The 54,863-nt window shown below is 71.2% G+C and carries 50 protein-coding genes (1 of these 50 only partly in view); 26 read left to right on the top strand and 24 right to left on the bottom strand.

The window, feature by feature from the left end; genetic code table 11:
* Window positions 1-150: 150 nt before the first annotated feature.
* The 10 genes from ACFQS7_RS25395 (at window position 151) to ACFQS7_RS25350 (ending at window position 13,259) form a co-directional block, all read left to right on the top strand.
* Window positions 151-741 carry an AAA family ATPase gene (locus ACFQS7_RS25395; protein WP_380069950.1) on the top strand — a complete coding sequence of 197 codons (591 nt, stop codon included), beginning with the start codon at window positions 151-153 and terminating at the stop codon, window positions 739-741.
* Window positions 725-1,507, top strand: a complete 783-nt coding sequence (locus tag ACFQS7_RS25390) for a hypothetical protein (protein WP_380069949.1) — start codon at window positions 725-727, stop codon at window positions 1,505-1,507. Before ACFQS7_RS25395 ends, ACFQS7_RS25390 begins: the two co-directional genes overlap by 17 nt.
* Window positions 1,508-2,243: 736 nt before the next feature.
* Window positions 2,244-3,998 (top strand): hydantoinase B/oxoprolinase family protein, encoded by a 1,755-nt coding sequence (locus ACFQS7_RS25385; protein ID WP_380069948.1) that lies wholly within the window; start codon window positions 2,244-2,246, stop codon window positions 3,996-3,998.
* On the top strand, window positions 3,995-6,079 hold the full coding sequence (locus ACFQS7_RS25380; RefSeq protein WP_380069947.1) for a hydantoinase/oxoprolinase family protein: 2,085 nt from the start codon (window positions 3,995-3,997) through the stop codon (window positions 6,077-6,079). The genes ACFQS7_RS25385 and ACFQS7_RS25380 overlap by 4 nt, the downstream gene beginning before the upstream one ends.
* Window positions 6,076-7,137, top strand: a complete 1,062-nt coding sequence (locus tag ACFQS7_RS25375; protein WP_380069946.1) for a TRAP transporter substrate-binding protein — start codon at window positions 6,076-6,078, stop codon at window positions 7,135-7,137. Before ACFQS7_RS25380 ends, ACFQS7_RS25375 begins: the two co-directional genes overlap by 4 nt.
* A gap of 44 nt (window positions 7,138-7,181) precedes the next feature.
* Window positions 7,182-7,751 (top strand): TRAP transporter small permease subunit, encoded by a 570-nt coding sequence (locus ACFQS7_RS25370; protein ID WP_380069945.1) that lies wholly within the window; start codon window positions 7,182-7,184, stop codon window positions 7,749-7,751.
* The gene (locus ACFQS7_RS25365) at window positions 7,748-9,112 is read left to right on the top strand and encodes a TRAP transporter large permease (RefSeq protein WP_380069944.1); all 1,365 of its coding nucleotides are present in this window, start codon (window positions 7,748-7,750) and stop codon (window positions 9,110-9,112) included. Before ACFQS7_RS25370 ends, ACFQS7_RS25365 begins: the two co-directional genes overlap by 4 nt.
* Window positions 9,113-9,115: 3 nt before the next feature.
* Complete coding sequence (locus ACFQS7_RS25360) at window positions 9,116-11,155, top strand: hydantoinase/oxoprolinase family protein (RefSeq protein ID WP_380069943.1); 2,040 nt, start codon at window positions 9,116-9,118, stop codon at window positions 11,153-11,155.
* The gene (locus ACFQS7_RS25355) at window positions 11,152-12,786 is read left to right on the top strand and encodes a hydantoinase B/oxoprolinase family protein (RefSeq protein ID WP_380069942.1); all 1,635 of its coding nucleotides are present in this window, start codon (window positions 11,152-11,154) and stop codon (window positions 12,784-12,786) included. The genes ACFQS7_RS25360 and ACFQS7_RS25355 overlap by 4 nt, the downstream gene beginning before the upstream one ends.
* Complete coding sequence (locus ACFQS7_RS25350; RefSeq protein ID WP_380069941.1) at window positions 12,783-13,259, top strand: MaoC family dehydratase; 477 nt, start codon at window positions 12,783-12,785, stop codon at window positions 13,257-13,259. The genes ACFQS7_RS25355 and ACFQS7_RS25350 overlap by 4 nt, the downstream gene beginning before the upstream one ends.
* Here the strand turns inward: ACFQS7_RS25350 and ACFQS7_RS25345 are convergent.
* Window positions 13,256-14,188 (bottom strand): Bug family tripartite tricarboxylate transporter substrate binding protein, encoded by a 933-nt coding sequence (locus ACFQS7_RS25345; RefSeq protein ID WP_380069940.1) that lies wholly within the window; start codon window positions 14,186-14,188, stop codon window positions 13,256-13,258. The genes ACFQS7_RS25350 and ACFQS7_RS25345 overlap by 4 nt on opposite strands.
* An 86-nt stretch (window positions 14,189-14,274) precedes the next feature.
* Window positions 14,275-14,733: a hypothetical protein gene (locus ACFQS7_RS25340; protein ID WP_380069939.1), complete on the bottom strand. Its 459-nt coding sequence runs from the start codon at window positions 14,731-14,733 to the stop codon at window positions 14,275-14,277.
* A gap of 73 nt (window positions 14,734-14,806) precedes the next feature.
* On the opposite strand from ACFQS7_RS25340, the gene ACFQS7_RS25335 reads away from it, so the two are divergent.
* The 4 genes from ACFQS7_RS25335 to ACFQS7_RS25320 are packed head-to-tail and all read left to right on the top strand — an operon-like array spanning window position 14,807 to window position 18,721.
* Window positions 14,807-15,334, top strand: coding sequence for a carboxymuconolactone decarboxylase family protein (locus ACFQS7_RS25335; RefSeq protein WP_380069938.1), 528 nt, complete (start codon window positions 14,807-14,809; stop codon window positions 15,332-15,334).
* Window positions 15,334-17,001 carry a thiamine pyrophosphate-binding protein gene (locus ACFQS7_RS25330; RefSeq protein ID WP_380069937.1) on the top strand — a complete coding sequence of 556 codons (1,668 nt, stop codon included), beginning with the start codon at window positions 15,334-15,336 and terminating at the stop codon, window positions 16,999-17,001. Before ACFQS7_RS25335 ends, ACFQS7_RS25330 begins: the two co-directional genes overlap by 1 nt.
* A complete protein-coding gene (locus ACFQS7_RS25325; protein WP_380069936.1) occupies window positions 17,001-17,960 on the top strand; it encodes a 3-hydroxyacyl-CoA dehydrogenase family protein in 960 nt (319 codons plus the stop codon). Before ACFQS7_RS25330 ends, ACFQS7_RS25325 begins: the two co-directional genes overlap by 1 nt.
* Window positions 17,957-18,721, top strand: coding sequence for an SDR family NAD(P)-dependent oxidoreductase (locus tag ACFQS7_RS25320; protein ID WP_380069935.1), 765 nt, complete (start codon window positions 17,957-17,959; stop codon window positions 18,719-18,721). Before ACFQS7_RS25325 ends, ACFQS7_RS25320 begins: the two co-directional genes overlap by 4 nt.
* Here ACFQS7_RS25320 and ACFQS7_RS25315 read toward each other — a convergent pair whose 3' ends face one another.
* Window positions 18,722-19,714 (bottom strand): NADPH:quinone reductase, encoded by a 993-nt coding sequence (locus ACFQS7_RS25315; protein ID WP_380069934.1) that lies wholly within the window; start codon window positions 19,712-19,714, stop codon window positions 18,722-18,724.
* Between the two features lie 100 nt (window positions 19,715-19,814).
* On the opposite strand from ACFQS7_RS25315, the gene ACFQS7_RS25310 reads away from it, so the two are divergent.
* A complete protein-coding gene (locus ACFQS7_RS25310; RefSeq protein ID WP_380069933.1) occupies window positions 19,815-20,318 on the top strand; it encodes a hypothetical protein in 504 nt (167 codons plus the stop codon).
* On the opposite strand, the gene ACFQS7_RS25305 is transcribed toward ACFQS7_RS25310, so the two are convergent.
* Both ACFQS7_RS25305 and ACFQS7_RS25300 read right to left on the bottom strand, forming a co-directional pair.
* Window positions 20,300-21,532, bottom strand: coding sequence for an MFS transporter (locus ACFQS7_RS25305; protein WP_380069932.1), 1,233 nt, complete (start codon window positions 21,530-21,532; stop codon window positions 20,300-20,302). The genes ACFQS7_RS25310 and ACFQS7_RS25305 overlap by 19 nt on opposite strands.
* Before the next feature lie 7 nt (window positions 21,533-21,539).
* Window positions 21,540-23,237, bottom strand: coding sequence for an amidohydrolase family protein (locus ACFQS7_RS25300; RefSeq protein WP_380069931.1), 1,698 nt, complete (start codon window positions 23,235-23,237; stop codon window positions 21,540-21,542).
* A gap of 109 nt (window positions 23,238-23,346) precedes the next feature.
* Here ACFQS7_RS25300 and ACFQS7_RS25295 point away from each other — a divergent pair, with 109 nt between their 5' ends.
* Window positions 23,347-24,156 carry an enoyl-CoA hydratase-related protein gene (locus ACFQS7_RS25295; RefSeq protein WP_380069930.1) on the top strand — a complete coding sequence of 270 codons (810 nt, stop codon included), beginning with the start codon at window positions 23,347-23,349 and terminating at the stop codon, window positions 24,154-24,156.
* A gap of 76 nt (window positions 24,157-24,232) precedes the next feature.
* Here the strand turns inward: ACFQS7_RS25295 and ACFQS7_RS25290 are convergent, their stop codons facing one another.
* Window positions 24,233-26,518, bottom strand: a complete 2,286-nt coding sequence (locus ACFQS7_RS25290; RefSeq protein WP_380069929.1) for a DUF3141 domain-containing protein — start codon at window positions 26,516-26,518, stop codon at window positions 24,233-24,235.
* Window positions 26,519-26,760: 242 nt separating this feature from the next.
* Between ACFQS7_RS25290 and ACFQS7_RS25285 the strand changes: the two genes are divergently transcribed.
* Window positions 26,761-27,225 carry a S1/P1 nuclease gene (locus tag ACFQS7_RS25285; protein ID WP_380069928.1) on the top strand — a complete coding sequence of 155 codons (465 nt, stop codon included), beginning with the start codon at window positions 26,761-26,763 and terminating at the stop codon, window positions 27,223-27,225.
* Between the two features lie 343 nt (window positions 27,226-27,568).
* Here ACFQS7_RS25285 and ACFQS7_RS25280 read toward each other — a convergent pair whose 3' ends face one another.
* From ACFQS7_RS25280 to ACFQS7_RS25260, 5 genes are all read right to left on the bottom strand, one after another.
* Window positions 27,569-28,558 (bottom strand): TonB family protein, encoded by a 990-nt coding sequence (locus ACFQS7_RS25280; protein WP_380069927.1) that lies wholly within the window; start codon window positions 28,556-28,558, stop codon window positions 27,569-27,571.
* A gap of 99 nt (window positions 28,559-28,657) precedes the next feature.
* Entirely contained in the window at window positions 28,658-28,930 is a 273-nt protein-coding gene (locus tag ACFQS7_RS25275) for a DUF6489 family protein (RefSeq protein WP_380069926.1), read from the bottom strand.
* Between the two features lie 128 nt (window positions 28,931-29,058).
* Entirely contained in the window at window positions 29,059-29,439 is a 381-nt protein-coding gene (locus ACFQS7_RS25270; protein ID WP_380069925.1) for a PAS domain-containing protein, read from the bottom strand.
* Window positions 29,440-29,448: 9 nt separating this feature from the next.
* Window positions 29,449-29,940, bottom strand: coding sequence for a hypothetical protein (locus tag ACFQS7_RS25265; protein WP_380069924.1), 492 nt, complete (start codon window positions 29,938-29,940; stop codon window positions 29,449-29,451).
* Between the two features lie 212 nt (window positions 29,941-30,152).
* Window positions 30,153-30,383 carry a general stress protein gene (locus ACFQS7_RS25260; protein WP_380069923.1) on the bottom strand — a complete coding sequence of 77 codons (231 nt, stop codon included), beginning with the start codon at window positions 30,381-30,383 and terminating at the stop codon, window positions 30,153-30,155.
* 271 nt (window positions 30,384-30,654) lie between these two features.
* Between ACFQS7_RS25260 and ACFQS7_RS25255 the strand changes: the two genes are divergently transcribed.
* On the top strand, window positions 30,655-32,058 hold the full coding sequence (locus ACFQS7_RS25255) for a CoA transferase (protein WP_380069922.1): 1,404 nt from the start codon (window positions 30,655-30,657) through the stop codon (window positions 32,056-32,058).
* A 187-nt stretch (window positions 32,059-32,245) separates the two neighbouring features.
* Here the strand turns inward: ACFQS7_RS25255 and ACFQS7_RS25250 are convergent, their stop codons facing one another.
* The 6 genes from ACFQS7_RS25250 to ACFQS7_RS25225 all read right to left on the bottom strand — a co-directional run bounded on the left by ACFQS7_RS25250 (window position 32,246) and on the right by ACFQS7_RS25225 (window position 38,093).
* Window positions 32,246-33,223, bottom strand: a complete 978-nt coding sequence (locus ACFQS7_RS25250; protein ID WP_380069921.1) for a tripartite tricarboxylate transporter substrate-binding protein — start codon at window positions 33,221-33,223, stop codon at window positions 32,246-32,248.
* Window positions 33,224-33,269: 46 nt separating this feature from the next.
* The gene (locus ACFQS7_RS25245) at window positions 33,270-34,136 is read right to left on the bottom strand and encodes an alpha/beta fold hydrolase (protein WP_380069920.1); all 867 of its coding nucleotides are present in this window, start codon (window positions 34,134-34,136) and stop codon (window positions 33,270-33,272) included.
* 65 nt (window positions 34,137-34,201) lie between these two features.
* A complete protein-coding gene (locus ACFQS7_RS25240; protein WP_380069919.1) occupies window positions 34,202-35,269 on the bottom strand; it encodes a hypothetical protein in 1,068 nt (355 codons plus the stop codon).
* Window positions 35,270-35,299: 30 nt separating this feature from the next.
* Window positions 35,300-35,830: a transcription elongation factor GreB gene (gene greB, locus ACFQS7_RS25235; RefSeq protein WP_380069918.1), complete on the bottom strand. Its 531-nt coding sequence runs from the start codon at window positions 35,828-35,830 to the stop codon at window positions 35,300-35,302.
* A gap of 215 nt (window positions 35,831-36,045) precedes the next feature.
* Window positions 36,046-36,900, bottom strand: coding sequence for a transglutaminase family protein (locus tag ACFQS7_RS25230; protein WP_380069917.1), 855 nt, complete (start codon window positions 36,898-36,900; stop codon window positions 36,046-36,048).
* A 110-nt stretch (window positions 36,901-37,010) separates the two neighbouring features.
* A complete protein-coding gene (locus ACFQS7_RS25225; RefSeq protein WP_380069916.1) occupies window positions 37,011-38,093 on the bottom strand; it encodes an SbmA/BacA-like family transporter in 1,083 nt (360 codons plus the stop codon).
* 125 nt (window positions 38,094-38,218) lie between these two features.
* On the opposite strand from ACFQS7_RS25225, the gene recO reads away from it, so the two are divergent.
* The 3 genes from recO (at window position 38,219) to parC (ending at window position 41,872) form a co-directional block, all read left to right on the top strand.
* The gene (recO, locus tag ACFQS7_RS25220; RefSeq protein ID WP_380069915.1) at window positions 38,219-38,968 is read left to right on the top strand and encodes a DNA repair protein RecO; all 750 of its coding nucleotides are present in this window, start codon (window positions 38,219-38,221) and stop codon (window positions 38,966-38,968) included.
* A 50-nt stretch (window positions 38,969-39,018) separates the two neighbouring features.
* A complete protein-coding gene (locus ACFQS7_RS25215; RefSeq protein WP_380069914.1) occupies window positions 39,019-39,480 on the top strand; it encodes a hypothetical protein in 462 nt (153 codons plus the stop codon).
* A gap of 64 nt (window positions 39,481-39,544) precedes the next feature.
* The gene (gene parC / locus ACFQS7_RS25210; protein WP_380069913.1) at window positions 39,545-41,872 is read left to right on the top strand and encodes a DNA topoisomerase IV subunit A; all 2,328 of its coding nucleotides are present in this window, start codon (window positions 39,545-39,547) and stop codon (window positions 41,870-41,872) included.
* Window positions 41,873-42,067: 195 nt separating this feature from the next.
* On the opposite strand, the gene ACFQS7_RS25205 is transcribed toward parC, so the two are convergent.
* Together ACFQS7_RS25205 and ACFQS7_RS25200 are read right to left on the bottom strand one after the other, a co-directional pair.
* Entirely contained in the window at window positions 42,068-42,835 is a 768-nt protein-coding gene (locus tag ACFQS7_RS25205; RefSeq protein ID WP_380069912.1) for an arginyltransferase, read from the bottom strand.
* Between the two features lie 82 nt (window positions 42,836-42,917).
* Complete coding sequence (locus ACFQS7_RS25200) at window positions 42,918-45,197, bottom strand: penicillin acylase family protein (protein WP_380069911.1); 2,280 nt, start codon at window positions 45,195-45,197, stop codon at window positions 42,918-42,920.
* Window positions 45,198-45,615: 418 nt separating this feature from the next.
* On the opposite strand from ACFQS7_RS25200, the gene ACFQS7_RS25195 reads away from it, so the two are divergent.
* Window positions 45,616-46,665, top strand: a complete 1,050-nt coding sequence (locus ACFQS7_RS25195; protein WP_380069910.1) for a zinc-binding dehydrogenase — start codon at window positions 45,616-45,618, stop codon at window positions 46,663-46,665.
* Window positions 46,666-46,701: 36 nt separating this feature from the next.
* On the opposite strand, the gene ACFQS7_RS25190 is transcribed toward ACFQS7_RS25195, so the two are convergent.
* From ACFQS7_RS25190 to ACFQS7_RS25170, 5 genes are all read right to left on the bottom strand, one after another.
* Window positions 46,702-46,863 carry a hypothetical protein gene (locus ACFQS7_RS25190; RefSeq protein WP_380069909.1) on the bottom strand — a complete coding sequence of 54 codons (162 nt, stop codon included), beginning with the start codon at window positions 46,861-46,863 and terminating at the stop codon, window positions 46,702-46,704.
* A 244-nt stretch (window positions 46,864-47,107) separates the two neighbouring features.
* Window positions 47,108-47,284: a hypothetical protein gene (locus tag ACFQS7_RS25185; RefSeq protein ID WP_380069908.1), complete on the bottom strand. Its 177-nt coding sequence runs from the start codon at window positions 47,282-47,284 to the stop codon at window positions 47,108-47,110.
* Between the two features lie 101 nt (window positions 47,285-47,385).
* Complete coding sequence (locus tag ACFQS7_RS25180) at window positions 47,386-47,670, bottom strand: hypothetical protein (RefSeq protein ID WP_380069907.1); 285 nt, start codon at window positions 47,668-47,670, stop codon at window positions 47,386-47,388.
* Window positions 47,670-49,181 (bottom strand): aldehyde dehydrogenase family protein, encoded by a 1,512-nt coding sequence (locus tag ACFQS7_RS25175; protein ID WP_380069906.1) that lies wholly within the window; start codon window positions 49,179-49,181, stop codon window positions 47,670-47,672. Before ACFQS7_RS25175 ends, ACFQS7_RS25180 begins: the two co-directional genes overlap by 1 nt.
* Window positions 49,182-49,256: 75 nt before the next feature.
* A complete protein-coding gene (locus ACFQS7_RS25170; protein WP_380069905.1) occupies window positions 49,257-49,952 on the bottom strand; it encodes a GntR family transcriptional regulator in 696 nt (231 codons plus the stop codon).
* Between the two features lie 131 nt (window positions 49,953-50,083).
* Here ACFQS7_RS25170 and ACFQS7_RS25165 point away from each other — a divergent pair, with 131 nt between their 5' ends.
* The 4 genes from ACFQS7_RS25165 to ACFQS7_RS25150 form a co-directional block, all read left to right on the top strand.
* Complete coding sequence (locus ACFQS7_RS25165) at window positions 50,084-51,577, top strand: malonyl-CoA decarboxylase (protein WP_380069904.1); 1,494 nt, start codon at window positions 50,084-50,086, stop codon at window positions 51,575-51,577.
* 25 nt (window positions 51,578-51,602) lie between these two features.
* Window positions 51,603-52,853 (top strand): SLC13 family permease, encoded by a 1,251-nt coding sequence (locus ACFQS7_RS25160; protein WP_380069903.1) that lies wholly within the window; start codon window positions 51,603-51,605, stop codon window positions 52,851-52,853.
* 88 nt (window positions 52,854-52,941) lie between these two features.
* The gene (locus ACFQS7_RS25155) at window positions 52,942-54,147 is read left to right on the top strand and encodes a CaiB/BaiF CoA transferase family protein (RefSeq protein WP_380069902.1); all 1,206 of its coding nucleotides are present in this window, start codon (window positions 52,942-52,944) and stop codon (window positions 54,145-54,147) included.
* Between the two features lie 139 nt (window positions 54,148-54,286).
* Window positions 54,287-54,863: the 5' portion of an alpha/beta fold hydrolase gene (locus ACFQS7_RS25150; protein WP_380069901.1), read on the top strand. Its footprint extends 269 nt past the window's final position; 577 of the gene's 846 nt are visible here — the first part of the coding sequence; its start codon is at window positions 54,287-54,289; its stop codon lies beyond the right edge, outside the window.

Raw genomic sequence — 54,863 nt, 5'->3', positions numbered from 1 at the left:
CGAGGCGGACGTGCGCACCGTAGTCGCCACAGCCCGCCTCGCGCCGAACACCAGCGTCTTTGGCGCCATCCTGACGACTGTCACGGCCTGACCGCTACGTCGCAGAAGTCAGGGGGTGGGTAATTACCTACGCATGGGCGCCATATATTTGTGTCAGCAATATCAACAGCAGATATTGTAACGCTTTTGTTAAGAAAATACGCAGATTTATCTGAGGATGCTAATAGACTACAAGCTTCGACGTCGCAGGAAATCATACAGCGCATTAAGACTTTCCAGCCTTGGGGCGTTGAGTCAGAGCAGTTGGAGACTGCAACAGCTACGCTCAACGATGTTCGATCGCATATCGAGACGATGGAAATCGCTCGTCAAGCCATAATGGCGCCTATTGACGAAGTAAAAGAGTTAGTAGAAAGGCTATTTCAGCATAGCGGCATAAATTTTGGACCAAGAATGAGCTTTGGAGACGCAGCAACAGCTGTGAATTCTGATGTCATGTCTGCGGGTGAAAAACAAATGTTGAGTTTCGTATGTTATAATGCTTTTTACAAAAACAGCATTATATTCATCGATGAGCCAGAGCTTAGTTTGCATGTTGACTGGCAGCGCCAAATGTTTACCATACTCGGAAGGCAACAATCAACTAATCAATTCATAATTGCTACACATTCTCCATTTATATACAGTAAATACCCAGATAAAGAGATCGAGATATCGTCAGATCGTGGGAATGTTGGTTAATATGGCCCGTGCTCGCAAAGTACCATACCCTTCGCCACAAGAAATTATTGCAACTATTTCTAAGTCACGCTTTCCATCTATTGTGACTGAAGGAGATGACGATGTAATTGTTCTTAGGAGGCTTGAGGATGAATTTGCAGATATAGGTCTAACGATTATTCCTGCAGGTGGAAGGGACGCTGTTCTGGCGACTTACGAACTTCGTGCGATGCTTCCAAGCAGCGCGCAAGCATTGTTTATCGCTGATAGAGATCTCTGGGTTATATCAAGCGTTCCTGATCATTACGTTTCAGATGAAATCTTGTTCACAGACGGCTATTCTATAGAAAACGATATGTTTGTAGACGGCAGTCTGGAAGAATTACTTGTGGGATCTGCGCGCGCAAATTTTTTGCGTGAACTAGAGATTGTTTGTTCTTGGTATGCGATAGCAGCAAATAGAATTTTGAGGCAGCAAGATGAACGTCTTGATGTGCACCCAAATGAACTATTCGAGAGCTCTGCTCGGCGAAATGCACTGTTGCAGCTTGAGCCACATGAAGAAAATCCAGAATTTCTTGCCCAATCTATCCGAGAAAACTACATTCGCCTCATGCGTGGAAAAACATTATTTGCTTTGCTGATTCGTCAGCTGCCTGGATACAATAATCGCACACTTCTAAATATTGGAGCCTCGCGAAAAGGCGCTCTTTTCAAAAAAATAGTTCGTAAAGTTGAAAGTTATTTCCTTCAGAATCAAGATAATCATATACGTTCTGTAGCATAAAGCTAAGTCTGTATTATTGAGAAGAAATATTATTTCCAATAAGGAGTTCTTCAATCTCATCGATCAATGTTTGATCTCTTGGTATCTACTCCCGGAGCTAGTTGTAATCCGCTTTTGAACAACCAGCTGGTCGCCGCCTATGCCTTGATCTCCCCCGCCACCCTGGTCACCGCCAACCACCGCGAATTCCAGCGCGTCCCCGGCCTCGCACTGGAGGACTGGCTCACCCCGTAATAGGTATTTTTTCCTTGCGTTCCCGCACCGTCCCGGGCTAGCCTCGCCCCCAGGCAAGACCCGGGGAGACCAGCATGCCCAGCCCAAGCCGCACCGCCCCGCGCCGCCGTCCTGGCCCGACCGGCGCCCCCCGGCCTTGTCCGCCCGCCGCATCCCGGATCCAGCCGGAACGGCGCTTAAAGCGATTTTATCGCCCAATTCCTCAACCCCACCGCCGCGAAGCCGGCCTTTGCCTTGGCCTTGCGGCGAACCGGGCCGGGCCGGCCTCAACCCGGTTCAGCCGGCCTCAACCGGATTGAGGCGTTTGAGGTCCCGCCGCCCCGCCCGCCGGGGCTTTGTCCGAAAGCCGCAATCCCGCACCGCCTCGCCCGGATGCACCCTACCGCCGGCATTGCCCGCGCCCTGGGCAGCCGCCGCGCCGCAGCCCCGCTTACGCCCCCGCCCGGGGGGTGGCGCGCCGCTCCCGCCATGCCAAGCTGCCGCGGCGGACGGAGCCCGGCGCATGGCAATCCTCGACCCCATCGAGTTCGAGCTGTTCAAGAACGCCCTCTTCTCCATCGCGGACGAGATGGCGCTGACCGTCCACCGCACGACCTACTCGGCCGTGCTGAAGGACAACATGGACTACTCCACCGCCTTCTGCGACGCGGAAGGCCGGCTGGTCGCGCAAGGCCTGACCCTGCCGAGCCATCTCGGCTCCATCCCGGAAGCCCTGGCCGCGGTGATGCGCCGCTACCGCGACACGATGGCGGAGGGCGACATCTTCGTCCTCAACGACCCCTTCGAAGGGGGCATGCACCTGCCCGACATCTTCCTGTTCCAGCCGATCTACATGGACGGGGAACGGGTGGCGATCGCCGCGACCATCTGCCACCACACCGATGTGGGCGGGCGGGTGCCGGGCTCGAACGCCTCCGACAGCACGGAGATCTACCAGGAAGGCCTCCGCATCCCGCCGCTGCGGCTCTACGAGCGCGGGGTGCCGAACGCCACGCTGCATGCGCTGATCGAGCGCAACGTGCGGGTCCCGGTGAAGGTCTTCGGCGACCTGCGGGCGCAGCTGGCGGCCTGTACCATCGCCGACCGCGCCTTCAAGGAACTGGTCGGCCGCATTGGCCTGGCGCAGACCCGCTTCTACATGAACGAGCTGCTGGACTACGCCGAACGCCTGACCCGCGCCGCGCTGCGCGACCTGCCGGACGGCGAATGGCGGTTCGAGGACCACATCGACGACGACGGGGTGGAGGTGGGCAAGCCCATCCCGCTGCGGGTGCGCATCGCCAAGACCGGCGACCACATGCTGGTGGACTGGACCGGGACCAGCCCCCAGGTGAAGGGCGCGATCAACAACACCTTCTCCTATACCCGCTCGGCCGCCTATTGCGCGGTGAAGTCCATCCTGCCGGCCAACATCCCGAACAACGAGGGCTATTTCCGCGCGATCGAGGTGATCGCGCCCAAGGGCACCATCGCCCATGGCGAGCTGCCGGCTGCCTGCGCGGCGCGCGGCCTGACCGGCTTCCGGATGGTGGATTGCCTCTTCGGCGCGCTGGCCCAGATGCTGCCCGACCGCGTCGGCGCGGCGGGCGACGGCGGCAATATCGGCGTCTCGATCGGCGGCTACACGCCGGCGCGGCAGCCCTTCATCTATGTGGACTTCACCTGCTCCGCCTGGGGCGGAAGGCCCTTCGCCGATGGCTGCGACGGCAATAGCCACATGTTCGCCAACATGGCCTCGCCCAGCATCGAGGTGACCGAGGCCGAGCAGCCGATCCAGATCCTGAAATACGAGTTCCTGCCGGATACGATGGGCGCCGGCCAGTACCGCGGCGGTGCGCCCTTCTGCCGCGAATACCGCTTCCTGGAAGCCGAGGGCATCCTGCAGGTCCGCGCCGACCGCCGCGCCTTCCTGCCCTTCGGCCTGCAGGGGGGCGGGGCCGGCGCACCCTCGATGAACTGGCTGGTGCGGGACGGGGCGACGGAGCCGCTGCCCTCCAAGTTCTGCATCACCCTGAAATACGGTGATGTCTTCCGGCTGGAGGTCCCGGGCGGCGGCGGCTGGGGCGACCCCTTCGCCCGCGATCCCGCTGCGGTGCTGGCGGATGCACGCAACGGGCTGGTCTCGGTGACGGCGGCGCGGGCGGCGTACGGCGTGGCGATCGCCGCGGACTGGACCCTTGATGCCGCGGCGACGGCCGCCCTGCGCGCCAGGCCCCGCGCCCCGCTGCCCGCCATCACCCGGGAGCGCGCGGCATGACTTGGCGCGTCTCGGCCGATATCGGCGGCACCTTCACCGACCTGGTCGCCATCGGCCCGGGCGGCGCGCTGCGGACCAAGAAGGTCTCGTCCAGCGTCGGCGACTATGGCCGCGCCATCGTCGAGGGCCTCAGCGAGCTCTTCGCCGAAGCCGGCTTCGCGGCGGCGGAGGTGGAGGAGGTGCTGCATGCCACCACTGTCGCCTCCAACGCCATCCTCGAGCACAAGGGGGCGAAGACCGGGCTGATCACCACCGAGGGCTTCCGCGACGTGCTGGAGATCCGCACGCTGCGGATGCCGCGGCTCTACGACCTGCGCTGGGAGAAGCCGGCACCGCTGGTGCCGCGGCACCTCCGGCTGGGCGTCGCCGAGCGGGTGAATGTGCGGGGCGGGATCGAGACGCCGCTGGACGAGGCCGGCGCCGTCGCCGCCGTGGACGCGCTGCTGGCCGAGGGCGTCGAGGCGATCGCCGTCTGCTTCCTGCATTCCTACGCCAACCCGGCGCATGAGCGCCGGCTCGGCGAGATCATCGCCGCCCGCGCGCCCGGCCTGCCGGTCTCGCTCAGCGTCGACGTGCTGCCCGAGATGAAGGAGTACGAGCGCACCTCGACCACCGTCATCAACGCCTATATCGGCCCCGTGCTTGGCCGCTACCTGAACTCGCTCTCGCGCGACCTGGCCGGTGCCGGGCTCGGCGCGCCGCTGCTGCTGATGCAGAGCTCCGGCGGGCTGATGCCGGCGGCGGAGGCGGCGCGGCTGCCGGTGCATGTGGTGGAGAGCGGCCCCGCCGCCGGCGTCATCGGCGCGCAGGCCCTGGCCAGGCGGATCGGCCTGGCCAACGCCATCTCCTTCGACATGGGCGGCACCACGGCGAAGGCCGGGGTGATCGAGAGCTTCGAGGTCACCCGCGCCGGGGAGTACAGCGTCGGCGGCGGCATCATGGTCGGCTCCCGCCTGTTGTCGGGGGCCGGCTACCAGCTCAAGGTCCCGGCGATCGACCTGGCCGAGGTCGGCGCCGGCGGCGGCTCGCTGATCTGGCTCGATGCCGCGGGTGCGCCGCAGGTCGGACCGGAAAGCGCGGGCGCCTTCCCCGGCCCGGTCTGCTACGGCCGCGGCAACGCCCAGCCGACGGTGACCGATGCGAATGTCGTGCTTGGCTACCTCAACCCGCATGCGCTCGTCGGCGGCGCGCTGCCGATCGATGCCGCGGCGTCGCGCGCCGCGATCGCCGCCAAGGTTGCCGGGCCACTCGGGCTGAATGCGGAGGATGCGGCGCACGGCGCGCACCTGATCGCCGCCTCCAACATGATCCGCGCCATCAAGGCCGTGTCATCGGAACGCGGCCGCGACCCGCGCGCCTTCGCGCTCGTCGCCTTCGGCGGCAACGGCCCGCTGTTCGCCGCCGGCATGGCGCGGGCGCTGGGCATGACGCGGGTGGTGGTGCCGCCCTCGGCCGGCGTCTTCTCCGCGGTCGGCCTGCTCGCCTCGGATGTCGAGGTGCATCTGTCGCGCTCCTGGCGGCGCCTCACGCGGGGCCTCGACCCGTCCGCGCTGGAAGCGGCCGCCGCGGCGCTGGAAGCCGATGCCCGTGCCCGCCTGGCCGCGCAGGGCTTCCCGCCCGCCCGCATCGAGATCCGCCGCGCCGCCACGCTGCGCTATCAGGGCCAGTCCTTCGAGCTGCAGGTCGGCTTCGCGGCGGGGGAGGGGCCGGCCATCGTCGAGGAGCGCTACGGCGCCGAGCACGAGCGCACCTATGGCCACCGTGCCGGTGCCGAGGAACCGGTGGAGTTCGTCACCCTGCAGGTGATCGGCATCGGCCTGCCGGACCGCCCACGCATGCCGGATCGCCTGGCGCCGCACGCCATCGCGCCGACCCAGCCCGCCCGGCCGGCCTATTTCGGCCGCGCGCTCGGCTGGCGGGAAACCGCCGTCGTCGCCCGCACCGCGCTCGCCACGCCCATGCCGGGTCCCGTCATCATCGAGGAATACGACTGCACCTGCCTGGTGCCGCCCGGCGCGACCGCATCGCTCGACGGCTTCGGCAACATCATCATCGACATCGAGGGGGAGCCACTGGCATGAGACACCTGCTTCTTGGCGCGGTCGCCGCGCTGGCGGTGAACGCGACGGCCTCGGCGCAATCCGTGCCGGCCGGCCCGAAGGTCGGCGTGGTCGCGGTGACGCAGCCGCTGCCGACGCAGCCGCAATACACCCGCGTCGACATCCCCGTGCTGAAGGAAGGCCTGCCGGCGAGGAGCGGCGGGCGGATCGAGGTGCAGCTTTCGACGCATGCCGAGCGCAACCTCTCCGGCACCGAGCTCGTCCGCCTCGTCCGCTCCGGCCAGGCCGATATCGGCGCGAGCACGCTGACCACGCTGTCGGGCGACGTGCCGATCCTCGACGGCGTCGACCTCGCCGGCCTCGCCCCCGGCATCGGCGATGCGCGCAGGATCGCCGAGGCGATGCTGCCCGTGGTGAACAAGGACCTCGAGCGCTTCGGCGCCCGGCTGATGGTGATCTATCCCTTCCCGGCACAGGTGGTCTATTGCCGCGCGGCCTTCACCAGCCTGGCTGACCTCAAGGGCCGCAAGGTCCGCACCTTCGGCAATTCGCTGGTGGACTTCTTCACCGCGCTCGGCGCCCAGCCGGTCTCCATCGGCTTCCCCGAGGTCTATTCGGCGCTGGAACGCGGCGTGGTGGACTGCGCCATCACCGGCACCGGCAGCGGCGTCGCCGCGCGCTGGCCGGAGGTGACGTCGCATATCTCCAACCTGCCGGTGTCCTGGGCGCTGGCCGGCTACATGGTCAACCTTGCCTGGTGGAACAAGCTGGACCCGGCAGTGCGCTCGGCGCTGGAGGCGGCCTTCGCCGAGATCAACGACAAGCAATGGGCGCTGGGCGATGCCGCGACGCGCGACGGGCTGGACTGCGCCACCGGCAAGGCCGAGACCTGCAAGATCCACACCCTGGCGACGCGGCCGATGACCGAAGTCCAGGCGACCGACGCGGACCGCGCGGCGTTGCGCGAGATCCTCGGCAAGAATGTCCTGCCCGGCTTCGTCAAGCGTTGCGGCGCACGCTGCGGCGAGGTCTTCAACCAGGTGATCGGCCCCATCGCCGGCGTGCGCTTCGGCGGGTGAGCGGCGCGACCGCGCTGCGCCTAGCGCAGGGGCTGCGCAGGGGCGTGTCCACGCTCGCCGCCTTCATGGCCCATGTGGCCGGCTGGAATTACGTCGCCTGCGCGCTGTTCATCACCTTCGACGTGGTGGCGCGCAGCCTCTTCGGCTTTTCGTCGAAGGCCACCATCGAGATCACCGGCTACATGCTGGCCGGTGGCATCGCCTGGGGGCTGGCGCACACGCTGGCGCGGCGGGCGCATATCCGCGTCGATGTCTGGGTGAACCGCCTGCCGCTCGGCCTCCGCGCGGCGCTGCACCTGCTGTCGCTGCTGCTGCTGGCGGTCTTCGCGGCGTTCTGCGCCTGGGCCGCCTATGGTCTGGTGGAGGAAAGCCTGCTCTTCGATGCGCATGACAACAGCGCGCTGCGGGTGCCGCTGGTGCTTCCCCAGGGTATCTGGACCTTCGGCATCCTCGCCTTCTGCGCGATGATCCTCGTCCTGACCATCGAATCAGTGCTGTCGCTGCTGCTGGGCCGCAGCGAGGACCTGGATGGGTTGCTCAGCTCCCGCACCATCGATGACGAGGCCGCCGAAGCGCTGGAAGCGGTCGAGATGGCGCGCGAGGGGGCGCGATGATCGCCGTCGTCTTTCTCCTCGTGCTGCTGGCGGCCGCCATCTTCGCCGCAGCGACCGGCGGCCAGGCGGTCCCGGTGGTGGAGATCCTGGCGCTGACCGGCGCCTTCCTCGTCTTCTTCGGCGCCGGCGTCTACATCGCGGCCGTGCTCGGGCTGCTCGGCATCCTGATCGGCCTGACCTTCTCCGACCGGCCATGGTGGGCCTTCGCCGGGCAGACGCTGTGGGGGCCGTCTTCCAACTTCGTGCTGGTGGCGGTGCCGCTCTTCCTGCTGATGGGCGAGATCCTGCTACGGGCCGGGCTGTCGGACCGGCTGTACCGTGCGCTGAACGTCTGGCTGAACCGGCTGCCGGGCGGCCTGCTGCACACCAATATCGTGTCCTGTGCGGTATTCTCGGCGATCTCGGGGAGTTCCGTGGCGACGGCCGCGACGATGGGTTCCGTCGCGCTGCCCTATTTCAACAATTCCGCCTATAGCCAGCGCATGGTGCTCGGCTCGCTCGCCGCGGGCGGTGCGCTGGGCAACCTGATCCCGCCGGGCATCACCTTCATCATCTACGGGCTGATCACCGAGACCTCGGTCGGCGCGCTGTATATCGCCGCGCTCCTGCCATCGCTGCTCGTCACCGGGCTCTTCATCTGCGTCATCCTGGCGCATGGCCTGACCCATCCGATGGAGAAGCCGCCGCGGCTGCCGCTCGCCCTGAAGCTCCGCGCCCTGGTCGACCTGGTGCCGACGCTGCTGCTGATGCTGCTGGTGCTGGGCTCGATCTATGCCGGCTTCGCCACGCCGACCGAGGCGGCGGCGCTGGGCGTCGTCGGCGCGGCCCTCTTCGCCGCCATCGAGGGCAAGCTTACCTTCCGCCTGCTCAACGCCAGCGCCGAGGCCACGGCGCGCAACACCGCCCTGCTTGGCCTGATCATCTTCGGCGCCTACCTGCTGAACTACCTGCTGACCGCGATCAACGTGCCGCAGACGCTGGCCGGCTTCATCGGCGGGCTGCCGCTGCCGCCCTGGGCGATCATGGCCTGCATCCTGGCGCTCTATCTGGCGCTCGGCACCTTCATGGAGGGCTTCTCCATGATCATCACCACGGTGCCGGTGGTCTTCCCGATCGTCACCGCGCTCGGCTACGATCCGATCTGGTTCGGGGTGATGGTGACGATGCTGGTGGAGATCGCCCAGATCAGCCCGCCGGACGGGACCGTGATGTACGTGCTGCAGGGGATGCGGCCGAAGCCGGGGCCGATCACCGATGTCTTCGTGGGCGTGACGCCCTTTCTCGCCGCCTATCTGCTGGCGGTGGCGCTGCTGATGATCTGGCCGGGGATTGCGCTCTGGCTGCCAGGCATTATGGGCTAGGATATGATCGAGCGACCCGTCCGCATCGCCGTCGACATCGGCGGCACATTCACCGACCTCCAGGTCCTCGATGCCCGCGACGGCAGCGTGCGCGCCTGGAAGACCCCGACGACGCCGGAGGATCCCTCCATCGGCCTGCTGCGCGGCGTGGCCGAGGCGGCGGAGCGCTTCGGCTTCGCGCTGGCCGATGTCGGCCTGCTGCTGCACGGCACCACCATTGCCACCAATGCGGTGCTGGAACGCAAGCTGGCGCGCGGCGTGCTGCTGACCACGGCGGGCTTCGAGGACGTGCTGGAGATCACCCGCCATGTGCGGCGCGACCTCTACAAGGTCGATCTCGATCCCTTCCCCTGCCTGATCGAGCGCGACCGCCGGATCGGCGTGCCGGAGCGCATGCGCGCAGACGGCACGGCGGAACGGCCGCTCGACGAGGCGGCGGTGCCGGCGCTGCTGGCGCGGCTGGATGCGCTCGGCGCGGAATCGGTCGCCGTCTGCCTGCTGCATGCCTATGCCAACGCGGCGCACGAGCACCGGCTGAAGGCGCTGATCCAGGCGGCGCGGCCGGCATTGCCGGTGTCGCTCAGCAGCGAGATCAGCCCCGAGATCCGCGAGTACGAACGCAGCAGCACCACCGTGCTGAACGCGCTGCTCATGCCGGTGGTGAAGGCCTATCTCGACAAGCTGGAGGCACGGCTGGGGGAGGGCGGCTTCCATCCGCTGGTCTTCCTGGTGCAGTCGAACGGCGGCGTCTGCAGCCTGAGACACGCCGCGGAACAGCCGGCGCGGCTGTTGCTCTCGGGCCCCTCGGGCGGCGCGCTCGCCGCGGGGCGGATCGCGCAGTTGCTGGCGCGGCCGAACCTTGTCGCGGTCGACATGGGCGGCACCAGCTACGATGTCTCCGTCGTGCAGGGTGGCCGTGTTTCCGTCGTGACGCAGGGCGAGATCGACCGGCTGCCGGTGCGCCTGCCGATGGTGGAGATGCGCACCATCGGCGCCGGCGGCGGCTCCATCGCCAGCGTGGACCATGGCGGGCGGCTGACGGTCGGGCCGCGCAGCGCGGGCTCCCACCCCGGCCCGGTCGCCTATGGCCGGGGCGGGAGGGAGCCGACGGTGACGGATGCCAACCTGGCGCTCGGCCGGCTCGATCCGGACTACTTCCTCGGCGGGATGATGAAGCTCGACATGCCGGCGACGCGCGCGGCGATCGCGGCCAAGGTCGGCGGACCGCTGGGGCTCGAGGTCGAGCCTGCGGCGCTGGGCATGCTGACCGTGGTCAACGCCAATCTCGGTGCCGCCGTGCGGCTTTCGCTGTTCGAGAAGGGGCTGGATCCGCGCGACTTCTCCCTGCTGTCCTTCGGCGGCGCCGGCGGGCTGCATGCGACGGACGTCGCCGCCGAGATAGGCATCCGCGAGGTGATCTTCCCGCGCGAGCCGGGAACCCTGTCCGCCTACGGCATCCTCTACAGCGACCTGGTGCAGGACATCGCGCGGTCCCGTGTCATGCCGGCGGTGGCGGCCAGCCTGCCGGCCATCAAGGCGCTGGTGGACGGACTGCGTGCCGAGGCGGATGCGGGACTGGCGCGCGACGGCGTGGCGCCGGAGCGGCGCGAGATCGCGGTTGCCGCCGACATGCGCTACCACGGCCAAGCCTTCGAGCTGCTGGTTCCCTGGCCGGATGCGCTGGACCTGCCCGCTCTGCTGGCGCGCTTCCACGCGATGCACCGCCAGCGCTTCAGCTATGCGGACGAGGCCGAGGCGGTGGAGATCGTCACCCTGCGCGCCATCGCCACCGGCCGCCTGCCGAAGCCGGATGCGGCGGAGGCGGTGCCGGCGGCGCGCCCGGCGCTGAAGGGCAGCCGCCGTGTCTTCGAGGACGGCGCCTGGCGCGACGTGCCGGTCTGGGACCGCGAGGCCCTGCCGCCCGAGGATCGCATCGTCGGGCCGGCGCTGGTCGAGGAGGCTTTCGCCACCCATTGGATCGGCCGCGGCTGGACCGCGTGCCTCGGCGCCGCCGGCGCGCTGGTCGCAAGGAGCGATGCATGACTCTTGGACCCATCGAGATCGAGGTCATCCGCAACGCGCTGACCGCCGCCGCGGCGGAGATGGACGTGACGGTCTGGCGGACCTCGCGCAGCACCATCGTGCGCGAGCTGCTGGACTATTCCACCGCCGTCTTCGACGCCGACGGGAACAACCTCGCGCAGTCGGCGCGCATCCCCAGCCATCTCAACAGCATGTCGCATTTCCTGCGCGAGCTGCTGGACAAGTATGTCGATCCGGCGAGCTGGGGGCCGGAGGATGTCGTCATCTCCAACGACCCCTATTGCGGCGGCCAGCACCTGCCCGACATCTGCGCCTTCAAGCCGGTCTTCCACGAGGGCCGGCGCATCGCCTTCGTCGGCACGCTCTGCCACCACATCGATGTCGGCGGGCTGGTCGCCGGCAGCTATGCCGCCAAGGCGATCGAGATCTTCCAGGAAGGCCTCCGCATCCCGCCGCTGAAGCTGATCGAGAACGGCGTCCGCAACGAGGGCGTCTGGGCGATGATCCGGCAGAATATCAGGAAGCCCGACCTGCTTCTGGGCGACCTGCAGAGCCAGATCGCGTCGCTGGAAGTCGGTGCCGCGGCGCTGCGGCGGCTGGCGGTGCGCTACGGCGCCGAGGGGATGCTGGAGGCCGGGGTCCGCATCCTCGACATGAGCGAGGCGGCGATGCGCGCCGCCATCGCCCGCATGCCGGACGGGACCTACGAATTCACCGACTGGCTCGACGACGACGGGATCGACCTCGACAAGCCGATCAGGCTGCATGTGGCGCTGACCATCGCCGGCGACCAGATCAGCGTCGATCTGTCCGGCTGCTCGCCGCAGGTGCAGGGGCCGACCAATGCAACGCTGGCCAGCAGCAATGCCGCGGTGATGTTCGCCGTGATGTGCGCGTGCGACGAGCCCTTCGCCGCGAATGCCGGCTGCTACCGGCCGATCAGCACCTTCGCGCCGGAAGGGCTGGTGGTGAATGCCCGCCATCCGGCCCCGGTGGTGCACCGCATCGCCGTCACCCACCGGCTGCTGAACGCGATGTTCGGCGCGCTGCACCAGGCGGTGCCGGACCGCATCCCCGCCGCCTATTACGGCAATTCCTATGTCTGCACCTTCCAGACCGTGGCTGCCGACGCGAGGCGGGAGGTGCTGGTCGAGATCGAGATCGGCGGCACCGGGGCGCATCCGGCGAAGGATGGCGTGAACGCGCTGTCCTCCGGCATGCACAACAACAGCAACATCCCCGTGGAGATGATCGAGGCGCAGGCGCCGCTGACCATCACCCGCTACGAGCTGCTGGCCGATTCCGGCGGTACCGGGGCGCGGCGCGGCGGGCTCGGCCTGCTGCGGGAATGGCGCGTCGACAGCCCGCGGTGCTTCTTCACCGCCAACATGGACCGCTTCGTCCATGCGCCCTACGGGCTGGCCGGTGGCGGCCCGGCCAGCACCGGCAAGCTCGTGCTGACGCGGGACGGCGCCGAAAGCCCGCTGCCGCCGAAATCCGACAATGTGCCGCTGCAGCGAGGCGACCGTGTCCGGCTGGAGACCTCGGGCGGCGGCGGCTTCGGCGATCCGGCGGCGCGCGATCCGGCGGCGCGGACACGCGACCTCGCGCTGGGCTACGTCACGCGGTGAGCTTCGACCCGCGCGCGCATCGCCTGGTGCCGGAGCAGCGCTGGTTCGAGGATTTCGTGCTCGGCGAGCGCTTCCCGCTGCCGAGCCGCACCATGACCAGCGGGTTGTTCGCCGCCTTCCAGGCGGCCTCGGGTGACAACCACCCGATCCACTACGATGCCGAGTATTGCAAGGCGCATTGCTTGTCCGGGATGCTGGCGCATGGCTACCAGGTGGCGATCCAGACCTGCGCCGGCGCCGGGCTGTTCCCGCACATGGTGGAGGAGTCGCTGAAGGGTTTCCTCGAACAGTCCAGCCGCTTCCTGCATCCGGTCGTGCTGGGCGATACGCTCTATCCTCTGCTCGAGGTGGACGAGGTCACCCCGCAGCGGAGCACCGGCATCCTCGGCCTGCGGGCGACCATCCACAACCAGCACGGCGTGCAGGTGCTGGAAGGCCGCCATCGCTACCTGCTGCGGAAGCGCCCCGCCTAATCCGCCTGCCGCAGCCCGGAGGCCGTGATCAGCTCGGCATACTTCGCCACTTCCGCCCGCGCATAGGTGCCGAAGGCGGCGCGGTCGAGGTAACGGATCGGATGCGAGGCGCGGGTCATCGTCTCCACCACGCTGGGCGTGCGGAGCGTCCGCGCGCAGGCGCCGTCCAACCTGTCCAGCACCGCATCCGGCGTGCCCGCCGGCGCAAACAGGCCGGTCCAGAGCGGGAAGACCAAGTCGTGTCCCTGCTCCCGCATCGTCGGCGCATCGGGCATGTCGGCGCTCCGCCGCTCGGCGAAGACGGCGATGGCATGCAGGCCGTATTGCTGCACCAGGTTGGCCTCGGCGGTCAGCATGAGCACCGTGCCGGATTGCATCGCCAGCACGCTGTCGCCCGAGCCGCGGAACGGCACGTGGTTCATCTCGATGCCGAGCGCCCGGGTCATCCCGGTCATCGCCAGGTGCCCCAGCCCGCCGACGCCACCCGAGGCATAGGGCAGCTGGCCAGGCGCCGCCTTGGCCCGCGCGGCGATGTCGGCCACCGTGCGGATGCCCGAGGTCTTCGGCGTCATCAGCGTCGCCGGCGCTTCCGCCACCAGGCAGACCGGTATGAGCTGGTCGGCGCGGTACGGCGCATTGGCGCGGAAGCTGGGCTGGATGGCATAGGGTGCCATCGAGGTCAGCAGCAGCGTCGTGCCATCGGGCTTCGACCGCACCACCTCGGCCGTGCCGATGGTGCCGGTGGCGCCGCCGACATTGCGGATGATGAGCTGCAGGCCGAGCTCCTCGGCGAGCACAGGCTGGATCAGGCGGCCTATGATGTCGGTCCCGCCGCCGGCCGGCCATGGGATGATCATCTGGACCTGGGCAATGGCCTGCCCCGACAGCAGCAGCAATCCAGCCGCCATGGCGGCCAGACGCGATGTCATTGGCATCCTTTCGTCTCCTCTCCCGTCGGTTCCGCTTGTGGTCGCGGATCCCGTCGGGAGAGGCTAGCGAAACCGCTGCCGGAACTTCAAGCGATCAGCTTGCGGACGTAGCGCCGGGTGCCGCGGAACAGCGGGCGGATGCGCTCGCACCAGGCCGTGCTGCGGCCGGCGATCCATTCGGGCGATTGGTTCACCTCCGGCCGCTCGAAGCGGTAGGCGGCCAGCAGGTTCGGCCGGCCGTCGTCCAGCCGCCTGTAGCGGGTGCCGCCGATGCAGCCGGGCACGCTGGTGAGCAGCGGCAGGTGTTCCTTCTCGTACCATTCGTAGACCGCCGGCAGGTCGGCCTCGGCGATGTCGAGCTCGACCGTGTAGAGGAACGGCGCCGGGCGGCTCACATCGCCGAGCGAGGCGATGAAGGCATAGGGGATGCCGTCGTGGGCGCCGGCCGGCGGGTTCTCCAGCCAATGCCAGGTATCGGCCGGGTTCTCCAGGTCCTGGTAGCGCGTGCCTGCGCCGCGTCCGGGCTGGATCAGCAGGTCGGCCATCGGGTTTCCTCCTGTCGCTTGTCGGGGCAGTATCCCCGCCAACGCGAAAACGACAAGCGGAGGAAGCATCGCCATGGCCCGCATCCCCTATGCCGACCCCGAGGCGCCCGAGAACCGCGAGGCTGCGGCCCATATCGTCGCCAGCCGCAGGAAGCTGGGCCACCTGCACCGGATGCTGCTGAACAGCCCAGCCGTCGCCCGCGGCTGGATCGAGATGTACGACGCGGTGCGCTGGAAGACCGAACTGTCGGGCAAGCTGCGCGAGCTGGCGATGTGTCAGGTCGCCGCGATCAACGGCGCGCAGTACGAATGGGCGGCGCATGCACCGATCGCGCTGCAGGAAGGTGCCACCCAGGCGCAGCTGGATGCGCTGCCGGACTGGTCGCAGCAGGGCGCGCTGTTCGATGCGACGGAGACGGCGGCGCTGGCATTGTGCGACGCCATGACGCGCCACGTGCATGTGCCGGAGGAGATCTTCGCCCAGGTCAAGGCCGCGCTGCCGCCGCGCGAGGTGGTGGAGCTGGTCGTCACCATCGCCGGCTACAATTGCGTCTCCCGCGTTCTGGAAGCGCTGGAGATCAATGGCGCGGACCCGCTGTGATGCAGGGCTTCGAATGGCTGGCGCGCAGCCTCAAGGCCTCGGGCCAGACGCATTTCTTCTTCGTCGATGCGGTGCTGCGGCGCACCCTGCTGGAGCTGGAACGGGTCGGCGTGCAGCCGGTCCTGGCGCATACCGAGAAGGCGGCGGTCTATATGGCCGATGCCTATGGCCGCGTCTCCGGCCGGCCCGGCGTGGTGGCGGCGCAGTCGGTCGGCACGGCCAACCTCGCGGCCGGGTTGCAGGATGCGTATCTCGGGCGCAGCCCGGTGCTGGCGCTGACCGGGCACAAGCCGATCGGCCATCAGCACCGCAATGCCTACCAGGAATTGGCGCATGCACCACTCTTCGCGCCGGTCACCAAGCATGCGGCGCAGGTGCATGAGGCGGCCGACCTGCCGCGGCAGTTCCGCCAGGCCTGGGCGGCGGCCGTCGCCGCGCCGCCGCGGCCGGTGCATCTCGACCTGAACGGGCTGATGGGCGAGTTCGTCGAGACCAGCGAGACGCCGGAGCCGCCGGCCGCGCTCGGCGCCTGGACCGCGCCGCGGCATCGGCCGGCAGCGGACCCCGCGGCGGTGCAGGCGGCCGCGTCGGCGCTGCTGTCCTCGCAGCGCGTGGTCATCGTCGCCGGCGACGGCGCGGCGCTGTCCGGCTGCGGGCCAGGGGTGCTGGCGCTGGCGGAGGCGCTGCGGGCGCCGGTCGCCACCTCGCTCGGCGCGCGTGGGATGGTGTCCACGCGCCACCCGCTGCATGTCGGCGTGGTCGGCAATTACTCGGCGCCGCCGGCCAACCAGGTGGTGTATGCGGCCGATCTCGTGCTGTTCATCGGCTGCGATACCGGCGATCAGGTGACGCATACCTGGCGGGTGCCGAAGCCCGGCACGCGGGTGGTGCAGATCGACGCCGACCCGCTGGAATTCGAGCGCAGCTACGCGACCGAGGTCGCGTTGCTGGGCGACCCGCGGGCGGCGGTGGCGGCGCTGGTCGCGGAGATCGGCCGGCCGGCGCGGGATGGCGGGTTCCTGACCGAGGCGCAGGGCATCATGGCGGCCTGGCGCACCGGGATCGCGCCGCGGCTGGCGAGCGACGCGGTCGCCATCGACCCGGCGCGGCTCTGCGCCGAGATCTCCCGCGCCCTGCCGGCGGACGGCATCCTGGTTGCCGATACCGGCTATTCCGGCATCTGGACCGGCACGCTGGTCGAGCTGGAACCGACCCAGACCTATCTTCGCGCGGCGGGCTCGCTCGGCTGGGCCTTCCCGGCCTCGCTCGGCGCGAAATGCGCAGCGGCGGAGCGCAAGGTGGTCTGCTGGTCGGGCGACGGTGCGCTCTACTACCACCTGCCGGAACTGGAGACCGCGAAGCGGCGCGGCATCGCGGTGACGCTGGTGGTGAACAACAATTCGGGCTTCGGTCAAGGCTGGCCGAACTACCTGAAGCAGGCCGGCAACCGGCCGGTGGCAGCCGAGCAGGTGCTGCGCTTCGGCCCGACCGACTTCGCCGCCGTGGCGCGGCAGTTCGGCCTGAAGGGCATCCGCGTCGAGCGGCCGCAGGACCTGGCGGGCGCGCTGGCGGAGGCGATGGCCTGCGACGAGACCTGCGTGGTGGATGTCGTCACCGACATCGACTGCCGGGCACCCGAACCATGGACACCGAAGGAGAACACGTAATGGCACGCGTAGCGGTCATCGGCGCCGGCACCATGGGGCATGCGCTGGCGCTGGTCTTCGCGCTCGGCGGCCACCGGGTGCGGCTGACCGACAGCAACCCGGCAACCCTGGCCAAGGCGCAAGGCTTGATGGAGACGGCGCTGGCCACCCTGGTCGAGGGCGGCGAGGCGCCGAAGGACTGGACCTCGGGCCACCTTGCCCAGGCGGTGACGCGGCATGAGAGCCTGGAAGAAGCGGTGGACGGCGCCGAGCTGATCGTCGAGGCGATCATCGAGGTGCCGGAGGCCAAGCGCGCGCTTTATGCACGGCTCGACGCCTGCGCCCCGGCGGACGCCATCATCGCCAGCAATACCAGCCACCTGGATGTCTTCCCGCTGATCCCGGAAGCGCGGCAGGCCAAGGCGCTGATCGCGCATTGGTACACGCCGCCCTACCTGGTGGACCTGGTGGACATGATCCCCGGGCCGCAGTGCGAGAAGGCGGCCTTCGACAGCGTCTTCGCCATGCTGAAGACCATGGGCAAGCAGCCGCTGGGGCTGAAGAAATTCGTCCCCGGCTATGTCGCCAACCGCATCCAGGCGGCGATCGGGCTCGAGGTGCAGAACCTGCTCGACGAAGGCGTCGCCACGGCGCCCGAGATCGACGCGGCGATCATCCATGGCTTGGCGCTGCGGCTGCCGATCCTCGGCTTCTATGCCAAGGCGGATTTCACCGGACTGCCGCTGATGCAGGCGGTGGCACGGAACAAGAGCTACACGCCGCCGGTGCCGAAGGGCGGCAGCCCGGTGCTTGATGCGCTGATCGAGGAAGGCCGCACCGGCGTGCTGGCCGGCGCCGGCTACTACGACTGGCCCGGCGACCCGGCCGCGCTGTTCGAGGCACGCGACCGCCGGCTGATCCAGTTGAAGCAGGCGATGCGGGAGATCGGCACCATGGCAGGGCTGGAGCGCAGCGAATGATCCGCTACGAACTCACGGGCAGGACGGCGCTGGTCACGGGCGGTGCCTCCGGCATCGGCCTGGCGCTGGTGACGCAGCTGGCGCGCAACGGCGCCAGGGTGGCGATCAACCACCTGGCCGAGGACGCGCGCGGGCCGGAACAGGTGGAGAAGCTGCGGGCCGAGGGGCTCGACGTGATCTCCGCCCCCGGCAATGTCGGCGACGCCGCGGATGGCGTGCGGATGGTGGAGCAGGCGGTGGCCGATCTCGGCCGGCTGGACTTCCTGGCGAACAATGCCGGCACGCCGGGCAGCCGGACCAGCATCGCGCCGAAGGAGCTGGACCGCATCACGGACGAGCTGTGGGACACGCTGCTGCAGGTGAACCTCGTCGGCGTCTTCCGCTGCACCAAGGCGGCGGCGCCGGCGCTGCGGGCGGCCAAGGGCGCGGTGGTGAACACCGCCTCGATCGCCGGGCTCGGCTCGGTCGGGTCCTCCATGGCCTATGGCGCGACCAAGGCGGGCGTGGTCAGCCTGACCAAGAACCTGGCGCGTGCCCTGGCGCCCGAGGTGCGGGTGAATGCCGTGGCGCCGGGCGCGGTGGACAGTTCCTGGATGATCGAATGGTCGAACGAGCAGCGCAGCGGCTCGATCGACAAGGCGCTGCTCAAGCGCCGCTGCACGACCGACGACCTGGCGGAGGTGATGCTGTTCCTGCTGGCAGGTGCCGCGATGGTGACCGGGCAGACGGTCACGGTGGATGGCGGGCTGACGCTGGGCTGATCAGCCCTGCGGCAGCACCACGACGGTACCGCGCTTGGTGCCGGCTTCCACGGCCTCATGCGCGGCGGCCGTCCCGGCCAGCGGGAAGGTCGCCGCCACGCGGTGCAGCCGGGTGCCTGCCCGCAGCCAGGTCGTGATGTCCTCCATCGCCTGCCGGCGTGCCGCGGCCGGGGCGCTGTTCAGCACCACGCCGCGCAGGTTGACGTTCTTCCGCATCAGCGTGCCGGACACCGGGATCGGCGGCGTCGGCCCGCCGCGGCTGGCATAGCCGATGACGCTGCCGTTCAGCGCGATCACGCTGGACCACAGCGCGAGGTTGCCGGCGACGTCGACCTCGACGATGCGGTCGACGCCGGCGCCGCCGGTCGCCGCCAGGATGCGCTCGGCGCAGTCCGGCGCGCGGTAGTCGAACACCTGTTCGGCGCCGGCCGCCTGGGCATCCGCGGTCTTCCAGCCGCCGCTCGCCGTCGCCAGCACCTGCGCCGCGCCGCCCCAGCGCGCCAACTGCACCGCGTAATTGCCCACCGCGCCGCCGCCGCCCGAGACCAGCACCCGCAGCCCCGCCACCGGCCCGTCGGCGCAGAGGCAGCGATGCGCCGTCATCGCCGGAATGCCGAGGCAGGCGCCGACCTCGAAGGGCACGTCCTCCGGCAGGTCGTGCACGCAATCGGCCGGCACGCAGGTGAACTCCGCCGCGGTGCCGAAGGGCCGGAAGCGCTGCGCGTTGTAGAGCCAGACGCGGCGGCCGAGCAGCGCCGGGTCGGCGCCGTCGCCCAGCGCCTCGACGAAGCCGGCGCCGTCGCTGTTCGGGACGATCAGCGGGAATTCGTTGGCGTAGGAGGTCCCGGCGCGCCGGTAGGTATCCGCCGGGTTGACGCCGGAGGCGAGCAGCCTGACCCGGACCTCGCCCGGGGCGGGCAGGGGCAGGGGCCGTTCCCCGAACTGCAGTACCTCCCGCGCCGGGCCGGTCCGCTCGTACCACACTGCGCGCATGCTTCGCCCTCCCGCTTGCTTCGCGCTATCCTGCGGCAGGCGGCCGGGGTTTGACATCCCGCCCGCCACGCGGCTTGCTTGCATCAAAGGAGGATCCAGCATGTCCCTGTCCGTCGAGCAATTCGCCAAGCAGTGCCGCGAGGCCCTGGTCGCCGAGCCCGGCCCAGCCGGCCGCGTCCATGTGGTCGAGCTGGTGCAGGCGGCGCTGAAGGATCCCGGCTTCGTCGCCGACGCGCTGCCCGAGGGCACGCCGGAGCGCAAGGTGCTCTACGAGGACCCCGATCTCGGCTTCACCATCCTGGCGCATGCCTACAAGGGCGCGAAGACCAGTAGCCCGCACGACCATGGCCCGTCCTGGGCGATCTATGGCCAGGCGGAAGGCGAGACGGTGATGACCGACTACGACTGCCTGGCCCGGCCCGAGGGCGACCAGCCCGGCCGTGCGAAGCGTACCCAGGATTATGTCCTGAAGCCCGGCGATGCCTACCTGTACGAACCCGGTGTGCTGCATTCCCCCCGCCGCGACGGCGCGACCCGCCTGCTGCGGATCGAGGGGCTGAACATGGACAAGGTGAAGCGCCAGCCCTACGTCGCGGTCGAATAGGCCGTCGGCTCCGCCTGCTGCCGGCCGCCGCCGCGCAGCAGGGCCAGGCCGACCAGCAGGGCGGGCAGGCCGCAGACGACGAAGCCGAGCCCGTGGCTGCCGGTCAGGCTGAGGCAGGCGGCATAGGCCAGCGGCAGCAGGAAGGCGCCGACCTGGCCGAAGGACAGCACGCCGCCGGTCGCCGCCCCGCGCCTTCCCGGCGGCGCCAGCCGGGACGCCTCGGCCAGCAGCACCCCGTGCCAGGACATCGCGGTCGCGCTGAGTGCCGCGGCGGTCAGGCCGACCAGCAGCATCGACCACTCCGCCCCGAAGGCGCCCAGCAGCACCGTGCTGGCCGCCATCCCCAGCGCCAGCCCGGCCATCACCACGCGCGGTGGCAGCAGCACGCTGCCGAGCCAGCCCCAGAGGATGCGCCCGGGCACCGCCACCAGCATCGCCGCCGAGAAGATGCCGCCGGCCGAGGCGAGGTCCTGGCCCTGTTCCACCAGGAAGATGATGAAGTAGGAGGTGAAGACGGTCTGCAGCCCGTTGAAGGCGAAGCAGGCCATCGCCAGGGTCCGCAGCACCGGCGTGCCGGTCACGCTCTTCAGCGTCGTCCAGAAATCCGACATGCGGAAACGCTGGGACAGGATCCGGTCGGAGTCGAATTCGTGGCGCAGTGGCTCCAGCATCAGGGCGAAGCCCAGGCAGGCGATGCCGGCGACCAGCAGCGTCATCCGCCAGCCGGTCCAGCCGGCCAGCGCCGGGCCCAACAGCCCGGCCAGCAGCAGCCCGGCCGGCACCGCGGTCTGCTTCAAGGAAAAGACCAGCGGCGCATAGCGCGGCGGCGAATAGCGCCCGAGCAGGTGCGAACTGGCCGGCGTGGAGACCGCCGCGCCGCCGCCGCCGATGATGGCCGAGAGGATGAAGAACAGGATCAGCCCGCTGGCCCCGGCCGCCAAGCCGAAGGCCAGCATGACCAGCGCCACCTGGCTCAGCCGCAGCGCGCCGTAGCGCAGGATGAAGCTGCCGCAGCCAAGCTGGAAGCCGAGCGAGGCGAGCGCCGCGAGGCTGACATAGATGCCGTACCAGGCCGGGTCGAGCGCGAGTTCCTCGATCACCTCGGGCGCCACCACCGAGGGCAGGCCGCGGCCGACCGAGGCGAAGGTCTGCTGCGCGAACATGGCGCCGAGCGCCAGCAGCAGCAGCCTCAGCGGACGGTCGAGCCGGAGCACGCCTGGATCAGGCGCTGCAGCGCACCAGCTTGCCGGGCAGCGCGCCGGTCGCCTCGCCATGCCGGTAGGTGACGGCGCCGCCGACGATGGTGGCGTCGTAGCCGCGCGCCGTCTGCATCAGCCGCCGCCCGCCGCCCGGCAGGTCGTAGCGCATCCCCGGCCGGTCCAACGCCAGCGCCTCCCAGTCGATGACGTTGATGTCGGCGCGCAGCCCGGGCTTCAGCAGGCCGCGGTCGTGCAGCCCGGCGGCGCGGGCGGTGTCGCTGGTCTGCCGGCGGATCAGCTCCTCCACCGGCAGGCCGCGCTGCTTGCCCCAATAGGTCAGCAGGAAGCTCGGGAAGCTGCCGTCGGAGATGAAGCCGACATGCGCGCCACCGTCCGAGAGGCCGACGATGGTGTTGGGGTGACGCAGCAACTCCGCACTGGCATCGACGGTATAGTCGGCATAGTTGGTCAGGGCGCAGAAGATGAAGCTCTGGCCCTCATCGGCCAGCAGCATGTCGTAGGCGACCTCCTCCGCGCGGCGGCCTTCGCGGGCGGCCTGGGCGCCGATGCTGCTCTCCTGCGGCGGGGTGTAGTCGGGCGGGTCGCCGAAGGGGAACATGCGGTCGAAGGACAGCCGCCCCAGCAGCGGGAAATTGCTGCCGGCGAAGCGGTCCTCGGCCAGGATGCGGGCGCGGGTCTCGGGGTCGCGCATCGCGGCGACCCGCTGGTCGACCGGCAGATGGGCGATCGCCTTGTAGCTGGGCGCGCCGCTGAACGGGTTCTGGCTGCCGAGCAGCCCCATCAGGATGCCGATCGGCCGCGGCGGGAAGACCGGGCGGATCCGCACGCCCTCGCTCGCCGCCTTGTTGGACAGCGCCAGCAGCTCCTTCCACACCTCGGTGCGGTCGTGCCGCTGCGTCAGGGAGAAGACCGCCGGCCGGCCGCTACGTTCCACCACGCGGCGGATCAGGCCGAATTCGGTCGCCGGGTCGGGCTGGTTGAAGTCGGAGACGAATTCCATGAAGCCGCGGCCGACGGCGCGCAGCCCGTCGGCGATGCCGGACAGCTCCTCCTCCTGCGCCCGCAGGGTCGGGGTGAAGTCGCCCTTCAGGGTCTTGTGGCTGATGGTGCGGGAGGTGCTGAAGCCGAAGGCGCCGGCCTCGACCGCCTCGGCGACCAGGCGGCGCATCTCGGCGATGTCGCCTTGGTTGGCGGATTCCAGCGCCAGCGCCCGCTCGCCCATGACGTAGACCCGGACGGCGGCATGCGGGACCAGGGCGCAGATGTCGATGTCGCGCGGCTTGGCGTCCAGTACCGCCAGGTATTCGGCGAAGCTCTCCCACTTGAAGTCGAGGCCCTGGGCGAGGACGGGGGCGGGGATGTCCTCGACGCCCTCCATCAGCTCGATCAGCTTGTCCTCGGTGCCCGGGCGGACGGGCGCGAAGCCGACGCCGCAATTGCCCATCACCGCGGTGGTGACGCCGTGGATGGCCGAGGGAGCGAGATGGCTGTCCCACACCGCCTGGCCGTCGTAATGGGTGTGGATATCGACGAAGCCTGGGGTGACGAGGCGGCCGGTCGCGTCGATCTCCCGCGTCCCGCGCGGCAGGTCCTCGCCGATGGCGCGGATCACCCCGTCCTTGATGGAGACATCCGCGGGCCGGGCGGGGGCGCCGCTGCCGTCGATGACGGTGCCGCCGCGGATCACCAGGTCGTCCATGGTCCGTTTCCCTTTGCCTGTTGGGTAGCAGGCTAGGCTTTTTCGGATGGGGTTCCAAGCCCGGCGATGGGGGGGTAGCGTCCGCGCCCCAATCCCGAGGAAGCCCACCATGAAGCTCGCCGCGCTCGATGGCGCCTTCGATACGCTGCTGGTCCAGGAACCGGCCGAGCACATCCTGCAGGTGACGCTGAACCGGCCGGACCGGGCGAATGCCTTCACCAGCCAGATGGGCCGCGAGATCATCGCGGTCTTCCAGGCGCTGGAAGCCACCCCCGGCGCCTATCGCTGCGTGGTGCTGACCGGCGCCGGCGAACGCGCCTTCTGCGCCGGGGCCGACCTGAAGGAGCGGAACGGCATGACCGATGCCGATTTCTCCGCCCAGCACTACCTGTTCGAGCGCATGGCCCGCGCCGTGCTGGCCTGCCCAGCGCCGCTGCTCGGCGCCATCAACGGCGCCGCCTTCGCCGGCGGTCTCGAGCTCGCGCTGTGCTGCGACTTCGCCTATGCGGCCGAGACCGCGCGCTTCGCCCTGACCGAGGTGACGCTGGGGATCATGCCGGGCGCCGGCGGCACGCAGAACCTGCCGCGGACGATCGGCGAGCGGCGGGCGAAGGAGGTGATCCTGACCGGGCGGCCCTTCTCGGCGGCCGATGCGCTGGCTTGGGGCATGGTGAACAAGCTCTACCCGGCCGCCGAGCTGCTGCCGGCGGTGCTGGAGACGGCGAAGGCCATCGCCGCCAACGCGCCGCTGAGCGTGCGGCAGGCGAAGAAGTCGATCACCCAGGGCCTGCAGATGGACCGCGCCAGCGGCATGCTGTTCGAGATCGAGGCCTACTACCAGCTGATCCCGACCGAGGACCGGATCGAGGGCATCAAGGCCTTCAACGAGAAGCGCAAGCCGGACTTCAAGGGGCGCTGACGTCCCACGCCCGACATCGCAAAGGGGCCGCACCGACCTGCGGCCCCCCGACAGGGCGCGACCCGGACGAAGTGCCTCAGTCCGGCACGGCCGTCATCTCGTAGCCCACCGGCACCAGCCCGCCGGTCAGCCCGAGCGCACTGCGCAACTGCCCCAGCATGCCCAGCGCCGCATCGCCCAGCTCCTCCTCCGGCCCGGCGACGTCCTCGACCGTCGCCATGGCCCGACGGCGGTCGGCCAGCTTCGGCAGCAGCTTCGGCAGGGCCGCCAGCGCCTCGGCCGGCGCCATGCTGGCGATCACCGTCTGCTCGCGGATCAGCGCCTGGCGGGCGCTCGCGGTCATCTCGCTGAACGGCGCCTCGTTCTGCATCAGCGCGTTCGACCGGGCGAGGCGCGAACGCCGCACCCCGCCGCGCGCCGCGGCCAGCAGGATCATCATCCGCACCACCGCTTCGGCGTAGCCGCCGGCGGCGATGCGCGACAGCGCCTGGCGGACCTCCGGCGCATCGGCCAGCGAGGCGGCGGAGGGCGCCTCCTCCGGCGTCTCGCCGCCGGCCACGCCGACCGCGGCCAGCGCGCCATAGACGCCGTGGAAGGCGATCTCGGTCCAGGCGTCGCGCCAGTCGCGCCAGGTGTCCAGGCTGCGCTCCACGCCCTCGGCCCAGAGCTGCTCCCAGGCGAGGAAGGGATTGCCCGGCTTGGCCGGCCGGCGGTTCTGCTTGACCTGGGCGGCCAGGCCCGGGACGGCCGCCATCATCGGGTTCTTGTCGCTGACCAGGGTCCGGCGGAGGCGCAGCGGGTGCATCTGCCGGCGCTTCTCGGCCGACTCCTCGGTGGCCATCTGCCGCACCACGGGGGCGAGGAAGAGGTCGTAAATCGACTGGTTCAGCGCCGAGATCTTGGCGACCGCCGGGAAGGCCTCGTTCTGCGCCTCCCCGCTGCGGGCGCGGATATCGGCCATGCTGCGTTCCTTCAGCTCGACCTGCCAGGCGTTGCTGTCGGTCTCGCGGGTGATCAGCATCTCGTACAGGCCGGGCGCGACGCTATCGATGATGGTCAGCAGCTCGGCGATCTCCGAATGCTCCTTCAGCGCCACCGCGCCGGAGACGAAGATGCCGAGATGCCCGATGTCGTCGTGCATCAGGTAGACGATGGTCTGGCCGAGCGTCTTGATCTCCTGCTCGTCGCGGTAGACGTCGGCGATCCAGCGCAGCGCCTGGCCGGGCGGGGTGATGTTGTCGCCGGCCGAGGCGAAGACCACGACGGGGCTGCGCACCGCCCGCATGTTGAAGGTGGCGCCGCCGCCGGCGCTGATCTCGCCGCGGGCGAAGCGGTCGCCGATGAACAGGTTCTCGACGATCCAGCGGATCTCGTCGCGGTTCATCAGGAAGTAGCCGCCCCACCAGCGCTCGAACTCGAGGAAGCGCTCGGCTTCCGTGTCGGCCTTCTGGAACAGGTTGTAGTATTTCTTGAACCAGGTATTGGCAGGCGACAGGCTCTCGAAGTTCAGCACCAGCCCGGCGCCGTCGAACTTGCCGTTGCCGAGGTCGGCCATCAGCGCCGCTGGCCAGGAGCCACCGGCCAGGCCGCCCAGGTAGCGCATCGGGTTCCGCCCGCGCTCGCCCGCCCAGTAGGACAGCGGCGCGCCGTTCAGCACCAGCGCGCCGGTCAACTCGGGCTGCGAGGCGCCGAGCATCATCACCGCCCAGCCGCCCTGGCAATTGCCGATCACCACCGGCTTCGGCGCCTGCGGATGCGCCTCGTGCACCTTCTCGAGGAAGATGCCCTCGGCCCTCGTGATGTCGAGGATGGTCTGGCCCGGCTCCGGGTCGCGGAAGAAGATGACGAAGTAGACGGGGTGGCCACGGCGCAGCGCCACGCCGACCTGGCTGTCCGACTTGAAGCCGCCGATGCCGGCGCCGTGGCCGGCGCGCGGGTCGATGATGACGAAGGCGCGCAGCTTGGGGTCGGTCGGCGGGCAGTCCGCCGGTACCGTGATCCGCACCAGGGCGTAGTTGCAGGGCCGCGACAGGGTGCGGCCGTCGACCACCATCTCGTAGTCGAAGAACAGCACCGGCGGGCAGCCGGCCTCCTCGTGCTCGGTGAAGGTGTTGCCGGCCTGGCGCATGGTGTCCCAGAACAGGACGGCGCGCTGGGCGGCATCCACCGCATATTCGGCGACATCCTGGGCCAGCGCGGCCGGGTTGGCCGGCGCCTGCGGCAGCGTCGGCGGCACCAGGCTCGGGCGCAGGGCTTCGGCCTGCCGGCGGGTGACGTCGGCAAGGGCACGGGCCTGATCCATCACGCGGGACATCGTCTCGGCCCCGCGCAGCATGAGCTCACGGGCCGGGGGCGGAGGCATTACGGTCATTGTTCAGGCGTTCCTTCTCGCATCCCCATGCTGCACTGCAACATGATGCAGGTCCAGCCAATTGCACCGCCGGCCCGGGACCAGGGACGGCGGGAGGCGACGGCCGGTGCCGGACCGGTGCCGGTAACGCTGCCGGCGGCGGCCGGCTCCCGCCCTGTGCGCCGGCGCACCGTCCGGCAGGTCCCGCCGGCCCAAGGCTCCAGTTTGCTCAAGAATAGGAGAGCGCCCTGCCGATGGCCACCCGGTCCCGCCCGCCAGCGGCTGCCCTGCTCGCCGGCCTCGCCGGCAGCAGCGCGCCCGCCGGCGCCTGGGGCAGCGCGGGGCACCAAGCCGTCGGCCATGTCGCCGAACGCGTCCCGACCGCCGCGGCGCTGGCCGCGGTAGGCAGCCTCGTCGCCCCGGCCGGCCTGCCGCCGGGGACCTCCTGGGCGGACACGCTCCGCGCCACCCGGCGCGACACCGCGGGCTGGCATTTCGCCGATACCAAGATCGCCGCCGCCGGCCAGGTGCCGGCGGTGGACCGCCGCCATGGCGACTGCGCGATCGGTGCGCTCCCCCGGCTCGCCGCCCGCATGGCCGGCCGCGGCCTGCCCTCGGCCGAGCGGCAGGGAGCGCTGAAATCCGTGGGCATTCCGCCGGCGACCTGCCCCGGCCGCTGCATGCCTGCGATGAGAGGGGCCTGGGCGGCAAGGCGGTGAGGGTGCGGCCGGCCGGCCGCGACCAAGCTGCATGCCGTCCGGAAGCGCGCCACGGTCGCCGCGCTGGATCCGGATGCGGCGGGCACCAGGGCCCGGCTGGTCAGCACGGCGCGTGGCCTGGACCCGGCCGGCCGAAATCCGGCGGAGCTGCCGCGACGGGATCCACGCCGGGCTGGACAGCGGCTGGCTGGCGCCGGGCGGGACCGGCCGCCGCATGATCGCCCTGCCGGACGAGGGCGCCGCGCAGCATGCGGCCATCGCCGGCAACCGGCTGCCGCGGGCCGGGCTCCGTCTGGCGGCCGCGCTGAACGCCCGGTTCAAGGCGGCGTCGCAGTGGCCCGGCCTATGGCCGGATGATGTTCCAGTGCACCGTCAGGTTGACCTCGACCCCGTCCGGATCGGCGCCGGGCGGGAAGGCGGGCAGCACGGCGTTGCGGAACGGCCCCTCCAGCCCGGCATCCAGCCACACCGACCCCGAGCGCCGCACGATCCGCCAGGACTTCACCCGGCCGTCGGGCGCGACCAGCAGCTGGATGCGGTTCACCCCCTCGTCGCCCACCGCCGCGGCATTGGCGGGGTAGCGGACATTCTCGTCGAGCCAGCGGCGGAAGCCGCGGCGCCAGTCATCTCCGACGGTGGCGCCGCGGATGCTGACCTGCGGCTCCGGCTGGTTGCGGCCGATCACCGAGAGCGAGTTGAGCGAGAGGTCCATGCCCCGCCGCGCCTGGGATTGCGGCCGCTGCGAGGGGCTGGGGGCAAGCCGGGCGGCGTCCGGCAGCCACAGCCCGGGCAGCTGCTCCGAGGGCGGCGGCGCCGGCCGGGCCGGGCGCGGCGGGGCGATCACCGCCGCCTCCTGCTGCGGCCGCTCCTGGCGCGGTGCCGGCGGCGGCGGTGGCAGCGGCAGGGCCTCGGATTGCGCCGGGGGGGGCGGCGGCACCTCGGCATAGCGTGGCGCGGGCGGCGGCGGCACCGGCAGCGGCGGGGCGGCGGCCTCCGCCAGGCGGGGCGCGGCGGCCGGCCGCGAGGGCGGCGGCGCGGCCGGCTGCGGCAATGGCGGCGCGGGCGGCGGCGGCACGGCCGTCGGCGGCGGCACCTCCTGCAGCTCGGGCAGCGACGGGACCTGGGACCGCAGCGCTTCCGGCCCGGCTGGCGGCGCGGTCTCGGCGGTCAGGAATTCGATCGGGTAGCCGTCGGTGGAGCCCGGCTCGCGCGGCGGCGGCCGGGTCAGCACCGCCAGCACGATCAGCGCGAAGAACCCGCCATGCAGCAGCAGCGAGGCCAGCAGGCCCGGCCGCATCTCGCCGCGGCGCAGCCGGCGCGACCGCGGACGCATGGCGGGGTCCACCGCCAGCCGCGGCCATCGCAGGGCCGGGCGCGGCTCTCCCGCGGGCCGTGCCGGGGCCGGTGGGTCGGTGACGCTCACGCCCCTCGGTCAGCCCTGGCCGGGCTTGCCGCCGGACGCCCCGCCACCAGGCGTGAACATGCGGAACATCGCCGCCATGGCGTCGCGCATCTGGTCCGGCGATTGGGGCGCGAGCGGCATCCAGGTCTTCAGCAGGCTCTCCGGCGACAGCACGGTCACCGCGTCCAGCATCTGCTGCTGCACCTTGGCCATGACCGCATCCTGCATCGGCCGCAGGTCGGGCAGGCCGAGGAAGCGACGGGCTTCCTCCGGGGTGCACTCGATCTCGACATTGACCTTCATGGTTCGCGCGCTCCGCGCCGGTGCAGTCCAGGCCGCCATATGGACCCGCTTGCCGGTCGCTGCCAGCACCCGTCGTGCCGCCGGCCGGGGCGACGCATCACGCCTGCGCCGGAACCGCCGGGCGGGATTCAGTCCTCGCGCCGCAGGAAGATCCAGCAGCCACCGCCAGGGATGCCCTGCAGCCGCACCTCCAGCATGCGCTCCCGGTCGGCGAAGTCGCCGATCCAGGTGAAATGCGCCTGCACCCGGCCACTCGCCAGCCCTGCGGCCAGCCGGCCGCGGAAGCCGGGCTGGTCCATGCAGGGGGCGATCTCGGCGAAGAAGTCGAGGCCGACCGCCGGCCGGTCGCCATAGCCGGACAGCCTGGCCTCGGCCTGGCTGTACACCAGCACCCGCCCCGCAGCATCGAGCCGGACCGCGCCGAAGGGCAGCCGGTCGACCGCGCCGGGCGGCAGGCTCTCCACCCGGGTGGCCAGATCGGGGGCCGCGAAATCGAGCGGTTCGGTCATCGGCATGTCTCAGGCAGGCTCCGGCGTGGTATCGGAAAACAACGACGCGACCAGCAGATGCGTGGCGCGGCCGCCACGGCCGACCGGCAGCAACAGACGTTCGAACAACATCGGCGCTGTCCCGTCGAGGCTGAAATAGGCGAATTCGTAGCTCGGCGTGCCGCTCGCCAGCACGCGCCGATAGGCCCATGCGGCGCCGCCCAGCGGATCCAACGGCGTCTCCGGCATGTCTGCACCGATCCGTTCGCCGACAAGGGGCCGGCCGGCCCGACGTTCCATGTCGCCGCCGACCCTGACCAGGCGGAAGGAAGGTGGCACGCTGCCCGGCTCGACCTCGGCCAAGGCGAGGTTGTCGGCCAGGGCTTCGCTGCCGGCGACGTGGTCGAGCTCGCTCGGGCTGGGCAGGTCGCCCTGGCGGCGCCTGGCGGCCCAGGCTTCATAGAGCGGGCGCAGCGCCGCGGAGCGCAGGCTGCGTGCCAGCCGGTCGGAGGCTTCGCTCATCCGTCCCGCATCCGCGCCATGGCACCGATGGGTATCGGATCGCAGTTTCGCAGGCAGGAGAGGGTCAATGGAGCGATCGGAACCATGGTCTCCTTCCCTGTACACGATTCCGCGAGGAATGGGGACAGGGGGTCGCGCATGGGAACCGATCGGCGATGCCTGGCAGGCGTCTACGGCGCGGCGCTGAGGTGTTCCGGCGCCGCGCCGGGCGCTCAGTTCTTGATCTTGTGATCGTTGCCATGCCCGCCATGGCTGTGCTGGCCGCCCTTGCGGCCTGCTTCGGCGGCTTTCTGCCGGTCGTTGGCAAAGTTACCGGGGTTGGTGTCCTTGCCCTGATGGGTCCCGCCGGCACGGCCGGCTTCGCGGGCTTTTTCCCGGTCGTTGGCGAAGTTGCCGGGATTGTTCTTGCCGCCACCGCCACCCGAATGCTGCTGATTGGCCATGGTCGTTTCCATTCGCTTTGGTGCTTGCTGGAGCCACCGGCATGGCAGCTCCACACGTAAAACGCGCAGAGCCGCCGCCGTTTCCCGCTGGAACAAATTTTTTTGACGTTGGCAAAACGGTTGCAGCGGTGGCTGCCCACGACTGCGCGGGCGGCCGGGTTCCGGCCGCGATCGGCCGGGCCTAGTCTGCCGGTGGCCCAGCCCGGCAGGCCGCGAATTCGCGGCGACGCACAGGACGACGAGGGCGTGGCGGCCGGAACGGGAGGCGCGGATGACTGATCCGACGGTGCGGGCGATCCTCGACGAGCTTTGGCAAGGCGCCGGGCTGGCGGGCGAGGTCCCGGCCAGGCTGACCGGGGCTGAACCGGCGCTGCCGTCCTCCTTTCGCATCGGCGCGGCGGCCCAGGCCTCGATCGCTACGGCGACCGCGGCGGCGGCGGAGATCCACCGGAGGCGTGGCGGGCCGGCGCAGCAGGCCGAGGTCGGGATGCGCCATGCCGCGCTGGAATTCGGCTCGGAACGCTATCTGCGGCTCGGCGATGCGGCGGCGCCGGCGCGCTGGGACGACATCGCCGGGACCTATCGCTGCGGCGACGGCCGCTGGGTCCGGCTGCACACCAATTTCCCGCACCACCGGGCCGGCGTGCTGCGCCTGCTGGGCTGCGCGGGCAACCGCGCCGCGGTGGGCCAGGCGCTGCGCGACTGGGAGGGCTTCGCCTTCGAGCAGGCCGCCGCCGAGGCCGGCATGTGCGTCGCCGCCATGCGCAGCTTCGCGGAGTGGGACGCGCACCCGCAGGGCCGGGCGGTGGCGGGCCTGCCGCCGGTGCGGCTGGAGCGGATCGGCGAGGCGCCGCCCACCCCGCTGCCGCCTTTGGCCGCGCGCCCGCTGCAGGGCATCCGGGTGCTGGAGGCGACCCGGGTGATCGCCGGGCCGGTCTGCGGCCGGACCCTGGCCGCGCACGGCGCCGAGGTGCTGCATCTCAGCGCCGCGCACCTGCCGAGCTTCGACGACCTGCTGCCGGATACCGGCCGCGGCAAGCGCAGCGCCACGATCGACCTGCGCGACGCGGCCGGGCAGGCGGTGCTGCGCGGCCTGGTGGCGGGGACGGATGTCTTCGTCCAGGGCTACCGGCCCGGCGCGATCGCCGCGCATGGCTTCGCGCCGGAGGCACTGGCGGCGTTGCGGCCGGGGATCGTCTGCACCTCGCTCTCGGCCTATGGCGAGGTCGGCCCCTGGGGCGGCCGGCGCGGCTTCGACAGCCTGGTGCAGACCGCCAGCGGCTTCAACCATGCGGAGGCCATCGCCGCCGGCGCCGACCCGGCCGACCCCGACCCCAAGGTGCTGCCGGCCCAGGCGCTCGACCATGCCTCGGGCTTCCTGCTCGCCTTCGGCACGCTGGCGGCGTTGCTGCGCCGGGCGGCGGAGGGCGGGTCCTGGCGGGTCAGCGTCTCGCTCGCCGGCACCGGGCACTGGCTGCGGGGCCTGGGCCGGCTGGAGGGCGCCTTCGGCGTGCCGGTGCCGGGGCTGGACGACCTCGGCGACCTGCTGGAGACCGGGCCGAGCGGTTTCGGCCAGCTGACGGCGCTGCGGCATTCCGGCCGCCTGGCCGAGACGCCGCCTTACTGGGCCCTGCCGCCGGTGCCGCTGGGGACGCACGCGGCGGCCTGGGCCTGACCCTCCCGCCGATCGCGCCGGCGCCGGGCCGTCTTGCGCGGCGGCAGCCCTGGGGACCGTGCGGCGGGCCGCGGCGACCATGGCGCTGCGGCCGGCACGCCGACGGCCGCGAGGCGCGGCCCGGCATCGCCGATCCGGCATCGCCGTCCCGGCCCGCCGCCACCGCCTGGCGGAGGGGCCGGTGCCGTCAGTCCGCGGTGATCCTGGCGTCGCGCACCAGCACCTCCATCGCCGCCCGCTCCGCCTTCAGGAAGGCGGCGAAATGCGCCGGGTCGGTGCCGAGGCCGATGGCGCCCAGCGTCGCCAGCCGCTGCTGCACCCCGGCATCGGCCAGCGCCGCGCGGCAGGCGGCGTGGATCCGCGCCACCGCCTCGGCCGGCAGTCCGGCGGGGCCGTAGACCCCGTTCCATTCGGCCTGGTCGTAGCCGGGGAAGCCAAGCTCGGCGACGGTCGGCACGTCCGGCAGGGTCGCCACCCGCGCCGCGGTCGACACCGCCAGCGCCCGCAACTGCCCCTGCTGCACCAAGGCCGCGGCCGAGGCGACGGTGGCGAAGCCGAAATCGACGTCGCCGGCGAGCACCGCCTGCAGCGCCGGCCCGCCGCCGCGATAGGGCGCATGGGTCAGCTCGACCTTGGCGCGGCTGGCCAGCAGCGCGGTGGCGATGTGGTTGGAGATGGCATTGCCCGAGGAAGAGTAGCTGAGCCGCCCCGGCTCGGCCCGGGCCCGTGCCAGCAGCGCCTCCAGCGATGCCAGCCTGCTGTCGGCCTTCACCACCAGGATCAGCGGGTAGACGGTGACACGGCTGATCGGGGTGAAGGCGGTCGCGTAGTCGAAGGCGAGGTTGCGGAAGATGAAGGGCGCCACCGCCTGGTTCGCCGCGTCGACCAGCAGCGTGGTGCCGTCCGGCGCGGCGCGGGCGGCTTCCTGCGCGCCGATGGTGCCGCCGCCGCCGGGCCGGTTCTCCACCACCGCCGGCTGGCCGAGGACGCTGCCGAAGGTCGGGGCAAGCAGCCGCGCCGTGGTGTCTGCGCCGCCACCCGGGGTGAAGGGCACCACCAGCCGGACCTGGCGCGGCGGCGCCCATTGCGCGCGCGCCGGGGCGGCGGCCATCGCCGCGCCGGCGATCAGGGCGCGGCGGCCCAGGGTGATCCTGCTTGGTGTCATGTCGGCCTCCCGGTCCGCCCAGGATAGGACGCGGCGGGCGACGCGCCTATCGCCCGATCCGGCGGCGCAGCATGTCCAGCAGCATGGCGTTGAAGGTCTCCGCCGCCTCGTAGGCCACCCAATGGCCGGCGCCGGGGATGACGCCGGTCCAGGCCTCCGGCTGCACGCCGTGCAGCGCGGCGAAGCGCAATTCCAGCTCCGGCCAGGCGATCGCGTCGCGCTCCCCGTAGAGCAGCGCCACCGGGCAGCGCGCCCGCGCCACCGAGTCCCGCAGGCTGGTGCTGCTGGCGAAGCCGCGGCTGACGAAGCGGGCGTGCCGCGTGTTCCATTCCTGGATGACCAGCGCCAGCGGGTCGATATTGGCCGGGTCGGCGAACATCAGCGCGGCCAGGTTGTGGCGGTGGGCGGCGATGCGGGCCTCGCCTTCGAGGCTGCGCACCTTGGTCAGCTCGGTCACCTGCCGCCGCGGGCCGAGCGCCCCGGCGCCGACCAGGGTCACGCTGCGCAGCTCGGCCCCGGCCTGCGCCGCGACATGGCCCGAGAGCAGCGCGCCGTAGGAGAAGCCGCAGAGGTCGTAGGCGGTGCCCTCTCCCAGCACCTGGCCGATCCCGGCGCGGATGATGGCGGCGACCGGGGCGGGACTCTCGGCCGGCGGCGGCAGGGCGCTGTCGCCGAGCCCGGGGATGTCCGGGCAGACCACCATGCGCTGCCGCGCCAGCGGCGCGATGTTGCGCGCCCAGTGGCGCCAGGACCCGCTGCCGCCATGCAGCAGCACCAGCGGCGCCCCGTCACCCCAGACGTGCCAGGCCATGGTCCCGTCGCCGCAGGGGGTCTCGAGGCGTCGGGCGGCGGCCTGCAGCCGGGCGAGCATCGCCTCTGGCGCCTCGGTGGTCATCTCCGGCCCGTCCTGCATCGCATCCTGGTCCCGCTGTCCCGTCCCATGGCGGGTTTGTCGGCCGGGCGGCGCGGGCTGTCCAGCTATCGCTCCCGGTTGGTGAAGCAGGCATTCCCCAGGCCGGTGCCGATGGTCAGCACGCCCCAGCGCTTGACGTCGCCCATCCAGGGCCGCTGGCTCAGCCCCTGCACGACGGCGTCGTTGTGCACCACCACCACCGTCTCCTGCCCGTCGATCTGCGGCAGCGCGCAGCGCAGGCGCTCCGGCAGGTTGAAGCGGCTGCTTTCCCAATTGCCGGGCAGGTTCTGGGCGCCCTTGGCGATGCTGCCATCGGCCTCGATATGGCCGGGGCAGCCGACGCCGATGAAGGGCGCCAGGTGCAGCCCGCGCTTCTCCGCCTTCTTCAGCAGGTCGCCGAGCATGTCGACCAGCCGGTCGATCGCCGCCTCCCGCGCCGGCTTGTCGGCGCGGTGCTGCCAGATCTCGCTTTCCCAGATGCAGGCCTCCGACAGGTCCGCCGCCTTCTTCAGGTGCGGCCGCACCAGCCCGGCGCGGATGTTGGACCCGCCGATATCGACCGCCAGCAGCGCGTCGTGCCCCTTGAAGATCCAGGGCGGCGCGAGCTGCACCACGCCGATCATCCCCGCCTCGTCCGGGTCGTGCCGGATCGGCCGCAGGTCGAGGTCGATGTCCTCGCCCTTCAGGATCATCGCGGTGCGGCCGATCGCCAGCTCGCCCACCCGGCTGCCGCGCATGCCGCCGCCGACGACGATGCGCTCGACCTCGCGCCAGTCCTTCAGCTTCAGCAGGGCGCGGACCACGGTGGCGAGGGACTGGGCGAATTCCTCGACCACGCCATGCACCAGGCCGGCGGCCTCGGAGTCGCCCTCGGCGAGCAGGGCATCGAGTTGCTTGCGGTGGATGTCCGCGGTCGGCGCGTCGCCCAGCGGGTCGTCCTTGGCGCTGTCGCGGATGCGCCTGCGCCAATGGTCCAGCAGCGCCTTGAAGGCGCGGCTGCTGGCGCGGTCGCCGAGGAAGCCCTCGGGCGTTCGCAGCTCGGCGTTGTAGCTGTCGACGGTCACGGCCGGCAGCGTCGCCGTGCCGTGGTCCTGGAAACGGGGCGGGGCGGGATGGCCGGACGGTTCGCTCATGCGGCGCCAACGCCGGCGCTGGCGTTCCGTTCAGCGCTCCGGATAGCGGATCGCCACGACCTCGATGCCCTCGACGCCCTGCGGCGTCCGCAGCCGGGCGGTGTCGCCCACCTGGGTGCCGAGCAGCGCGCGGGCGACCGGCGAGACCCAGGAGATCCGGCCGGCCGAGCTGTCGGCCTCGTCGACCCCGACGATGGTGACCGTCACCTCGCGGTCGTCCTCGCGCGCATAGGTGACCGTCGCGCCGAAGAACACCGTGCCGCGCCTCGACTGCGCCGCCGGGTCCACCACCTGGACCTTCTCCAGCCGCTTGCGGATGAAGCGGACCCGGCGGTCGATCTCCCGCAGCCGGCGCTTGCCATACTGGTAGTCGGCATTCTCCGACCGGTCGCCGAGGCCGGCGGCCCAGGAGACGACCTCGACCACCTTCGGACGTTCGTCGTACCAGAGCCGGCGCAATTCCTCGGCCAGGGCGGCATGGCCGGCGGGGGTCATGTAGAAGGGCGTGCCGGCGGGCAGGCCGGGCGGGCCCTCGTCGTCATCGTCGTCCGTGGTGGCCATGCCGTCTTGTAGCCGGGCCGGCGCCGGGGCGCACGGCGCGGCCGCCGTGCATATGGTCGGCTGTCGACCTGCCGCAGCAAGGCGCGGGATCAGGCGTGCCCCCGGTGGACGCCCGCGTCCGGGCCACCCGCGGCGGCCCGTCCCGGACAAGGGAAGGGCGGGGTTCGAGGCGGGAATGCTTTCCCCCTCCCCGAACCTGCCTGCCCGAGGGACACTCAGGCCGCCGCCAGGCTCACCGCCTCCGTCGTCAGCGGCGCCGCGTCCGACCGATCCAGCGCCGCGATGCTCACCCGCGGCTTGCCGCATTCCACCGGGCCATAGGCCGAGCAGAAGGCGACCTCGGCGGCGTCGCGGCCGATGCCGATCCGCACCAGCCCGTCCGGCGCCGCCTTGCGGGTCGGGTCGAACAGGTACCAGGCGCCGCCTTCCGGCCCTTCCAGCCAGGCTTCCATCACCGCGTGGAAGTCGGGCGGCGAAAGCCGCCAGGCATAGGCGCTGACGAAGCGCGCCGGGATGCCGAGCGCGCGGCAGAAGGCCATCGCCAGATGGGTGAAGTCGCGGCAGACCCCCTGGCGCTGCACCAGCGTGTCGCGCGCCGAGGTGTGCTCGTCGCTGCTGCCCGGCGTGTAGTCGAGATGGTCGTGGAGCCAGTTGCAGATCGCCACGACCCGGTCGTAGCCCTGCGGCAGGCGGCCGAACTCCTTCTGCGCGAAGGAGACCAGCAGGTCGGATTCGACGTAGCGGCTGGGATAGAGATGGGTCAGCACCTCCAGCGGCAGGCGGCCGGCCGGCATCTCCCCCACCGAGCCGGGCGCGAGCACCGCGGGGTCGAGCCGCACCACCGCGTCGTACCGCACGGTCAGCCTGCCCTTGCCGGCGCATACCCGGACATAGCGGTTGCCGCTTTCCGGCATGGTGAAACGATCTTGAACGAGGTCCTGGGAGAAGGTCAGCGCCTCCTCCAGCACCGTCTGGTTGGGGCGACGCTGCGCCTCCAGGTTGAAGACGAAGGGTGTGCCGCCCTCGGCCTGCACGTCGTAGTCGAGCTCGCAGCCCACCCTGTACCGCATCGAGGTCCCGCTTTCCTGTATCCGCGCTATCGCGCCTGTGAAGGGCCGGCGTAACGCCGTCCGGCCTCTGCGGTTTCCGCATGGCTGGCCAGGGCCGGGCGCATCGGCCTTCACTCCGCCGGGACCGGCACCGCCCCGGGCAGGGGGGCGGCGCGCTGTGTCAGCACGGCGTCCAGCGCCAGCACCCGTTCGGCCGAGGCGCCCCAGGTCGCCACCCGCTCCATGCTGGTGACCGGCCAGGTCAGCGCCGCGGCCAGCTGCTGGAAGGCCTGCGCCCCCTGCATCAGCCCGCCGAGCGTCACCACGCCCTGGAAATAGCCCGGCAGCCCGGCGAGGATCGGGAAGGTCGTGGTCAGCCTGCCATGCCCGGCATTGTACGCGGACAGCCGCGCCATGCTGCGGGTCTGGCCATTCCAGGTGCGGCCGACCATGCCGAACAGCGGCTGCAACCGCGCCATGCCGCCGCGTCGCGCTGGTGGCGCCTCGTCCCGCAGCCGCACCAGGGCGACGCGGAATTCCGCCTCCGCGGCCTGTCGCCGGTCGGTCGCCGCCACCAGCGGCCGGCCGAGCGCGAAGGCGGCGACGCCGCTGACCAGGGCATAGATCAGCGCCAGCCAGACCAGGTAGCCCGGGATCGTCACCGCCTGGCCGAAGACCTGGAAGGTCGGGCTGCCCGACAGCTCCCAGAGCAGGCCGCCGAAGATCACCAGCAACAGCGTGGCCTGCCAGAGCGAGCTGCTGAGCTCGACCGCCTCCTCGGTGGCGATGCGGATGTCCTCGGCGATGCGGCCGTCGATGTTGGCCGCACCTGCCACGGCCTCGGCCGGGGTGGCGCGCCGCAGCCAGGCGGCGGCCAGCCGGTCGGTCAGCCAGCGCCGCCAGCGCAGCTGCAGGGCGCGGCGGCAGGTGAGGTGCAAGCCGGATTGCAGCCCGAAGCCGAGCACGAGCAGCGCCAGCACCAGGCACTGCGCCGGCAGCTCGGCCACCGCGCGGCGGTCCAGCACGTCGAACAGGGCCCCGAGCCAGGTGTTGAAGCGGACCGACAGGGCGATCTCGGCGGCGGTCAGGCTGGCCAGGATGGCGGTGAGGGCAACCGCCTGCCAGCGCGTCGGCCCGGACCAGAAACCGCCGGCGACGGCGGCGAAGCGGGCGGGCAGGGGGCGCAGCCGGGCCAGATCCTCGGTATCCGCCATGCCGCTCGATCCCCCCGTCATCCTGTCATGGAACAATGCGAAGCGGCCCCGGGTTGCTCCTGACCGTTGCCGCGATGCACCGCGCACGCTGTGCTGAACCGCGGGTCGGCCCATATGCTGCGGCGATGGAATGGCAGGCCCCCGCCGTGGTGCTGGATGCCCGCCCGCTCGGCGAGAGCGGCGCGGTGGTCTCCCTGCTGACCGAGGCGCATGGCCGGCATGCCGGCCTGGCCAAGGGTGGCGCCTCGCGTGCCCAGGCGCCGGTCTGGCAGCGCGGCAACCTGGTCGAGGCGCGCTGGGTGGCGCGGCTGGCCGACCAGCTCGGCGCCCTGACCGGGGAGCTGGTGCATCCCGCCGCAGCGCTTGCGATGCAGGACCCGCTGGCGCTCGCTTTGCTGTCCTCCGCCTGCGCCATGGCCGAGAGCGCGCTGCCGGAGCGGCAGCCGCATCCGCGCTGCTTCCACGGGCTGGTCTCGCTCATCGCCCGGCTGGGCGAGGGGGCCGCGCCGCTGCTGCCCGACTACGTGCGCTGGGAGGCCGACCTGCTGGCCGAGCTGGGCTACGGCCTCGACCTCGCCCGCTGCGCCGTCACCGGGGCGACGGAGGATCTGGTCTGGGTCTCGCCGCGCACCGGCCGCGCGGTCTCGGCCGCCGCGGGGGCGCCGTGGCGCGACCGGCTGCTGCCGCTGCCGCGCTACCTGCTGGGGCAATGGGGCGGGGCAGGGCCGGCGGACTGGCTCGCCGGGCTGCGGCTGACCGGGCATTTCCTGGCGCGCGACCTGTTCGGGGAGCGGCACGAGGCGATGCCGCAGGCCCGGGGGATGCTGGCCGACCGGGTGGCGGCCCTTGGCGCCGGGTTGCGACAGGCTACCTAAGCATCACCCGGCGCGCGAGGCAGTCCGCGCCATCCAACGGAGCCAGCCAGTTGCGCCGCATCCCCGTCCTCGCCGTGCTCGGCCTGCTCGCGGGCCCGGTATCGGCCGCCCCGGACCAGGTCTTCGCCACCCCCTCCGGCCCCTTCATCGACCTCGCCCCGCCGGCCGGGTCGGGGCCGGTGCGGCTGGCGGTCGGGCAAGTGGTGCGCATCGGCCGACTGGAAGGCGAGACGGTGATCGACACCACCGCCTATGTGCAGCAACCGACGCCCGAGGCGATGGAGAGCCTGGTCCGCCGCCTGGCCGCCACCGGGGCACGGCTGGTCCCGCTGACCGATCCCAGCAGCCAGCGGACCTGGATCGCCGCCGACCGGGTGGTGCTGGTGCGGGGGTCGGAGACCCGGCATGCCGCCGGCGCCCGCGCCGCGATCGTCCTAACCGGGCTGCGCAACACCCGGGACGTTGCGGTGCGCGAGACGGTCGAGGAGGTCATGGCCGCGCTGGCCCGCTGATCCGGTGGCGCCCGCCGCCCCGACCGGCTAGAAGGGAGGAGAACGAAGCGCGAATCCCTGACCCATGCCCGAGCAGACCCCCGACCGGACCAAAGCCCCGCCCGCGTCCCCGGACGGTGGCACCATCAAGGACCGCACGCTGGCGACCGCGCTGTCCGAGCGCTACCTCGCCTATGCCATGTCCACCATCATGTCGCGGTCCCTGCCGGATGTGCGGGACGGGCTGAAGCCGGTGCATCGGCGGCTGCTCTGGGCGATGCACCAGCTCAAGCTGGACCCGGCCGCGGGCTTCAAGAAATGCGCCCGCATCGTCGGCGACGTGATGGGCAAGTACCACCCGCATGGCGACGCGGCGATCTACGACGCCATGGTGCGGCTGGCGCAGGAATTCGCCGCCCGCTTCCCGCTGGTCGAGGGCCAGGGCAATTTCGGCAATATCGACGGCGATAACGCCGCGGCCATGCGCTACACCGAGGCCCGGCTGACGGAAGTCGCCCAGGCCATGCTCCAGGGGATCGACGAGGACACCGTCGATTTTCGCGCCACCTACGACGGCGAGGAGCAGGAGCCGGTGGTACTGCCGGCGGCCTTCCCGAACCTGCTGGCCAACGGCGCCAACGGCATCGCGGTCGGCATGGCGACCAGCATCCCGCCGCACAATGCCGGCGAGCTGTGCGCCGCGGCGCTGGCGCAGCTGCAGGTCTTCCGCGAGCGGAAACTGAGCCTGGAGCAGGTGGCGCTGCATGCGGCGGAGGGTGCGCGGGCCGGGTTCCTCGACGCCTCCCTCGCGCCGATGCTGGCCGTCATCCCCGGCCCGGACTTCCCCACCGGCGGCGTGCTGGTCGAGCCGCCCGAGGCGATCCGCGAGGCCTACCGCACCGGCCGCGGCGGCTTCCGGCTGCGGGCGCGCTGGGAGAGGGTCGCGGCCAAGGGCGGCACCTGGCAGGTCGTCGTCTCCGAGATCCCCTACCAGGTGCAGAAGGCCAAGCTGATCGAGCAGATCGCCGCCCTGCTGGAGGAGAAGAAGCTCCCGCTGCTGGGCGACATCCGCGACGAGAGCACCGACATCGTCCGCCTGGTGCTGGAGCCGAAGAGCCGCGCCGTCGACCCGGCGGTGATGATGGAGACGCTGTTCCGCGCGACGGACCTGGAAACCCGCCTGCCGCTGAACATGAACGCGCTGGATGCCGAACGCACGCCGCGGGTCATGGGCCTGCCCGAGGTGCTGTGGTCCTGGCTGGAGCACCGCCATGTCGTGCTGGTCCGGCGCACCGAACACCGGCTGGCGGCGATCGCCCGGCGGCTGGAGATCCTCGACGGCTACCTCATCGTCTATCTCAACCTCGACGAGGTGATCCGCATCGTCCGCGAGGAGGACAAGCCGAAGGAGGCGCTGATGGCGACCTTCTCGCTGACCGAGCTGCAGGCCAACGCCATCCTCGACATGCGGCTGCGCGCGTTGCGCCGCCTGGAGGAGATGGAGATCCGGAAGGAGCACAAGAAGCTCTCGACCGAGCAGAAGGGCCTGCAGGGGCTGCTGGGCTCCGAGCCGAAGCGCTGGGCGGCGATCGAGACGGAGATCGAGGCGACCCGGAAGGCCTTCGGCGAGGGCCCGCTCGGCGCCCGCCGGACCGAGACGGGGCGCCTGCTGCCGGCCGTGCTGGTGGACGAGGCCGCCTTCGTCGAGCGCGAGCCGATCACCGTCATCCTGTCGGAGAAGGGCTGGATCCGCGCCCAGAAGGGGCACCTCGCGCCCGAGGCCGAGCTGCGCTTCAAGGAAGGCGACCAGCTGCATACCTGGGTGCATGCGCAGAGTACCGACCGCATCGTGCTGTTCGCCACCAACGGCCGCGCCTACACGCTGAAGGCCGAGGCGATCCCGCGCGGCCGCGGCGACGGCCAGCCGGTGCGGCTGATGGTCGACATGACCAACGAGGACACCATCATCCGGGTCTTCGTGCATGCCGAGGCGAAGCGCTACCTCGTCGCCGCCACCGACGGCCGCGGCTTCGTGGTGAAGGGCGAGGACCTGCTGGCCGAGAAGCGCACCGGCAAGCAGGTGCTGCTGACCGAGGCGGGGCAGGAGGCCGCGGTCTGCGTCGAGGCCGAGGGCGACCATGTCGCGGTGATCGGCACCAACCGCAAGCTGCTGGTCTTCCCGCTCGACCAGGTGCCGGAGATGGCGCGGGGCCGCGGCGTGCAGCTGCAGAGCTACAAGGACGCCGACACGGTGCTGGCCGACGTGAAGGTCTTCACCCGCAAGGAGGGGCTGAGCTGGGCGCTGGGCGACCGGCAGCGGCTGGAAACGGACCTGACCACCTGGCGCGGCAACCGCGCCGGGGCGGGCAAGGCGCCGCCGAACGGCTTCCCGAAGAGCGGGCGGTTCGAGTAGAAAGGCAAGACTGGGGAGGAAAAAAGCATGTCCTCCCCATTGGACACATGCGTCCAACCCCAGCTTTGCTTTTTCCGAGTCTGGCACTCGCCGCGCGGCGAACGCCAGAGTCGGAAAAATAGATGAGGGGTCCGGGGAGAATACTTTCTCCCCGGCCTTCTTACTTTTTCCTGGAAACGATCATCACCTTACGGCTTACCCCGCCGTCTCCGGCACCATCGCGCTCTCGGCCGGCACCATGCTGTCCTCCAGCACCCGCCAGACGCCGCCGGTGAGGATCTCGCTCGGCCGGTAGCGCGACTTGTAGGACATCTTCCGGCTCTCCGGCACCCAGTAGCCGAGGTAGACGTAAGGCAGCCCCAGCGCCCGGGCCCGCGCCACCAGCCAGAGGATCGCCCAGGACCCCAGGCTGCGCCGCGCCTCGGCCGGGTCGAAGAAGGAGTAGACCGCCGAGAGCCCGTCGCTCAGCCAATCCGTCAGGCAGGCGCCCAGCAGGCGGTCCTGCGCGTCGCGGAACTCGATCATGCCGGTGGTGATCGGGGTGTCCTCGACCATGGCGCGGTAGTCGTAGAAGCCCATCGCCGCCATGTCGCCGTCGCCGTGCCGGGCCTGCTGGTAGCGCTGGAAGAGCTGGAACTGCTCGGCCGTGGCGCGCGCCGGCATCTCGAACCCGGCCACGTCGGCGTTGACCTTGTTCAGTTTCCGGTGCGCCCGGTTGGGCTCGAACTGCGGCACCAGGATGCGGATCGGGACGCAGGCCGAGCACCCCGGGCAGACCGGCGAATAGGCGATGTTGTGGCTGCGGCGGAAGCCGGCGCGCGACAGCCGGTCGTGCAGGGCCTCGGCATCCGGGCCGGTCAGTTCGGTCACGATCTTCCGTTCCGTCCGGCCGGCCAGATAAGGGCAGGGCAGCGGGGCGGTGGTGTAGAAGAACTGCGGGCGGCGGGTTGGGCGGTGCAGCATCGGCCTTACGTGTCGACGGAGACAGTGTCGGGGGGAGAGCCGCTGAAATCAACCACTTCGGCACAACGGGGTTCACCGCGCATCAAGGATTGAGCGTGATGCGTCCTTCCAGCGCCGCGGGCGCCTTGCGCAGCGTCGGCATCCGGCCGTCCCGCCATGCCGCCAGAAGGTCGCCCCAATGGCCGGAGGCCGGGTTGCCGGACTGCCCGGTGGCGATCACCGCGAGCGTCGCATCCGGATCGACCAGGTCCGCCACCAGCCGCAGCCCGGCGCCATGGACATGGGCATAGGGGGCGGGACCGAAGCCGCGGAGGCCGCCGCGCAGCACGGTCCATTCATCGCCGCCGGTCGCGGCCACGAGGCCGGTGAGCCAAGCAAGGCCCGGCACGAGGCGCAGCAAGGGGTGCTCGAACCGGGCGACATGCACCGCGCCCCAGCGCCAGGCGGCGGGGTCCGGCCCCTGGGTCGCGGCCAGCTCCGCCACCGCCTCGGCCAGCGCCCGGCCGGCGAGGCCGGCGCAATCGCCGCCGCACCAGGCGGCGCCGGCGCCATCGGGCGAGAGCACCAGGCGGAGGAAGGCGGCACGCGGCGTCCAGCCGCCCTCCGGCACCCCGCCCGCGGCCAGCGCCAGCGTTCCCAGCCGGCGGATCCAGGCGTTGAAGACCAGCCCCTCCGGCCGGTCGGCCCGGACATCGCCGTCCCAGGCCAGCAGCAGGTCATGCGCGGTGCCGGCCGCTCCGTCGGGCCGCGGCAGGCGGCGCAGCAATGCCTCGGGCCCCAGCAGGTCGCGCGCGAAGGTCGAGACGGTGTCCCGCTGCATCGCGGCGAAGCCGGCGGCGTCGTGCCGCGGCCGGGCCGCCAGCATCTCCCCGATCCGCCGGAAGCGCGCATCGTCCGGCCAGTCGCGGCCGAGGAAGACCGGGCTGCCCGGCGGCACCGGGCGATTGTTGGCATTGGCGATGGCGCCGCTGGCCGGATCCTCGACATGCGGCATCTCCTCGAAGGGGATCCAGCCGGTCCAGTCATGGCTGCCGTCCCAGCCCGGGGCGGGCAGCGTCCCGTCGCCGGCCCGGCGCCGCGGCATGCGGCCGGTGAGGAACATCCCGATCCGCCCGGCCCGGTCGGCGACCATCAGGTTCTGCGGCGGGCTGGAGATCAGCGCCGCGGCGGCGCGCGCCTCGGCCAGCGACCCGGCGCGGTTCAGCGCCAGCAGCCCGGCGGCGGCGGCATCGGCCGGCGCCAGGTTGGCCATGGCGACGGCCAGCACCCGGTCGGCCGGCGGGGATTCGTCGAGGTCGGAGATCACCGGGCCGTGCCGCGTCTCCCGCACCCGCAGCGTCACCGGGGCGGCGCCGCGGACCCGGATCACCTCCTCCCGCACCGTGAAGGGCCGCGGGCCCTCCGGCGTCTCGTAGGCGTCCGGTCCGGCCAGCCGTTCGATGAAGACGTCCTGGCTATCCGAATGGGTGGTGGTGAAGCCCCAGGCGAGGGCGGCATTGCGGCCGATCACCATGAACGGCACGCCGGGACTGGTCGCCCCCGCCAGCATCCGCCCGTCGCCCAGGTCGATCCGCGCCAGGTACCAGAGGATCGGCGCCTGGAAGCCGAGATGCGGGTCCGAGGCCAGGAGCGGCGCGCCGGAGGCGGAGCGGGAGGCCGCGACCGCCCAGGCATTGCTGGCGGAGCCGGGCAGGGTGCCTGGCTCGGGGAAGCGCGGCAGCGCGGCGGCGAGGCGGCCGAGGTCCAGCCCCGCCAGGTCGGGCCGGCCGGCGGTGGCATCCTCCGGCCAGAGCTCCCGCTGCCGCGCCTCCGGCAGGATCGCCGCCAGCCGGGCGCGGTCGAGCTCGGCCCGCCAATTGCCGGACAGCCAGATGCCCATGACCTTGGCCCAGAGCAGGCTGTGTTCCGGCTGCCAGGGCTCCGGCGCCCCGAGCAGGAGGAATTCCGGGGCGGCGAAGCGGCCATGCGCGGCGATCCAGGCATTCACCCCGGCGGCATAGGCCTTCAGCAGCGCCTGGGCATCGACCGGCAGGGCGGCGACATCCGCCGCCGCGCGCTGCGCCAGGCCCAGCGTCCGCACGAAGCGGTCGGCCCGCAGCGTCGCCGGGCCGGTGATTTCCGAAAGCCGCCCCGCGGCGCCGCGGCGCATCAGCTCCATGGCGAAGAGCCGGTCGCGCGCATGCAGCCAACCGAGCGCCATGGCGGCATCGGCTTCGGTTCGGGCGGCGATGCGGGGGATGGCGTGGTCGTCGAGGGTGACGGTGACGCGGGCGGCGAGGCCGGGCAGCCGCAGGGTAGCGTCGCGTGCCGGGACGGTCCACCAGACCAGCCCGGCCAGCAGCGCCGCCGGGACGAGCGCCACGGCCAGGAGGATGAGCAGGCCGCGTCGCAGCCAGCGCCCGAGGCGACGGCGCGGGGTCAGCGGGAGGGCGCCGGCCTGGCCGGCAGCATCGCCTCGGGACCATGCACGGATGCGACCATCGGGGACCCCTGAGCATCCGGGGCCTCGCCGCGCGCCGGTCTCCATGGTCTAGCCCAGGCCGCCCGCCCGCGTCCATGCGGTGGGCCCGAGCCGGGCACGAGGCCCGCCGGCCGATGCTGCCCGCCGCCGCAGCCGCCGCTGCGGACTCCGCAGGACGGCGTCGTCGATGCGGCCGGTGTCTCTGCGGTGCGGCTGCCCGCGCTCGAGCGGTGATGCCGCGCTGGCCAGCCGGAGTGTTCCCAACCCGGCCGGGTGCGGGCTAGCATCCCCCGCAACAACCAAGGGATGGAGGAAGCCAATGCGCGGTGTCTGTTTCACCGGTGACCGGGAGCTGGAGCTCATCTCCTTCCCCGACCCCACGCCGGGCTTCGGCGAGGTGGTGCTCGAGATGAAGGCCTCCGGCATGTGCGGCAGCGACCTCAAGCAGTACCGCCGGCAGCGCGGCGTGCGGCAGAACAACGGGCTGGCGACGCCGGAGGGCCCGACCATCGCCGGGCACGAGCCCTGCGGCGTGGTCGCGGCGATCGGCCCCGGCGTCGATCCCCGGCTGGCCAAGGAGGGCGCCCGGGTGATGGTGCACCACTACCAGGGCTGCACCACCTGCGGCCATTGCCGCACCGGCTGGCAGCAGCTCTGCCAGAAGACCAGCGTGAAGGTGTACGGCAACAACGCCCATGGCGGCCATGCGCAGTACATGTGCGTCCCGGCCAATACCCTCATCCCGCTGCACGAGGCGCTGACCTTCCAGGCGGGTGCGGCCATCTCCTGCGGCACCGGCACGGCCTGGGGCGCGCTGCGGCGGATGAACATCTCCGGCAACGACACCATCGCCATCTTCGGCCAGGGGCCGGTGGGCCTGTCCGCCACGCAGCTGGCCACCGCGATGGGCGCGCGGGTCATCGCGCTCGACATCTCGCCGCAGCGGCTGCAGCGGGCCAAGGAATTCGGCGCGGCCGAGACCATCAACCCCTCCAATGTCGACCCGGTGGAGGCGATCCGCGAGCTGACCCACGGGCTGGGGGCGGACCTCACGCTCGACACCTCCTCCTCGCCGCAGGCACGGATCCAGGCGATCCGGTCGCTGAAGGTCTGGGGCACCTGCTGCTTCGTCGGCGAGGGCGGCGAGGTGACGATCGACGTCTCGCCGGACATGCTGCGGCGGCAGGCGACCGTCATCGGCTCCTGGACCTTCTCCTCCGTGGGGCAGGAGGAGTGCGCGCAGTTCATCGTCGACCGCGGCATCAAGGTGGACGACCTCTTCACCGAGACCTGGAAGCTCGACCAGGCGGAGGAGGCCTACAAGCTGTTCGACCAGCAGAACACCGGCAAGGGCGTCTTCCTGATCTGACGCGGCAGGCGGGCCTGCCGGTGGATCGGCCCGGGGTCAATCCTCCGCCCAGGCTATCCGTTCCGACTGGTCCGCCGAGGCGACGCGGTCCGGCAGCGGCAGGATATAGGCGTCGACGGCGAAGAGCCAGAAGCCGACGGCGATGGCCACGAGCAGCACCGTCCTGACAGGACGGCCGCGGGGGGAAACTGGGATCATGCGGGGCCTCCTTGCGGCAGGGTCGCCGCATCCGGCGCACCCGTCTGTGCGATACGGCACAGACAAATGGTTGGATGCGATACATTCCGCTTCCGGAACGCCTCCAGGTCAGCCTCGGCATTGGCCGGGGGACCAGCGGGTCGGGTCCGTTGCGGCCATATGCTGCGGGGTGGCGACGACCCCCAGGCCGCCGAGCGGACGGACCGGCAGGGCATGCCGAAGGTCTGCAGGACGACCCTTGGGATCACGGCCCCAGCACGGTGATCCGGGACGGGGTGGTGGGGACCGGAAGATCCGCCGTCCCGCCGAGGTGGCGGCTGGCCACGCAGCCGAAGAAGACGAGGTTGCCGAGCAGCAGCAGCAGCGCGAGGGCCGCATCGCTCTTTGACAGGTGCCGCGGCACGGGCTGCATGGTCGTCATCGCTGCATCCTCCTGACCCGGGCAGGATGACGCATGCGACGGACGCTTGCCGTGCGGCGCGACACAACACGGCACAGGGGGGCGGGGGGGGGGGCGGGCGGCTACCCGCAGACGACCTTCTCGACGCGTCCGTCGCGCAGCAGCAGCGTCGCCCGTTCCGGCCGGTAGTCGCGCGTCATGGGAGCGGCCCTCCCGGCGACGCGGAGGGTACGGATGCCGGGCATCGCCTCGATCGCCGTGACCGCCTCGGCCTCGGTCAGCCCGGCCAAGGCGGGGAAGGCGGCCTGGTGCGCCGCGCAGCCGCCGGTGCCGGGCAGGCTGGCCGGCTGCGCCCAGGCCGCGGCGGCCGTCCCGAGGACGACCGCCAGGGCCAGCGCAGCCCGCATCAGCCCATGTTCACCATGATCGTCTTCTTGTGGGTGAAGTGTTCCAGCATCGCCTCGAGGCTGGCTTCCTTGCCCAGGCCGGACGACTTCACGCCGCCATAGGACAGGTTGGCCTGGACCACGAGGTTCTGGTTGATCTGCACCAGCCCGGCCTCCAGCCGGTGCGCCAGGTCGAGCCCGACCTTCAGGTTGTTGGTCCACAAGCTGGCCGCCAGGCCGTATTCGCTGTCGTTGGCCTCGGCGAGCACCGCTTCCGGGTCGTCGAAGGGCGCCATGACGGTGACCGGGCCGAAGATCTCCTCCCGCACCAGCCGGCTGTCGGCGCCGAGCCCGGTGAAGATGACCGGCTGGATGAAGAGCCCCTTCCTCAGCGCCGGGTCGGTCGGCATCGCGCTGCAGACATGCGCCGTTGCACCCGCCGTGCGCGTGCCTTCCTCGATGAAGCCGCGCACCTTCTCCAGCTGGCCTTCCGAGACGATGGTGCCGATATCGGTCTTCTCGTCCAGCGGATCGCCCATGACCATCCGGTTCACCGCGTCCTTCATGGCGCTGACGAACCGGTCGAAGATCGGCCGTTCCACGTAGATGCGGGATGCCGCGGTGCAGCTCTGCCCCTGGCGGGTGAACCGCATCGAGGTCAGCGCGCCGGAGACGGTCTTGTCGAAGTCGCAATCGGCGAAGACGATCATCGGCGACTTGCCGCCGAGCTCGAGCGTCACCGGGATCAGCTTGTTCGCCGCGGCACGCGCGACGATCTTGCCGGTCTCGACCGAGCCGGTGAAGGTGACCTTGCGGACCTTCGGGTGGTCCACCAGCGGCGCGCCGCATTCCGGCCCGAAGCCGGACAGCATGTTGAAGCATCCCGGCGGCAGGATGCGGTTCATCAGCTCGCAGATGCGCAGCACCGCGAGCGGCGCCTCCTCGGCCGACTTCACCACCACGGTGTTGCCCGCCACCAGCGCCGGCGCCACCTTCAGCGCCATCAGCAGCATCGGCACGTTCCAGGGGATGATGGCGCCGACCACGCCGAGCGGCTCGCGCACCGTCACCGACAGCACGTTGGGCGCGAAGGGCACGCTCTCGCCCTTCAGCTCCGAGCCCAGGCCGCCGAAGAATTCGAAGACGTCGGCGACGACGCCGGCCTCGACCCGCGATTCGGTGCGCAGCGCCTTGCCGGTCTCGAGCGCGATGAGCCGCGCCAGCTCCTCCTGGTGCTCCTTCAGCAGGGCGGCGCAGGCATGCACCATGGCGCCGCGCTTGCGGGCCGGGACCTTCGCCCAGTCCTTCTGCGCGCGCGACGCCACCTGCACCGCCACATCGACGTCGGCGGCATCGCCCTCGGCGGCGCGGGCCACCTCAATCCCGGTCGCCGGGTTCACCACGGCGAAGCTCTGGCCGTTGCGGCCAGGGACGTAGCCGCCGCCGATGAAATGGACGCCCGACAGCGCCTTGGCCAGCGCGAAGGGATCGAGGCAGGGATCGGCGGGGGTGGGATGCGGCCGGTCGAGCATTGGGGGTTCCTCCCGAAACGGAAACTGGCGGTATGGCTGGCCGCAAGATGATCGCGGGCGGGCAGGGCGGCAAGCCTATCCGGGCCCGCGCATCGTGCTGGCCAGGCTCGCCCCCGCGGTCAGCATATGGGCCCGCATCTGCCGCCCGGCCTCCTCGCCATCGCCGCGCAGCACCTCGCGCAGCACCGCCGCGTGCTCGGCGAAGGAGCGCCGCAGCCGGTCGGTGCCGTCGAGCTGCGCCCGGCGGAAGGGCGCCAGCCGCAGCCGCAGCGCCTGGGCGTGCTCGGCAAGGAAGCCGTTATGGGTGCAGCGGTAGAGCGCCGAGTGGAATTCCCGGTTCAGCGCATCATAGGCGCCGACATCGCCGGCGCCGACCGTGGCGGCGGAGGCTTCGTGCAGCGCCTGCAGGGCGAAGCGCTCCGGCGCGGTCATGCGGTGGGTGGCGAGCCGGGCGCACATCGCCTCGGTCTCCGCCATCACCTCGAACATCTCGCCCAGGCGCTCCAGCGTCAGCGCGGCGACGCGCACGCCGCGCCGGGGCTCGATGGTGACGAGGCCGGCGGCCGCCAGTTCGCGCAGCGCCTCGCGCAGCGGGGTGCGGGAGGCGCCGAAGCGTTCGGCGGCCTGCTGCTCGTCGATCTCGGTGCCGGGGGCGAGGCGGCCGGCGATGATCTCCTCGGCCAGGGCGACGCGGATCGTCTCGGCCAGGGTGGTGACCGCGGCGGCGAGCGGGACGACCTTCGCCGCATCCGCGATGTGGCTGCGCGCCATGGCTGGTGCCCTCCGCCGTCGCACGCCTGCCAATATACAAAGGGCGCCGATTTGCGGGGTTGAGCATACGGAAATAATGTGAAACACACAATCTGAATACCAACTAGGGCGGGCAGCCCCGGGGAGAGCGCATGCAGGACGCCGCGACGCAGGTCACGCCGAGCCCCGCCCCCGGTGCCGCCGGCGTCTCCGAGACGAGGGGCTGGCTGGAACGGCTCTGGTCCAGCATCGCCGACCGCGGCCGGCCCTATGCCGATGTGCCGGGCCCCGGCCTGCCGCCGCTTGAACGCGCCCGCCGCCTGGCCCGCGCCATCCTGTCGGAGCGCGGGGAGGCCTCCGGCGCCGCCGTGGCGCGGGAGCTGCACGACAGCCTGGGCGCCCTGGCCGCCGAGGACCGCATCGCCTTCTTCCGTTTCCTCGCCGAGGACTTCGCCCCCGACGCGGCGAAGCTGCGCAGGGCGGCAGAGGCCTGGCTGGCCGAGCCCTCGCTGGAAGGTGCCGCGCGGCTGGCGGACGCCGCCGAGGCGCCGCGGCAGGAGCTGCTGCGGCGGATGAACATGGCCCCTGGCGGCACCGCCGGCCTGGTCCGGCTGCGCGAGGAGCTGACCACGCTGACCCGCGGCGAGCCGGCGCTGAGGCTGCTCGACGCCGACCTGCGGCATCTCTTCGCCTCCTGGTTCAACCGCGGCTTCCTGGAACTCCGCCGGATCGACTGGCAGACCCCGGCGGCGGTGCTGGAGAAGCTGATCCGCTACGAGGCGGTGCACGAGATCCAGGGCTGGGAGGACCTCCGCCGGCGGCTGGAGGCCGACCGCCGCTGCTTCGCCTTCTTCCACCCGGCCCTGCCGGGAGAGCCGCTGATCTTCGTCGAGGTCGCGCTCGTCCGCGGCATGGCCGACGCCGTGCAGCCGCTGCTGCAGCGCGACCAGGCGCCGGGCACCGCACGCGAGGCCGATACCGCCATCTTCTACTCCATCTCCAACTGCCAGGAGGGGCTGCGCGGCATCTCCTTCGGCAATTTCCTCATCAAGCAGGTGGTCGAGGAGCTGAAGGCCGAGCTGCCGCAACTGACCCGCTTCGCCACGCTGTCGCCGGTCCCCGGCTTCCGCCGCTGGCTCGACCGGCAGCTGGCCAGCCCGCCCGAGGGCGGCCTGTTCCGGGCGGAGGAGGCGGCGGCCTTCGGCGGCACCGACCCGGCCGAGGGCTTCAAGGCGGCCACTGCGGGCGAATGGTGGCAGGACGAGCCACGAGGCGAAGCCCTGCGCGCGCCGCTGCTGCGGCTGGCCGCGACCTACCTGACCCGGCCGAACAGCGGAATGGGCACCATCGACCCGGTCGCCCGCTTCCACCTCGGCAACGGCGCCCGGCTCGAACGCATCAACTGGCTCGGCAATACCGCCGCCCGCGGCATGCAGGAGAGCTTCGGGGTGATGGTCAACTACCTCTATGACCCCGAGGCGATCGAGGCCAACCACGAGGCCTTCGTGCATTCCGGCCAGGTGGTGCGCTCCGCCGCGGTGGATGGGTTGCTGCCGGCGCCGCGGCCCAGCGCGGCCGCGCCGTCGCGCTCGGCCCTGGCGCGTCTGCTCGGGTCGGAGGACAAGCCGGGCGGCAAGCCCGGCTGACCGCAACGCCCCGGCAGGCGCAGCCATGTCCCCGCAGACCGCCGCGATCCTCGGGCTCATGGCGATGTTCGTCATGGCCACCGCATGGCCCGTCAACATGGGCGCGGTCGGCTTCGCCATGGCCTTCCTCGTCGGCACGCTGGCGGTCGGCATGCCGGCCCCGGCGATCATCGCCGGCTTCCCCGCCGACCTCTTCGTGACGCTGGTCGGCATCACCTACCTGTTCGCCATCGCGCAGCGGAACGGCACCATCGGCTGGCTGGTGCAGCGGGCGGTGCGGGCAGTCGGCGGGCGGATCGCGGCGATCCCCTGGATCATGTTCGCCACCGCCGCGGCGCTGACCGCGATGGGCGCGGTGTCGCCCGCCGCCTGCGCCATCCTGGCGCCGATCGCGCTGCAATTCGCCAGGGGCTACGGCATCAGCCCGCTGCTGATGGGGCTGCTGGTGATCCACGGCGCCCAAGGGGGCGGCTTCTCTCCCATCAGCGTCTATGGCGGCATCACCAACCAGATCGTCGCCCGGTCCGGCCTGCCGGCGCAGGAGATGGTCCTGTTCCTGGCCTGCCTCGGCTTCAACCTGCTGGTCGCGCTCGGCGCCTTCCTCGCCTTCGGCGGCCGCGACCTGATCGGCCGGCGGCACGCGGTGCCGGCTGCCACGGCGGAAGGCAGCGCCGCCGGCCTCGACCTCCAGCAGGCAGCGACGCTTGGCGGGTTGGCGGCGCTGGCGGTCGGCGGGCTCGCCTTCGGCCTCGACATCGGCCTGCTGGCGGTGACCATCGCGGTGGCGCTGACCCTGCTGGCGCCGGCGGCGCAGAAGGGCGCGGCCGAGGCGATCGGCTGGTCCACCATCCTGCTGGTCGGCGGGGTCATCACCTATGTCGGCGTGCTGCAGGCCTCGGGCGCCATCGACGGCATCGGCCGGGGCGTCTCTGGCCTCGGCGCGCCGCTGCTGGCGGCGCTGCTGCTCTGCTACATCGGCGGCGTGGTCTCGGCCTTCGCCTCCTCCCTGGGCGTGCTGGGGGCCGTCATCCCGCTGGCGGTGCCCGTCCTGCAGCAGGGCCAGGTCGGCACCGCGGGGATGATCGCGGCCCTGGCCATCGCCTCGACCGTGGTCGATGTCTCGCCCTTCTCGACCAACGGCGCGCTGGTGGTGGCGAATGCGGCGCCGGAGGAGCGGGAGACGGTCTACCGGCGTCTCCTCGCCTACAGCATCCTTGTGGTGCTGGCCGGCCCGCCGCTGGCCTGGCTGATCCTCATCGTGCCGGGCTGGCTGTGACGCGGCGGGTCATGCTTCGCCCGGCTATGAAGCCGCGGCGGTCTGGTGCATGAGAGAGTCCGATTTTCGACGCCTTGGGGAGTGGACGATGCAGGACAACAACGGCCCGTTGCAGGGCATCCGCGTACTGGACCTCACGCGCGTGCTGGCGGGGCCGACCTGCACCCAGATGCTGGGCGACCTCGGCGCCGAGGTCATCAAGATCGAGCGGCCCGAGGCCGGCGACGACACCCGTGGCTTCGCCCCGCCCTTCATCCCGAACACGAAGGAGTCCGCCTATTTCGTGGGCGTCAACCGCAACAAGAAGTCGGTCACCGTCGATATCGCCAAGCCCGAGGGCCAGGCGCTGATCCTGCAATTGCTCGAGCACTGCGACATCCTGGCGGAGAACTTCAAGGTCGGCGCCCTGGCCAAGTACGGGTTGGGCTACGACCAGTTGAAGGCGAAGTTCCCCCGGCTGATCTATTGCTCGATCACCGGCTTCGGCCAGACCGGCCCCTATGCGCCGCGGCCGGGCTACGACGCGCTGATCCAGGCGATGGGCGGCGTCATGTCCCTCACCGGCGAACCGAAGGGCGCGCCGCAGAAGGTCGGCGTGCCGGTCGCCGACCTCTTCGCCGGGCTCTATGGCTGCATCGGCATCCTGGCCGCGGTGAACCACCGCCATGCGACCGGGCAGGGCCAGCAGATCGATATCGGCATGCTCGACACCCATGTCGCCTGGCTGGCCAACCAGGGGATGAATTACCTGGCGACCGGCGAGAACCCGCCCCGCTTGGGCAACCAGCACCCCAACATCGCGCCCTACCAGGAATTCCCCACCAAGGACGGCTACATCATCCTGGCCGTCGGCAACGACCCGACCTTCGAGCGCTTCTGCAAGGCCACGGGCCAGGAACACCTGCTCTCCGACCCGCGCTTCGCCAGCAACCCGATCCGCGTCGCCAACCGCGACCATGTGACGGCCACGCTGACCCCGGTGATGCAGTCGAAGACCACCGCCGAATGGATCGTGCTGCTGGAGGCGCAGAAGATCGGCTGCGGCCCGATCAACACGCTGGAACAGGTCTTCGCCGACCCGCATGTCATCGCCCGCGAGATGGTGGTGGAGATGCAGCACCCGGCGGGCGAGCCGGTGAAGGTCATCGCCAACCCGGTGAAGCTCTCGGCCACCCCGCCGACCTATCGGAGCCCGCCGCCGGTGCTGGGCCAGCACACCGCGGAGGTGCTGGGGGGCCTGCTCGGCATGTCGGCGGCCGATATCGCCGGGCTGCAGGAGAAGGGGATCACCTGATCCCCGCGCAGCCGTGCTTTTCCGGCGCTCCGGCGCCGGGGTAGAGGGATGAAGAGGGAAGGGAACATCCTGTCCGGGTCCGGACGCGCAAGGCGCGCCGGGCCGGCACGTCCGGCTGTGCCGCCGGGATGAGACGGGGATGACCATGCGCCGCCACCAGCTTCGCTACCTGCTGCCGATGGGCTTCTTCGCCCTGGCCTGGACCGAATGGGGGCCGGAGGACGGCTCGCCGGTCCTTTGCGTGCATGGCCTGACCCGCAACGGCCGCGACTTCGACGCGCTCGCCGCGGCACTGGCCGCCGAGGGCAGGCGGGTGCTCTGCCCCGACCTGCCTGGGCGCGGCGCCTCCGACCGGCTGCCCGACCCGTCGCTCTATGTCCCGCCGACCTACATCGCGGCGCTGTCGCATCTGCTGGCGCGGCTGGAGGGCCCGGTCGACTGGGTCGGCACCTCGCTGGGCGGCATCTGCGGCATGGTGGTGGCGGCGACGCCGGGCCATCCGATCCGCCGCCTTGTGCTGAACGACATCGGCGCCTTCGTGGCGAAGGAGTCGCTGGCGCGGATCGGCGACTACCTGGAGCATGTCGGCGACTTCGCCGATGTCCCGGCGCTGGAGCAATACCTGCGCCGGGTGCATGCGCCCTTCGGCGCGCTGAGCGACGCCGAGTGGCAGCACATGGCGGAGACCTCCGCCCGGGCGGCGCCGGAGGGGCGCG

This window comes from Dankookia sp. GCM10030260 (assembly GCF_042666655.1).
Taxonomy (GTDB): domain Bacteria; phylum Pseudomonadota; class Alphaproteobacteria; order Acetobacterales; family Acetobacteraceae; genus Paracraurococcus.
Note: the sequence above shows the minus strand (reverse complement) of the source record. Positions and strands in the feature narration are given on the sequence as shown.

What these genes read in the sequence shown, in the direction of transcription:
- ACFQS7_RS25365 (WP_380069944.1), top strand. Translation starts at nt 7,748, where the DNA reads ATGATCGCCGTCGTCTTTCTCCTCGTGCTGCTGGCGGCCGCCATCTTC.
- ACFQS7_RS25355 (WP_380069942.1), top strand. Translation starts at nt 11,152, where the DNA reads ATGACTCTTGGACCCATCGAGATCGAGGTCATCCGCAACGCGCTGACC.
- parC (WP_380069913.1), top strand. Translation starts at nt 39,545, where the DNA reads ATGCCCGAGCAGACCCCCGACCGGACCAAAGCCCCGCCCGCGTCCCCG.
- ACFQS7_RS25290 (WP_380069929.1), bottom strand. Translation starts at nt 26,518, where the DNA reads ATGCCTCCGCCCCCGGCCCGTGAGCTCATGCTGCGCGGGGCCGAGACG.
- ACFQS7_RS25160 (WP_380069903.1), top strand. Translation starts at nt 51,603, where the DNA reads ATGTCCCCGCAGACCGCCGCGATCCTCGGGCTCATGGCGATGTTCGTC.
- ACFQS7_RS25240 (WP_380069919.1), bottom strand. Translation starts at nt 35,269, where the DNA reads ATGAGCGAACCGTCCGGCCATCCCGCCCCGCCCCGTTTCCAGGACCAC.
- ACFQS7_RS25205 (WP_380069912.1), bottom strand. Translation starts at nt 42,835, where the DNA reads ATGCTGCACCGCCCAACCCGCCGCCCGCAGTTCTTCTACACCACCGCC.
- ACFQS7_RS25195 (WP_380069910.1), top strand. Translation starts at nt 45,616, where the DNA reads ATGCGCGGTGTCTGTTTCACCGGTGACCGGGAGCTGGAGCTCATCTCC.
- ACFQS7_RS25300 (WP_380069931.1), bottom strand. Translation starts at nt 23,237, where the DNA reads ATGGACGACCTGGTGATCCGCGGCGGCACCGTCATCGACGGCAGCGGC.
- recO (WP_380069915.1), top strand. Translation starts at nt 38,219, where the DNA reads ATGGAATGGCAGGCCCCCGCCGTGGTGCTGGATGCCCGCCCGCTCGGC.
- ACFQS7_RS25315 (WP_380069934.1), bottom strand. Translation starts at nt 19,714, where the DNA reads ATGCGCGCAGTGTGGTACGAGCGGACCGGCCCGGCGCGGGAGGTACTG.
- ACFQS7_RS25165 (WP_380069904.1), top strand. Translation starts at nt 50,084, where the DNA reads ATGCAGGACGCCGCGACGCAGGTCACGCCGAGCCCCGCCCCCGGTGCC.
- ACFQS7_RS25295 (WP_380069930.1), top strand. Translation starts at nt 23,347, where the DNA reads ATGAAGCTCGCCGCGCTCGATGGCGCCTTCGATACGCTGCTGGTCCAG.
- ACFQS7_RS25270 (WP_380069925.1), bottom strand. Translation starts at nt 29,439, where the DNA reads ATGACCGAACCGCTCGATTTCGCGGCCCCCGATCTGGCCACCCGGGTG.
- ACFQS7_RS25280 (WP_380069927.1), bottom strand. Translation starts at nt 28,558, where the DNA reads ATGCGTCCGCGGTCGCGCCGGCTGCGCCGCGGCGAGATGCGGCCGGGC.
- ACFQS7_RS25360 (WP_380069943.1), top strand. Translation starts at nt 9,116, where the DNA reads ATGATCGAGCGACCCGTCCGCATCGCCGTCGACATCGGCGGCACATTC.
- ACFQS7_RS25385 (WP_380069948.1), top strand. Translation starts at nt 2,244, where the DNA reads ATGGCAATCCTCGACCCCATCGAGTTCGAGCTGTTCAAGAACGCCCTC.
- ACFQS7_RS25380 (WP_380069947.1), top strand. Translation starts at nt 3,995, where the DNA reads ATGACTTGGCGCGTCTCGGCCGATATCGGCGGCACCTTCACCGACCTG.
- ACFQS7_RS25245 (WP_380069920.1), bottom strand. Translation starts at nt 34,136, where the DNA reads ATGCAGGACGGGCCGGAGATGACCACCGAGGCGCCAGAGGCGATGCTC.
- ACFQS7_RS25170 (WP_380069905.1), bottom strand. Translation starts at nt 49,952, where the DNA reads ATGGCGCGCAGCCACATCGCGGATGCGGCGAAGGTCGTCCCGCTCGCC.
- ACFQS7_RS25320 (WP_380069935.1), top strand. Translation starts at nt 17,957, where the DNA reads ATGATCCGCTACGAACTCACGGGCAGGACGGCGCTGGTCACGGGCGGT.
- ACFQS7_RS25265 (WP_380069924.1), bottom strand. Translation starts at nt 29,940, where the DNA reads ATGAGCGAAGCCTCCGACCGGCTGGCACGCAGCCTGCGCTCCGCGGCG.
- greB (WP_380069918.1), bottom strand. Translation starts at nt 35,830, where the DNA reads ATGGCCACCACGGACGACGATGACGACGAGGGCCCGCCCGGCCTGCCC.
- ACFQS7_RS25185 (WP_380069908.1), bottom strand. Translation starts at nt 47,284, where the DNA reads ATGACGACCATGCAGCCCGTGCCGCGGCACCTGTCAAAGAGCGATGCG.
- ACFQS7_RS25310 (WP_380069933.1), top strand. Translation starts at nt 19,815, where the DNA reads ATGTCCCTGTCCGTCGAGCAATTCGCCAAGCAGTGCCGCGAGGCCCTG.
- ACFQS7_RS25325 (WP_380069936.1), top strand. Translation starts at nt 17,001, where the DNA reads ATGGCACGCGTAGCGGTCATCGGCGCCGGCACCATGGGGCATGCGCTG.
- ACFQS7_RS25155 (WP_380069902.1), top strand. Translation starts at nt 52,942, where the DNA reads ATGCAGGACAACAACGGCCCGTTGCAGGGCATCCGCGTACTGGACCTC.
- ACFQS7_RS25375 (WP_380069946.1), top strand. Translation starts at nt 6,076, where the DNA reads ATGAGACACCTGCTTCTTGGCGCGGTCGCCGCGCTGGCGGTGAACGCG.
- ACFQS7_RS25330 (WP_380069937.1), top strand. Translation starts at nt 15,334, where the DNA reads ATGCAGGGCTTCGAATGGCTGGCGCGCAGCCTCAAGGCCTCGGGCCAG.
- ACFQS7_RS25340 (WP_380069939.1), bottom strand. Translation starts at nt 14,733, where the DNA reads ATGGCCGACCTGCTGATCCAGCCCGGACGCGGCGCAGGCACGCGCTAC.
- ACFQS7_RS25335 (WP_380069938.1), top strand. Translation starts at nt 14,807, where the DNA reads ATGGCCCGCATCCCCTATGCCGACCCCGAGGCGCCCGAGAACCGCGAG.
- ACFQS7_RS25225 (WP_380069916.1), bottom strand. Translation starts at nt 38,093, where the DNA reads ATGGCGGATACCGAGGATCTGGCCCGGCTGCGCCCCCTGCCCGCCCGC.
- ACFQS7_RS25175 (WP_380069906.1), bottom strand. Translation starts at nt 49,181, where the DNA reads ATGCTCGACCGGCCGCATCCCACCCCCGCCGATCCCTGCCTCGATCCC.
- ACFQS7_RS25180 (WP_380069907.1), bottom strand. Translation starts at nt 47,670, where the DNA reads ATGCGGGCTGCGCTGGCCCTGGCGGTCGTCCTCGGGACGGCCGCCGCG.
- ACFQS7_RS25260 (WP_380069923.1), bottom strand. Translation starts at nt 30,383, where the DNA reads ATGGCCAATCAGCAGCATTCGGGTGGCGGTGGCGGCAAGAACAATCCC.
- ACFQS7_RS25285 (WP_380069928.1), top strand. Translation starts at nt 26,761, where the DNA reads ATGGCCACCCGGTCCCGCCCGCCAGCGGCTGCCCTGCTCGCCGGCCTC.
- ACFQS7_RS25230 (WP_380069917.1), bottom strand. Translation starts at nt 36,900, where the DNA reads ATGCGGTACAGGGTGGGCTGCGAGCTCGACTACGACGTGCAGGCCGAG.
- ACFQS7_RS25275 (WP_380069926.1), bottom strand. Translation starts at nt 28,930, where the DNA reads ATGAAGGTCAATGTCGAGATCGAGTGCACCCCGGAGGAAGCCCGTCGC.
- ACFQS7_RS25255 (WP_380069922.1), top strand. Translation starts at nt 30,655, where the DNA reads ATGACTGATCCGACGGTGCGGGCGATCCTCGACGAGCTTTGGCAAGGC.
- ACFQS7_RS25250 (WP_380069921.1), bottom strand. Translation starts at nt 33,223, where the DNA reads ATGACACCAAGCAGGATCACCCTGGGCCGCCGCGCCCTGATCGCCGGC.
- ACFQS7_RS25345 (WP_380069940.1), bottom strand. Translation starts at nt 14,188, where the DNA reads ATGACATCGCGTCTGGCCGCCATGGCGGCTGGATTGCTGCTGCTGTCG.
- ACFQS7_RS25190 (WP_380069909.1), bottom strand. Translation starts at nt 46,863, where the DNA reads ATGATCCCAGTTTCCCCCCGCGGCCGTCCTGTCAGGACGGTGCTGCTC.